Annotated in this window: 58 protein-coding genes and 3 tRNA genes (2 of these 61 only partly in view); 42 read left to right on the top strand and 19 right to left on the bottom strand. The window is 68.0% G+C overall.

Features of this window, described 5'->3' with window-relative positions:
- The 21 genes in view from AC1RL8_RS14060 to AC1RL8_RS13960 are tightly spaced (at most 56 nt apart) and all read left to right on the top strand, a layout consistent with a single transcriptional unit that may run on beyond the window.
- On the top strand, nucleotides 1-540 hold the 3' end of the coding sequence (locus AC1RL8_RS14060; protein WP_159273261.1) for an aromatic ring-hydroxylating dioxygenase subunit alpha. Its footprint begins 774 nt before the window's first position; only the last 540 of its 1314 coding nucleotides appear in the window; its start codon lies beyond the left edge, outside the window; its stop codon occupies nucleotides 538-540.
- Entirely contained in the window at nucleotides 540-1028 is a 489-nt protein-coding gene (locus tag AC1RL8_RS14055) for an aromatic-ring-hydroxylating dioxygenase subunit beta (RefSeq protein ID WP_492684565.1), read from the top strand. Before AC1RL8_RS14060 ends, AC1RL8_RS14055 begins: the two co-directional genes overlap by 1 nt.
- A 7-nt stretch (nucleotides 1029-1035) precedes the next feature.
- A complete protein-coding gene (locus AC1RL8_RS14050) occupies nucleotides 1036-2670 on the top strand; it encodes an AMP-binding protein (protein WP_492684564.1) in 1635 nt (544 codons plus the stop codon).
- The gene (locus AC1RL8_RS14045) at nucleotides 2667-3839 is read left to right on the top strand and encodes a thiolase family protein (protein ID WP_492684563.1); all 1173 of its coding nucleotides are present in this window, start codon (nucleotides 2667-2669) and stop codon (nucleotides 3837-3839) included. The genes AC1RL8_RS14050 and AC1RL8_RS14045 overlap by 4 nt, the downstream gene beginning before the upstream one ends.
- Nucleotides 3836-5089 (top strand): SDR family NAD(P)-dependent oxidoreductase, encoded by a 1254-nt coding sequence (locus AC1RL8_RS14040; protein WP_070062341.1) that lies wholly within the window; start codon nucleotides 3836-3838, stop codon nucleotides 5087-5089. The genes AC1RL8_RS14045 and AC1RL8_RS14040 overlap by 4 nt, the downstream gene beginning before the upstream one ends.
- A 16-nt stretch (nucleotides 5090-5105) precedes the next feature.
- Entirely contained in the window at nucleotides 5106-5921 is an 816-nt protein-coding gene (locus tag AC1RL8_RS14035; protein ID WP_056571816.1) for a cyclase family protein, read from the top strand.
- Nucleotides 5918-6652 (top strand): SDR family NAD(P)-dependent oxidoreductase, encoded by a 735-nt coding sequence (locus tag AC1RL8_RS14030; protein ID WP_095950537.1) that lies wholly within the window; start codon nucleotides 5918-5920, stop codon nucleotides 6650-6652. The genes AC1RL8_RS14035 and AC1RL8_RS14030 overlap by 4 nt, the downstream gene beginning before the upstream one ends.
- A 56-nt stretch (nucleotides 6653-6708) precedes the next feature.
- The gene (locus AC1RL8_RS14025) at nucleotides 6709-7875 is read left to right on the top strand and encodes an ABC transporter substrate-binding protein (protein ID WP_062474998.1); all 1167 of its coding nucleotides are present in this window, start codon (nucleotides 6709-6711) and stop codon (nucleotides 7873-7875) included.
- Nucleotides 7876-7912: 37 nt separating this feature from the next.
- The gene (locus AC1RL8_RS14020) at nucleotides 7913-10369 is read left to right on the top strand and encodes a penicillin acylase family protein (protein WP_492684562.1); all 2457 of its coding nucleotides are present in this window, start codon (nucleotides 7913-7915) and stop codon (nucleotides 10367-10369) included.
- A gap of 43 nt (nucleotides 10370-10412) precedes the next feature.
- On the top strand, nucleotides 10413-11555 hold the full coding sequence (locus AC1RL8_RS14015; RefSeq protein WP_062474995.1) for an ABC transporter substrate-binding protein: 1143 nt from the start codon (nucleotides 10413-10415) through the stop codon (nucleotides 11553-11555).
- Nucleotides 11556-11581: 26 nt separating this feature from the next.
- Nucleotides 11582-12901 (top strand): aromatic ring-hydroxylating dioxygenase subunit alpha, encoded by a 1320-nt coding sequence (locus AC1RL8_RS14010; RefSeq protein WP_492684561.1) that lies wholly within the window; start codon nucleotides 11582-11584, stop codon nucleotides 12899-12901.
- On the top strand, nucleotides 12898-13362 hold the full coding sequence (locus AC1RL8_RS14005; protein WP_492684560.1) for an aromatic-ring-hydroxylating dioxygenase subunit beta: 465 nt from the start codon (nucleotides 12898-12900) through the stop codon (nucleotides 13360-13362). Before AC1RL8_RS14010 ends, AC1RL8_RS14005 begins: the two co-directional genes overlap by 4 nt.
- Nucleotides 13363-13401: 39 nt before the next feature.
- On the top strand, nucleotides 13402-14565 hold the full coding sequence (locus AC1RL8_RS14000) for an ABC transporter substrate-binding protein (protein WP_492684559.1): 1164 nt from the start codon (nucleotides 13402-13404) through the stop codon (nucleotides 14563-14565).
- Nucleotides 14566-14620: 55 nt separating this feature from the next.
- On the top strand, nucleotides 14621-15676 hold the full coding sequence (locus AC1RL8_RS13995; protein WP_070062349.1) for a branched-chain amino acid ABC transporter permease: 1056 nt from the start codon (nucleotides 14621-14623) through the stop codon (nucleotides 15674-15676).
- A complete protein-coding gene (locus AC1RL8_RS13990; protein ID WP_492684558.1) occupies nucleotides 15673-17460 on the top strand; it encodes a branched-chain amino acid ABC transporter ATP-binding protein/permease in 1788 nt (595 codons plus the stop codon). The genes AC1RL8_RS13995 and AC1RL8_RS13990 overlap by 4 nt, the downstream gene beginning before the upstream one ends.
- Nucleotides 17457-18188 carry an ABC transporter ATP-binding protein gene (locus AC1RL8_RS13985; RefSeq protein ID WP_095950531.1) on the top strand — a complete coding sequence of 244 codons (732 nt, stop codon included), beginning with the start codon at nucleotides 17457-17459 and terminating at the stop codon, nucleotides 18186-18188. Before AC1RL8_RS13990 ends, AC1RL8_RS13985 begins: the two co-directional genes overlap by 4 nt.
- Nucleotides 18178-19767 (top strand): ATP-dependent acyl-CoA ligase, encoded by a 1590-nt coding sequence (locus AC1RL8_RS13980; protein WP_492684557.1) that lies wholly within the window; start codon nucleotides 18178-18180, stop codon nucleotides 19765-19767. The genes AC1RL8_RS13985 and AC1RL8_RS13980 overlap by 11 nt, the downstream gene beginning before the upstream one ends.
- Nucleotides 19764-20513: an SDR family NAD(P)-dependent oxidoreductase gene (locus AC1RL8_RS13975; protein WP_492684556.1), complete on the top strand. Its 750-nt coding sequence runs from the start codon at nucleotides 19764-19766 to the stop codon at nucleotides 20511-20513. Before AC1RL8_RS13980 ends, AC1RL8_RS13975 begins: the two co-directional genes overlap by 4 nt.
- 53 nt (nucleotides 20514-20566) lie before the next feature.
- Nucleotides 20567-21343 carry an SDR family NAD(P)-dependent oxidoreductase gene (locus AC1RL8_RS13970; protein WP_492684555.1) on the top strand — a complete coding sequence of 259 codons (777 nt, stop codon included), beginning with the start codon at nucleotides 20567-20569 and terminating at the stop codon, nucleotides 21341-21343.
- Entirely contained in the window at nucleotides 21340-21873 is a 534-nt protein-coding gene (locus tag AC1RL8_RS13965) for a MarR family winged helix-turn-helix transcriptional regulator (RefSeq protein WP_062473285.1), read from the top strand. The genes AC1RL8_RS13970 and AC1RL8_RS13965 overlap by 4 nt, the downstream gene beginning before the upstream one ends.
- Nucleotides 21870-22337: an acyl-CoA thioesterase gene (locus AC1RL8_RS13960; RefSeq protein WP_492684554.1), complete on the top strand. Its 468-nt coding sequence runs from the start codon at nucleotides 21870-21872 to the stop codon at nucleotides 22335-22337. Before AC1RL8_RS13965 ends, AC1RL8_RS13960 begins: the two co-directional genes overlap by 4 nt.
- Before the next feature lie 6 nt (nucleotides 22338-22343).
- Here the strand turns inward: AC1RL8_RS13960 and AC1RL8_RS13955 are convergent, their stop codons facing one another.
- Complete coding sequence (locus AC1RL8_RS13955; RefSeq protein ID WP_139702007.1) at nucleotides 22344-22760, bottom strand: hypothetical protein; 417 nt, start codon at nucleotides 22758-22760, stop codon at nucleotides 22344-22346.
- A 3-nt stretch (nucleotides 22761-22763) separates the two neighbouring features.
- Nucleotides 22764-23093 (bottom strand): hypothetical protein, encoded by a 330-nt coding sequence (locus AC1RL8_RS13950; protein WP_307588821.1) that lies wholly within the window; start codon nucleotides 23091-23093, stop codon nucleotides 22764-22766.
- A gap of 285 nt (nucleotides 23094-23378) precedes the next feature.
- Between AC1RL8_RS13950 and AC1RL8_RS13945 the strand changes: the two genes are divergently transcribed.
- The 4 genes from AC1RL8_RS13945 to AC1RL8_RS13930 all read left to right on the top strand — a co-directional run bounded on the left by AC1RL8_RS13945 (nucleotide 23379) and on the right by AC1RL8_RS13930 (nucleotide 24526).
- Nucleotides 23379-23455 (top strand) — tRNA-Pro (locus AC1RL8_RS13945).
- 142 nt (nucleotides 23456-23597) lie between these two features.
- Complete coding sequence (locus tag AC1RL8_RS13940; RefSeq protein WP_159275720.1) at nucleotides 23598-23810, top strand: short-chain dehydrogenase; 213 nt, start codon at nucleotides 23598-23600, stop codon at nucleotides 23808-23810.
- A gap of 35 nt (nucleotides 23811-23845) precedes the next feature.
- Nucleotides 23846-23919, top strand: a tRNA-His gene (locus tag AC1RL8_RS13935).
- 43 nt (nucleotides 23920-23962) lie between these two features.
- Nucleotides 23963-24526, top strand: coding sequence for an HNH endonuclease (locus tag AC1RL8_RS13930; RefSeq protein ID WP_062473294.1), 564 nt, complete (start codon nucleotides 23963-23965; stop codon nucleotides 24524-24526).
- Nucleotides 24527-24656: 130 nt separating this feature from the next.
- On the opposite strand, the gene AC1RL8_RS13925 is transcribed toward AC1RL8_RS13930, so the two are convergent.
- Nucleotides 24657-24833, bottom strand: coding sequence for a hypothetical protein (locus AC1RL8_RS13925; RefSeq protein WP_157627325.1), 177 nt, complete (start codon nucleotides 24831-24833; stop codon nucleotides 24657-24659).
- A gap of 109 nt (nucleotides 24834-24942) precedes the next feature.
- Between AC1RL8_RS13925 and AC1RL8_RS13920 the strand changes: the two genes are divergently transcribed.
- Together AC1RL8_RS13920 and AC1RL8_RS13915 are read left to right on the top strand one after the other, a co-directional pair.
- Entirely contained in the window at nucleotides 24943-25356 is a 414-nt protein-coding gene (locus AC1RL8_RS13920) for a hypothetical protein (RefSeq protein ID WP_492684553.1), read from the top strand.
- Nucleotides 25357-25617: 261 nt separating this feature from the next.
- Nucleotides 25618-25890, top strand: coding sequence for a hypothetical protein (locus AC1RL8_RS13915; protein ID WP_492684552.1), 273 nt, complete (start codon nucleotides 25618-25620; stop codon nucleotides 25888-25890).
- Here the strand turns inward: AC1RL8_RS13915 and AC1RL8_RS13910 are convergent.
- Together AC1RL8_RS13910 and AC1RL8_RS13905 are read right to left on the bottom strand one after the other, a co-directional pair.
- Complete coding sequence (locus AC1RL8_RS13910) at nucleotides 25883-27751, bottom strand: DNA/RNA helicase domain-containing protein (RefSeq protein WP_492684551.1); 1869 nt, start codon at nucleotides 27749-27751, stop codon at nucleotides 25883-25885. The two genes, AC1RL8_RS13915 and AC1RL8_RS13910, sit on opposite strands and share 8 nt — an antisense overlap.
- A 1-nt stretch (nucleotide 27752) precedes the next feature.
- A complete protein-coding gene (locus tag AC1RL8_RS13905) occupies nucleotides 27753-28166 on the bottom strand; it encodes a nucleotide pyrophosphohydrolase (protein WP_492684550.1) in 414 nt (137 codons plus the stop codon).
- 401 nt (nucleotides 28167-28567) lie between these two features.
- On the opposite strand from AC1RL8_RS13905, the gene AC1RL8_RS13900 reads away from it, so the two are divergent.
- Nucleotides 28568-29434: an SRA domain-containing endonuclease gene (locus AC1RL8_RS13900; protein ID WP_492684549.1), complete on the top strand. Its 867-nt coding sequence runs from the start codon at nucleotides 28568-28570 to the stop codon at nucleotides 29432-29434.
- Between the two features lie 80 nt (nucleotides 29435-29514).
- Here AC1RL8_RS13900 and AC1RL8_RS13895 read toward each other — a convergent pair.
- The 7 genes from AC1RL8_RS13895 to AC1RL8_RS13865 form a co-directional block, all read right to left on the bottom strand.
- Nucleotides 29515-29590, bottom strand: a tRNA-Thr gene (locus tag AC1RL8_RS13895).
- 25 nt (nucleotides 29591-29615) lie between these two features.
- Nucleotides 29616-30629, bottom strand: coding sequence for a class 1 fructose-bisphosphatase (locus AC1RL8_RS13890; protein WP_056571748.1), 1014 nt, complete (start codon nucleotides 30627-30629; stop codon nucleotides 29616-29618).
- Nucleotides 30630-30652: 23 nt separating this feature from the next.
- Entirely contained in the window at nucleotides 30653-33352 is a 2700-nt protein-coding gene (gene pepN, locus AC1RL8_RS13885) for an aminopeptidase N (protein ID WP_062473310.1), read from the bottom strand.
- Nucleotides 33336-34025, bottom strand: a complete 690-nt coding sequence (locus tag AC1RL8_RS13880) for an HAD family hydrolase (protein ID WP_070062371.1) — start codon at nucleotides 34023-34025, stop codon at nucleotides 33336-33338. Before AC1RL8_RS13880 ends, pepN begins: the two co-directional genes overlap by 17 nt.
- Nucleotides 34026-34028: 3 nt before the next feature.
- Nucleotides 34029-35133 (bottom strand): peptide chain release factor 2 gene (gene prfB, locus AC1RL8_RS13875; RefSeq protein ID WP_095950518.1). Its coding sequence is split into 2 segments (ribosomal slippage): nucleotides 34029-35051 and nucleotides 35053-35133, totalling 1104 coding nucleotides; the frame shifts between segments, so codons are not numbered across the junction.
- A gap of 126 nt (nucleotides 35134-35259) precedes the next feature.
- Nucleotides 35260-36084, bottom strand: coding sequence for a MetQ/NlpA family ABC transporter substrate-binding protein (locus AC1RL8_RS13870; RefSeq protein ID WP_492684548.1), 825 nt, complete (start codon nucleotides 36082-36084; stop codon nucleotides 35260-35262).
- Nucleotides 36085-36156: 72 nt separating this feature from the next.
- Nucleotides 36157-36321: a hypothetical protein gene (locus AC1RL8_RS13865; protein WP_492684547.1), complete on the bottom strand. Its 165-nt coding sequence runs from the start codon at nucleotides 36319-36321 to the stop codon at nucleotides 36157-36159.
- On the opposite strand from AC1RL8_RS13865, the gene AC1RL8_RS13860 reads away from it, so the two are divergent.
- From AC1RL8_RS13860 to AC1RL8_RS13845, 4 genes are read left to right on the top strand one after another with little or no spacing between them, the layout of a single operon-like run.
- A complete protein-coding gene (locus AC1RL8_RS13860) occupies nucleotides 36320-37189 on the top strand; it encodes a methionine ABC transporter ATP-binding protein (protein WP_492684546.1) in 870 nt (289 codons plus the stop codon). The two genes, AC1RL8_RS13865 and AC1RL8_RS13860, sit on opposite strands and share 2 nt — an antisense overlap.
- A complete protein-coding gene (locus tag AC1RL8_RS13855) occupies nucleotides 37182-37844 on the top strand; it encodes a methionine ABC transporter permease (RefSeq protein ID WP_056571730.1) in 663 nt (220 codons plus the stop codon). Before AC1RL8_RS13860 ends, AC1RL8_RS13855 begins: the two co-directional genes overlap by 8 nt.
- Nucleotides 37845-37881: 37 nt before the next feature.
- Nucleotides 37882-38703: a MetQ/NlpA family ABC transporter substrate-binding protein gene (locus AC1RL8_RS13850; RefSeq protein WP_492684545.1), complete on the top strand. Its 822-nt coding sequence runs from the start codon at nucleotides 37882-37884 to the stop codon at nucleotides 38701-38703.
- 28 nt (nucleotides 38704-38731) lie between these two features.
- Nucleotides 38732-39082, top strand: a complete 351-nt coding sequence (locus tag AC1RL8_RS13845) for a hypothetical protein (protein ID WP_492684544.1) — start codon at nucleotides 38732-38734, stop codon at nucleotides 39080-39082.
- 42 nt (nucleotides 39083-39124) lie between these two features.
- Here AC1RL8_RS13845 and AC1RL8_RS13840 read toward each other — a convergent pair whose 3' ends face one another.
- Complete coding sequence (locus AC1RL8_RS13840) at nucleotides 39125-40489, bottom strand: D-amino acid dehydrogenase (RefSeq protein ID WP_492684543.1); 1365 nt, start codon at nucleotides 40487-40489, stop codon at nucleotides 39125-39127.
- A 65-nt stretch (nucleotides 40490-40554) separates the two neighbouring features.
- Between AC1RL8_RS13840 and AC1RL8_RS13835 the strand changes: the two genes are divergently transcribed.
- Genes AC1RL8_RS13835 through AC1RL8_RS13825 form a run of 3 tightly spaced genes read left to right on the top strand, consistent with a single transcriptional unit; the run spans nucleotide 40555 to nucleotide 41931 of the window.
- Entirely contained in the window at nucleotides 40555-41022 is a 468-nt protein-coding gene (locus AC1RL8_RS13835; protein WP_062473326.1) for an Lrp/AsnC ligand binding domain-containing protein, read from the top strand.
- Nucleotides 41019-41498 carry a GNAT family N-acetyltransferase gene (locus tag AC1RL8_RS13830; protein WP_492684542.1) on the top strand — a complete coding sequence of 160 codons (480 nt, stop codon included), beginning with the start codon at nucleotides 41019-41021 and terminating at the stop codon, nucleotides 41496-41498. The genes AC1RL8_RS13835 and AC1RL8_RS13830 overlap by 4 nt, the downstream gene beginning before the upstream one ends.
- 31 nt (nucleotides 41499-41529) lie before the next feature.
- Nucleotides 41530-41931: an OsmC family protein gene (locus AC1RL8_RS13825; protein ID WP_070062377.1), complete on the top strand. Its 402-nt coding sequence runs from the start codon at nucleotides 41530-41532 to the stop codon at nucleotides 41929-41931.
- A 13-nt stretch (nucleotides 41932-41944) separates the two neighbouring features.
- On the opposite strand, the gene AC1RL8_RS13820 is transcribed toward AC1RL8_RS13825, so the two are convergent.
- Entirely contained in the window at nucleotides 41945-42298 is a 354-nt protein-coding gene (locus tag AC1RL8_RS13820) for a winged helix-turn-helix transcriptional regulator (RefSeq protein ID WP_492684541.1), read from the bottom strand.
- Nucleotides 42299-42422: 124 nt separating this feature from the next.
- On the opposite strand from AC1RL8_RS13820, the gene AC1RL8_RS13815 reads away from it, so the two are divergent.
- Complete coding sequence (locus AC1RL8_RS13815) at nucleotides 42423-43298, top strand: NAD(P)-dependent oxidoreductase (protein WP_492684540.1); 876 nt, start codon at nucleotides 42423-42425, stop codon at nucleotides 43296-43298.
- Nucleotides 43299-43301: 3 nt separating this feature from the next.
- Here the strand turns inward: AC1RL8_RS13815 and AC1RL8_RS13810 are convergent, their stop codons facing one another.
- Complete coding sequence (locus AC1RL8_RS13810) at nucleotides 43302-44438, bottom strand: alpha/beta hydrolase (RefSeq protein WP_492684539.1); 1137 nt, start codon at nucleotides 44436-44438, stop codon at nucleotides 43302-43304.
- A gap of 166 nt (nucleotides 44439-44604) precedes the next feature.
- Between AC1RL8_RS13810 and AC1RL8_RS13805 the strand changes: the two genes are divergently transcribed.
- From AC1RL8_RS13805 to lpxO, 3 genes are all read left to right on the top strand, one after another.
- Nucleotides 44605-45288, top strand: a complete 684-nt coding sequence (locus AC1RL8_RS13805; RefSeq protein ID WP_062473337.1) for a response regulator — start codon at nucleotides 44605-44607, stop codon at nucleotides 45286-45288.
- Entirely contained in the window at nucleotides 45285-46715 is a 1431-nt protein-coding gene (locus AC1RL8_RS13800; RefSeq protein ID WP_070062381.1) for a sensor histidine kinase, read from the top strand. The genes AC1RL8_RS13805 and AC1RL8_RS13800 overlap by 4 nt, the downstream gene beginning before the upstream one ends.
- A 93-nt stretch (nucleotides 46716-46808) precedes the next feature.
- Nucleotides 46809-47705, top strand: coding sequence for a lipid A hydroxylase LpxO (gene lpxO, locus AC1RL8_RS13795; RefSeq protein ID WP_070062382.1), 897 nt, complete (start codon nucleotides 46809-46811; stop codon nucleotides 47703-47705).
- A 10-nt stretch (nucleotides 47706-47715) separates the two neighbouring features.
- Here lpxO and AC1RL8_RS13790 read toward each other — a convergent pair whose 3' ends face one another.
- Nucleotides 47716-48408 carry a phosphatase PAP2 family protein gene (locus AC1RL8_RS13790; protein ID WP_492684538.1) on the bottom strand — a complete coding sequence of 231 codons (693 nt, stop codon included), beginning with the start codon at nucleotides 48406-48408 and terminating at the stop codon, nucleotides 47716-47718.
- A gap of 119 nt (nucleotides 48409-48527) precedes the next feature.
- On the opposite strand from AC1RL8_RS13790, the gene AC1RL8_RS13785 reads away from it, so the two are divergent.
- Genes AC1RL8_RS13785 through AC1RL8_RS13775 form a run of 3 tightly spaced genes read left to right on the top strand, consistent with a single transcriptional unit; the run spans nucleotide 48528 to nucleotide 50795 of the window.
- Nucleotides 48528-49208: a response regulator gene (locus AC1RL8_RS13785; RefSeq protein WP_062473345.1), complete on the top strand. Its 681-nt coding sequence runs from the start codon at nucleotides 48528-48530 to the stop codon at nucleotides 49206-49208.
- A complete protein-coding gene (locus tag AC1RL8_RS13780) occupies nucleotides 49205-50557 on the top strand; it encodes a sensor histidine kinase (protein WP_095950874.1) in 1353 nt (450 codons plus the stop codon). The genes AC1RL8_RS13785 and AC1RL8_RS13780 overlap by 4 nt, the downstream gene beginning before the upstream one ends.
- Nucleotides 50558-50573: 16 nt before the next feature.
- Entirely contained in the window at nucleotides 50574-50795 is a 222-nt protein-coding gene (locus AC1RL8_RS13775; RefSeq protein WP_492684537.1) for an oxidoreductase-like domain-containing protein, read from the top strand.
- Here AC1RL8_RS13775 and AC1RL8_RS13770 read toward each other — a convergent pair.
- The 3 genes in view from AC1RL8_RS13770 to AC1RL8_RS13760 are tightly spaced (at most 10 nt apart) and all read right to left on the bottom strand, a layout consistent with a single transcriptional unit that may run on beyond the window.
- Nucleotides 50792-52222 carry a hypothetical protein gene (locus tag AC1RL8_RS13770; RefSeq protein ID WP_492684536.1) on the bottom strand — a complete coding sequence of 477 codons (1431 nt, stop codon included), beginning with the start codon at nucleotides 52220-52222 and terminating at the stop codon, nucleotides 50792-50794. The genes AC1RL8_RS13775 and AC1RL8_RS13770 overlap by 4 nt on opposite strands.
- Nucleotides 52223-52232: 10 nt before the next feature.
- On the bottom strand, nucleotides 52233-53051 hold the full coding sequence (locus AC1RL8_RS13765; RefSeq protein WP_492684535.1) for an aminoglycoside phosphotransferase family protein: 819 nt from the start codon (nucleotides 53049-53051) through the stop codon (nucleotides 52233-52235).
- Nucleotides 53051-53417, bottom strand: the 3' portion of a protein-coding gene (locus AC1RL8_RS13760) for a nucleoside deaminase (RefSeq protein WP_492684534.1). Its footprint extends 110 nt past the window's final position; 367 of the gene's 477 nt are visible here — the last part of the coding sequence; its start codon lies beyond the right edge, outside the window; the stop codon is at nucleotides 53051-53053. Before AC1RL8_RS13760 ends, AC1RL8_RS13765 begins: the two co-directional genes overlap by 1 nt.

Below are 53417 nucleotides of genomic sequence, written 5' to 3'. Positions count from 1 at the left end.
GAGGACATGGGCATCCGCACCTACGACCACGGCCACAGCTTCACGGGCGTGCACTTCAGCATCCACAGCAAGTACAAGGCGATCCCCGAGTACGACGACGCCATGAAGGCGCGCTACGGCGAAGAGAAGACGGCGCAGATTTTGGGCATGGCGCGGCACAACACCGTGTACTACCCGAACCTCACGATCAAGGGCGCGATCCAGGCCATTCGCGTGGTCAAGCCGATCTCGGCCGACAAGACCCTCATCGAGAGCTGGACCTTCCGCCTCAAGGGCGCGCCGCCCGAGCTGCTGCAGCGCACCACCATGTACAACCGCCTCATCAACTCGCCGTTCTCGGTGGTGGGCCACGACGACCTGCAGGCCTACCGCGGCATGCAGGCCGGCCTGCACGCCAGCGGCAACGAGTGGGTGAGCCTGCACCGCGACTACGATGAATCGGAGCTGAAGGGCGGCGAGATCACCACGGGCGGCACCAACGAGCTGCCCATGCGCAACCAGTACCGCAGCTGGGTGCAGCGCATGACGGAGACGATGTAATGGCCGCCGCCGATATCACCCGCCAGGACCTCGTCGACTTCGTCGTCAACGAAGCGCGCCTGCTCGACACCCGCCGCTACGAAGAGTGGAACGCGCTCTTCACCGACGACGCGTTCTACTGGATTCCGCTCGTGCCCGACCAGGAAGACGGCCTGAACCACACCTCGCACCTGTACGAGGACAAGCTGCTGCGCGAGCTGCGCATCGAGCGCCTGAAGAGCCCGCGCGCGTTCTCGCAGCAGCCCCAAAGCCGCTGCCACCACCTGCTGCAGGTGCCCGTGGTCGAGACCTTCGACACCGAGGCCCGCCGCTTCGTGGTGCGCACCGAATTCCACTACACCGAGTCGCAGGGCGACGAGCTGCAGTTCTACGTCGGCACCTTCTTCCATCACCTCACGGTGCAGGACGGCGCGCTGCGCATGACGCTCAAGCGCGTCGACCTGCTCAACTGCGACGCGGCGCTTCCGGCCGTGCAGCTCTTCATCTGAGGACGCGATGACCCACGCCACCGTCCACCAGGTGTTCGCCGCCACGGCCGCGCGCACCCCGCAGGCCGAATTCCTCTTCACCGAATCGGTGACCGCCGCCGCCTACGGCATCGCCGCCGGCGCCATCCGCTGGGGCGAAGCTGCCGCAGAAATTGATCGGCTGCGCAGCGCCTACGCACAGGCCGGCTACGGCCACGGCCACCGCGTCGGCCTGCTGCTGGAGAACCGGCCCGCGTTCATCTTCCATTGGCTGGCGCTGAACGCACTGGGCGCGAGCGTGGTGCCGATCAACGCCGAGATGCGCTCGGCCGAGCTGGTCTATCTGATCGGCCACAGCGAGATCGGCCTGGCCGTCACGCTGCCCGAGCGCGCCGCCGACCTGCAGGCCGCCGCCGCGCAAGCCGGCGTGGCCTTCGAGACCATGGGCCCCGACGATGCCGTGCCGCCCGCGAAGACCGCCGCGCCGCGCGCCGGCGAGCCCGTGGGCACCGACACTGAATGCGGCCTGCTCTACACCTCGGGCACCACCGGCCGGCCCAAGGGCTGCATCCTGAGCAACGCGTACTTCCTGCGCGCGGGCGAGTGGTATGCCGCGCTCGACGGCGTGTGCAGCATCCGCCCCGACGCCGAGCGCGTGATCACGCCGCTGCCGCTCAACCACATGAACGCGATGGCGTTCTCGACCATGGTCGTGCTCATTGCCGGTGGCTGCCTCGTGCAGCTCGACCGTTTCCATCCGAAGAGCTGGCTGGCCAGCGCGAAGGAGAGCGGCGCGACCATCGTCCACTACCTGGGCGTGATGCCCGCGATGCTGCTGTCGGCCCCCGCGTCGGCGGCCGACCGCGACCACGCGATCCGCTGGGGCTTCGGCGCCGGTGTCGACCGCAAGAACCACGCGCCCTTCGAGGAACGCTTCGGCTTCCCGCTGGTCGAGGCCTGGGCCATGACCGAGACCGGCGCGGCCGCCTGCATCATGGCCAACCGCGAGCCGCGCCTCGTGGGCACCAGCTGCTTCGGACGGCAGGAAGACTTCGTCGAGATCCGCCTCATGGGCGAGGACGGCAGCGACGTCGGCATCGACATGCCCGGCGAACTGCTCGTGCGCTCGGCCGGTGCCGACCCGCGCCGCTACTTCTTCTCCGGCTACCTGAAGGACGAAGACGCCACGCGCGAAGCCTGGGCCGACGGCTGGTTCCACACCGGTGACCTCGTGCGCCGCGACGCCGACGGTAACTTCTTCTTCGTCGATCGCAAGAAGAACGTGATCCGCCGCAGCGGCGAGAACATCTCGGCCGTCGAGGTCGAGAGCGTGCTCAACCAGCACCCGGCCGTGAAGACATCGGCCGTGGCCGCCACGCCCGATGCGGTGCGCGGCGACGAGGTGCTCGCCTGCATCGTGCTGCGCGACGGCAGCGATGCGTCGCAGCGCGAAGCGGTCGCGGCCAGCATCGTCCAGCATGCGCTGGCGCAACTGGCGTACTACAAGGCGCCGGGCTACGTGGCCTTTGTCGAGGCGCTGCCGCTCACGCCTTCGCAGAAGATCCAGCGCGGCCAGCTGCGCGAGATGGCGCAGTCGCTGCCGGGCCAGGGCCATTGCATCGACACGCGCTCCATGAAGAAACGACAAGTGGGGCAGGCATGACCAAACGACGGCTCTCCTACGAAGGTGTCGCGGTCGCGGTGCCCGTCACCGTGCCCTACGTGCGCTACTCCACCCGCACCGCGCACTGGTTCGTCGGCCAGGCCATCGACGCGCTGGTGCAGGCCAGCGGCGTGGCCAAGGAGCAGATCGACGGCCTGTGCCTGAGCAGCTTCTCGCTCGCGCCCGACACGGCCGTGGGCGTGACGCAGCACCTGGGCCTGTCGCCGCGCTGGCTCGATCACATGCCCACCGGCGGTGCTTCGGGCGTGATGTGCCTGCGCCGCGCGGCGCGTGCGGTGCAGGCGGGCGATGCCGACATCGTCGCCTGCGTGGGCGCCGACACCAACCATGTCGACTCCTTCCGCCAGACGCTGGGCAGCTTCAGCAACTTCGCGCGCGACGCCAGCTACCCCTACGGCTCGGGCGGCCCGAACTCGATCTTCGCGTTCATCACCGCCAACTACATGCGCACCTACGGCGCCACGCGCGAAGACTTCGGCCGCATCTGCGTGGACCAGCGCACCAACGCGCTGGGCAACCCCAACGCCATGTTCAAGAAGGGCCTCACGCTCGACGAGTACATGGCCGCGCGGCCCATCTCCGACCCGATCCACCTGTTCGACTGCGTGATGCCCTGCGCCGGCGCCGACGCCTTCCTCGTGATGAGCGAGGAGCGTGCGCGCGACCTGGGCCTGGCGCACGTCGTGATCCGCGGCGCCATCGAGCGCCACAACGCCTACGCCGAAGACCCGGTGATGGTGCAGGGCGGCTGGCGCCAGGACCGTGACGACCTCTATGCACAGGCCGGCGTGCAGCCCGCCGCGCTCGACTTCGTGCAGACCTACGACGACTACCCCGTCATCGTGATGATGCAGTTCGAGGACCTGGGCTTCTGCGAGAAGGGCGAGGGCTCGGCCTTCGTGCAGGCGAACACGATGACCTTCGACGGCAGCTTTCCGAACAACACCAGCGGCGGCCAGCTCTCGGCCGGGCAGGCCGGTGCGGCGGGGGGCTTCCTCGGCATGGTCGAGGCGATCCGCCAGCTGACGGACCAGGCCGGCGCGCGCGCCGTGCCCAACGCCCAGCTGGGCCTTGTCGCCGGCTTCGGCATGGTGACCTACGACCGCTGCCTCTGTACAGGCGCCGTCATTCTCGGGAGACCCGCATGACGATGCCGATGATGCGCCCCCCGCGCAAGAACCCGGTGCTGCGCACCCGGCAGATGAACCTGCCGCCCGGCGCGCGCGGACGCGTGGCGCTCGGCCTCACGGCCGCCGCCGCCGAAGGCCGCTTCGAGCTGCAGACCTGCGAGGACTGCGGCACCGTGCAGTACCCGCCGCGCGAGGTCTGCCACAAGTGCCTGTCGTCGGCGTTGCGCTGGCGCCAGCAGAGCGGCGAGGGCGCGCTGCTCGGCAGCACCACGCTGCACCACAGCAACGACCTGTTCTTTCGCGAGCGGCTGCCCTGGCGGCTGGGCCTGGTGCACCTGGATGCCGGCCCCACGCTCATGGTCCACCTGCACGGCGAGGTCGGCGATGCGCCCACGCGCGTGCGTGTCGGCGCCCGGCTCGACCGCGCCGGCCAGGCCGTCCTCATTGCTTTTCCGACTGAAGGGAGTCCCCACATGGCCGACGACAAGATGCTGCGCGAAATGACCAGCGACCCCAAGTTCCGCAAGGTGCTGGTGACCGACGGCAAGACCGAAACGGGCCAGGCCCTCGTGCGTGCGCTGGTGAAGGCCGGCGCCGACATCGTCTGGGTCGGCCATGCCGAACCCTGGAAGAAGATGGGCGACGGGCTGGACGACATCTCGGCGCTGCCGCAGGTCACGCTCGTGCCGCTGGACCTCACCAACGGCCGCCAGGTGACCGAGCTGGCCGGCTCCATCGGCGGCAAGGTCGACATCGTGATCAACAACGCCGAGGTGCACCGCACCTTCGGCATCGGTGCGCGCCGCGGCACCGACGTGGCCAAGGCCGAGATGGACATCAACTACTTCGGCCTGCTGCGCCTGGCGCAGGAGTTCGGCCCCGCGCTCAAGGGCCGCTCGGCCGACGGCGCCACGGGTGCGACGGCGTGGGTCAACCTGCTGTCGATCTACGCGCTGAGCAACTTCCCGCCGCACGGCACCTTCAGCGCGTCGAAGGCGGCCGCGCATTCGCTCGCGCAGTGCCTGCGCGCCGAGATGCGGCCCGCCGGCATCCGCGTGATCAACGTGTTCCCCGGCCCCATCGACGACGAATGGAACCAGCACACGCCGCCGCCCAAGCTGGCACCCACCACGTTGGCCAACGCCATCGTGAAGGCGCTGCGCGACGGCGTGGAAGACGTGTACCCGGGCGACGTGGCGCAGGAGTGGCTGGAGCGCTGGCGCGACAACCCGAAGGTGCTGGAGCGCGAACTGGCCGCTGGCGGCTGAGCAGAGGAATCACACGATGACCACGACCACCAACGAACTGATGTCCGCCGCCGAAGTCCTCGGCAGCCTCGTGACCGCCATGGCCAGCGGCCGCATCCGCGTGATCGACCTCACGCAGACGCTCACGCCCGAGTTTCCGCAGATCGCGCTGCCACCCGAGATGGGCCAATGCTGGCCCTTCCGCATCGAGGAAGTGTCGAAATACGACGAGCGCGGCCCGGGCTGGTACTGGAACAACTTCTCCTGCGGCGAGCACACCGGCACGCACTTCGACGCGCCGATCCACTGGATCTCGGGCCGCGACCTGCCGAACAACTCGGTCGACACCATCCCCGTGCAGCACTTCGTGGCGCCGGCCTGCGTGATCGACTGCTCGCCGCAGGTGAAGGACGACCCCGACTACCTGCTGACGCTCGAAGACATCGAGGCCTACGAGGCCGCGCACGGCCGCATTCCCAAGGGCGCGTGGGTGCTCATGCGCACCGACTGGTCCAAGCGCACCGACCCCGAGGCCTACCAGAACTTCGACGAGACCGGCCAGCACACGCCGGGCCCGAGCACCGAGGCCGTGCGCTTCCTGGTCGAGCAGCGCGACGTGCTGGGCTTCGGCTCCGAAGCCATCGGCACCGACGCGGGACAGGGCTACCACCTGCGTCCGCCGTACCCCTGCCACTACTACATGCACGGCGCGGGCCGCTACGGCCTGCAGTGCCTGAGCAACCTCGACCTGCTGCCGCCGTCGGGCGCGGTGCTGATCTGCCCGCCGCTGAAGATCGAGAAGGGCAGCGGCAGCCCGCTGCGCGTGCTGGCCCTGGTGGGAGCCACGGCATGAGCGCCGCCGCACCCAAGGTCGCGGCCGTCACCGGCGGCAGCGCCGGCATCGGCAAGGCCATCTGCGAAGACCTGCTTGCGCAAGGCTACGAGGTGGTTTCGCTCGCGCGCCGCAAGGCCGAGATCGACCACCCCAAGATGCACAGCCTCGAGGTCGACCTGGCCGACCGCGCCGCCACCGGCCAGGCCGTGCGCGAACTGGTCGAGCGCTTCGCACCGACCACCATCGTCCACAACGCCGGCGTCATCCGCGCCGCGCTGCTGCCCGACGTGAAGCTCGACGACCTCGATGCGCTGGTCGACCTGCACCTGGGCTGCGCCATCCAGCTGGTGCAGGGTGCGCTGCCCGCGATGCGTGCGCAGCGCTTCGGCCGCGTGGTGCTGCTGTCGTCGCGCGCCGCGCTGGGCCTGGCCACGCGCACCAGCTACTCGGCCACCAAGGCCGGCATGCTGGGCATGGCGCGCACCTGGGCGCTGGAGCTCGCGGCCGACGGCATCACGGTGAACGTGGTGGCGCCGGGCCCGATCCGCACCGACATGTTCTACGACGTGGTCGAGGCCGGCAGCGAGAAGGAGCGCGCGCTCGCGGCCTCGGTGCCGGTCAAGCGCCTGGGCGAATCGGCCGACGTGGCACGCGCCGTGCGTTTCTTCGCCGCGCCCGAGAACAGCTTCGTCACCGGCCAGGTGCTGTACGTGTGCGGCGGCACCAGCGTCGGCAGCCTCGCTCTCTAGTTTCATTTCAGCGTCCGTTTCGTTCCGTTCAAAAACATCACCTCTGGAGCATCGCCATGAAAGTCCTGAACCGAATTCGCACCCTCGCGGCCGTGGCCGCGGGCCTCGGCGCGCTGAGCGCCGCCAGCGCGTGGGCCGCCGATCTGAAGGTCGGCTTCATCACCTCGCTGTCGGGGCCGGTGTCGTCGCTGGGCATTCCGTACGAAAAGGGCATGAAGGCCGCGCTCGCCTACAAGGCCGACCTGGGCGGTCGCAAGATCCAGCTGGTGCAGCTCGACGATGCGTCCGACCCCACCACGGCCGCGCGCAACGCACGCAAGATGATCGACGAGGACAAGGTCGACGTCATCATCGGCACGGCCGGTTCGCCCGGTGCGCTGGCCATTGCCGGCGTGGCGCGCGAAACGAAAACGCCGCTGATCTCCATCGCCAACGCCAACCTGCCGGGCGAGGAGGGCGCGTGGATGGTCACGCTGCCGCAGCCCGCGCCGCTCATGGTGAGCGCCGTGGTCGAGCGCATGAAGAAGTCGGGCGTGAAGACGGTGGGCTACATCGGCTTCTCCGACGCCTGGGGCGACCTGGTGTACGGCGCGCTGCAAAAGAGCGCCGAGCCGGCCGGCATCAAGATCGTGTCGAACGAGCGCTATGCGCGCGGCGACGCCTCGGTGACCGGGCAGGTGCTCAAGATCGTGGCGCTGCGCCCCGACGCGGTGATCACCGGCACCTCGGGCACGCCCGGCGCGCTGCCGTACCTCGCGCTTTCGGAGCGCGGCTACAAGGGCCAGATCTACGGCATGCACGCGCTCATCAACCCCGACTTCGTGCGCGTGGGCGGTGCCTCGGTCGAAGGCCTGCTGGCCCCCACCGGCCCCGTGATCGTGGCCGAGCAGCTGCCCAACGACAACCCGATCCGCAAGGTGTCGATGGACTTCCGCGCGGCCTACCAGAAGGCCAACGGCGCACCGCCGACCGACGCCTTCTCGGCCTACACCTTCGATGCATGGCTGGTGTACCTGGACGCCGCCCAGCGCGCGCTGGCCACCAAGGCCGAGCCCGGCACGCCGCAGTTCCGCCTGGCGCTGCGCGATGCCATCGTGAGCACCAAGGAGCTGGTGGGCACGCACAGCGTCTACAACTTCAAGCCGACCGAGCGCTACGGCTCGGACGACCGTTCACGCGTCGTGGTGAAGCTCGAGAAGGGCCAGTGGAAGCTGGTGCCCTGAACGCCCTCGCGTCGATCCGATGAACGCCGCCCATCCCATGCACCCGCTGCTTCGTTCCCTGCGCCGCCGGCGCGCGACCGGCACCGTGCTGTTCGCCGCCGCGCTGCTGGCCGGCTGCGCCGCGACCGCCCCGGGCGGCAGCGGTGAAGTCACCATCAAGCGCGACCGCTACGGCGTGCCGCACGTCTACGCCAGCGACACGCGCGGCCTGTTCCACGGCTTCGGCTATGCCGTCGCCGAAGACCGGCTCTACCAGCTGGAGATGGCGCGGCGCTCGGGCAACGGCAGCGTGGCCGAGGTGCTGGGGGCCGAGTTCGTCGCGACCGACAAGGCCACGCGCGCCAACATCGATCCGGTGTCGATCCGCCGCCAGATCGATGCACTGAGCGCGGACGACCGCGCCATGTTCGAAGGCTACGCCGCGGGCGTCAACGCGCGCATTCGCGACGTGCTGGGCGACCGCGCGAAGTTGATGCCGCGCGAGTTCATCGACAACGGCTTCGAGCCCGCACCCTGGACCGCGGACGACGTGGCCATGGTCTGGATCGGCCTGATCCTCAACCGCTTCTTCGCGGGCACGGCCGAGGTGGCCAACCTCTCGCTGCTCAACCAGCTCAAGGCCGCGCGCGGCGACGTCGCCGGCCTGCAGCTGTACGAGCAGCTGCGCTGGCTCGAAGACCCGACCGCGCCGACCATCGTGCCGCGCGGCAGCGCGAACCGGCTGGCGAGCGCCGAGCCTGGCGACGCCGCGCTCGCGCCGGTCTCCGCGCAGGCCGCGGCCGACTTCCGCGCCACGCAGGTCGCCCGCATGGGCCTGGCCGCCACCGAAGGCATGCCGACCGCCAGCAACGCGTGGGTGCTCGGCCCCTCGCGCACCAAGGAAGGCGTGGCCGTCCTGTACAACGGCCCGCAGCAGGGCTTCAACAACCCGTCGTTCGTGCACGGCATCGGCCTGCACGGCGCGGGCTATGACCTCACGGGCCTCACGCCCATCGGCCTGCTGCCGGTGCTGTTCGGCACCAACGGCACCATCGCCTGGGGATCGACGGTGGGCTCGCTCGACACCAACGACATCTACCAGGAAGAACTGAACCCGGCCAACCGCTACGAGTACCGCTACGACGGCGCCTACCGCCCGATGACCCGTCGCACCGACGTCATCCGCGTGAAGGGCGCCGCGCCGCAGAGCGTGGACATCTACGCCACGGTGCACGGCTTCGTGCAGAGCTGGGACGTGGACAACGCCCGCGCCTACACCGCGCGCAGCACCTGGCAGGGCCGCGAGGTCGAGACCATGCTGGGCTGGGCGCGTGCCGCACGGGCGCGCGACTGGTCGGGCTTTCTCGCGCAGGGCGAGCGCGTGGCCGCGTCCATCACCTGGTTCTATGCCGACGTGGCGGGCAACATCGGCGCCGTGGGCCTGGGCCGCATGCCGCGCCGCCCGGCCACGCAGGACATCCGCTTTCCCGCGCGCGGCGACGGCAGCATGGAGTGGCAGGGCAACCTGCCGTTCAGCGCCAACCCGCGTGCCTACAACCCCGCGCAGGGCTACCTCGCGAGCTGGAACAACCAGATCGCCGAAGGCCTGCGCGCGGACGGCGCGAACTTCTCGCACGTCGACCGCGTGGCCGAGATCCACGCGCAGCTGCAGGGCACGGCCAAGCTGGGCGCCGACGAGGTCTGGCGCGTGAGCCAGGGCGCGGCATTGGCCGACCTGAACGCGCGCTACTTCGTGCCCCTCATCGTCGATGCGGCCAAGGACCTGCCGGCCGGCGACCCCGCGCGCCGCGCGGCCGACCTGCTCGCCAACTGGGACCTGAAGAACCGCGTCGCCCCGGGCGGCGAGGTGTACGACAACCGCGCCACCACCGTGCTGCGCGCGTGGCTGGGTGCGATGTCGCGGCGCCTGCTGGCCGACGACCTGCCGCCGGCCGTGTTCGCCACCTACGCCAACCTCGGCTACCCCACGCTCACGCCGCGCGGCTCGCCGGGCAGCGCCCAGCCCGCGGCCGTGGCCAAGCTGCTGTGGAACGCGCTGAGCGGCCCGGCGTCGGGCGTGCCGCAGCGCCACGACTTCTTCAACGGGCAAGACCCGCGCACGATGGTGCGCGCGGCGCTGACCGATGCGGTGGGCGAGCTGCGCACGCGCCTCGGGCCGGACATGGCCGCGTGGACCACGCCCGTGGTGCGGCACCGCTTCTCGCGCATCAACGCCATCGGCGTGCCATGGGCCGGCGTGGGCGACGAGCCCGAGGTCAGCCCCTACATGAACCGCGGCACGCTCAACTACCGCGTCGTGCTGCGCCCGGGTGCGCTCGACATGTGCTCGGTCGCGGCGCCGGGGCAGAGCGGTTTCGTGAGCCCGGCCGGCGTGCGCGACCGCCACTACGCCGACCAGCTGGCGCTGTTCGAGCGCTTCGAATGCAAGCCGGAGCGGCTCACGCCCGCGCAGGTCGACGCCGACCTCGAATCGCGCCGCACCTTGCGCTACTGACCCGTCCCTCGTCCCCATTCCAACCCCCGAAGAGGAAGCTCCCATGAAGAAAATCTCCCGCCTTGGCCTCGCGCTGCTGGCCGCCTTCACCGCCGTCGGTGCGGCGGCGGCAGACCTCAAGATCGGCTTCATCAGCTCGCTCTCGGGGCCGGTCGCGGCGCTGGGCGTGCCCTACGAGAAGGGCATCCGCGCGGCCATCGCCGAGCGGCCCGAGATCGGCGGGCGCAAGGTGCAGCTCATCGTGCTCGACGACGCGTCCGACCCGACCACCGCCGGGCGCAACGCGCGCAAGCTGGTGACCGAAGACAAGGTCGACGTGCTCATCGGCACCTCGGGCGTGCCCGGCGCGATGGCCATCGCCTCGGTGGCGCGCGAGCTCAACACGCCGCTCATCTCGCCCACGCCCGTGACCATCCCGGGCGCGGACGGCGCATGGACCGTCACCGTGTCGCAGCCGTTCCCGCTCATGGTGGCGGGCGTGGTCGAGCGCATGCAGAAGTCGGGCGTGAAGACGGTGGCCTTCATCGGCTTCTCGGACGCGCTGGGCGACCTGGCCTACGACTCGCTCGTGAAGAGCGCCGCCACCGCTGGCATCAAGGTGGTGGCCAACGAGCGCTATGCGCGCAGCGATTCGTCGGTGGCCGGGCAGATCCTGAAGATCGTCGCGGCGCGGCCCGACGCGGTGTTCGCCGGCAACTCCGGCACGCCGGGCGCGCTGCCCTACCTGGCACTGGCCGAGCGCGGCTACAAGGGCAAGATCTACGGCACGCACGGCCTCATCAACGCCGACTTCGTGCGCGTGGGCGGTACGGCCATCGACGGCCTGCAGGTGCCCAGCGGCCCGGTGCTGGTGGCCGACCAGCTGCCCGAGAGCAACCCCATCAAGAAGGTCGCGATGGGCTTTCGCGCTGCGTACCAGAAGGCGAACGGCGCGGTGCCCACCGATGCGTTCTCGTCGTACACCTACGACGCCTACCTGCTGCTGGCCGACGCGGCCTCGCGCACCAAGGGCGAGCCCGGCACGCCGCAGTACCGCACGGCGCTGCGCGATGCCATCGTGGGCACGAAGGAGCTGGTGGGCACGCACGGCATCTACACCTTCAAGCCCGACGACCGCTACGGCTCGGACCAGCGCGGCGTGGTCATCGTGCAGATGAACAAGGGCCAGTGGAAGCTCGTTCCCTGACCCCGGCCTAGCCGAAGCCCACCGCCATGACCGCCTACCGCAACCGCCCCGATCTCGTCGCGGCGCTAGTCCGCGACGACCGGGTGCACCGCGACCTGTACCTCAGCGACGAACTGTTCGCGCTGGAGCAGGAGCGCCTGTTCGCCCGCACCTGGGTCTTCCTGGGCCATGCCAGCCAGGTGCCGGCGGCGGGCGACTTCGTCACGCAGGAGATCGCGGGCCGCCCGCTGCTCATGGTGCGCCAGCCCGACGGCGCGGTGCATGTCATGTACAACCGCTGCGCCCACAAGGGCACGCAGCTCGTGACCGACGAGAGCGGCAACACCGGCCGCTTCTTTCGCTGCCCGTACCACGCCTGGACCTACAAGCTCGACGGCGCGCCGCTGGGCCTGCCGCTGAAGAACGGCTACGAGGGCACGCAGCTCAAGGCCTGCGAGTCGGGGCAGGGGCTGTCGGTGGTGAAGCACGTGAAGGTGTACCGCGACTTCGTGTTCGTGCGCTTGTCCGACACCGGCCCGTCGTTCGAGGACTACTTCGGCGACGTGCTGGGCGCGCTCGACAACATGGTCGACCGCTCGCCCGAGGGCAAGCTCACCGTGGGCGGCGGCGTGCTGCGCAACATCGTCCATTGCAACTGGAAGATGTACCTGGAGAACATCAACGACACGGTGCACCCGATGTCGACGCACGAGTCGGCCACCAAGGCCGCCGAGGCATTGTGGGAAGGCCACGCGCCCACCGACCCCAAGCCGATGGCGATGGAGCAGATATTGCCCTTCGGTTCGGGCTACGAATTCTTCGACCAGATGGGCGGGCGCGTGTTCGCCAACGGCCACAGCGTGCTGGGAGTGAACTTCAGCATCCACTCCAACTACGCGCAGCTGCCCGAGTACGAGGCCGCGATGCAGGCCGCGCACGGCGCAGCGCGCGCCGCCGACATCCTGCAGCGCTCGCCGCAGAACTCGGTGCTGTACCCGAGCCTGTCGGTCAAGGGCTCGCCGCAGGCCATCCGCGTGATCCGTCCGCTGGCGGCCGATCGCACGCTCATCGAGGCCTGGAGCTTCCGCGCGGCCGGTGCGCCCGCGCTCTTGTTCGAGCGCGCCATGAGCTACAACCGGCTCGTGTTCTCGCCCATGTCGGTGGTGGCGCACGACGACGTGCACCTGTTCGAGAGCATCCAGAAGGGTCTGCGCGCCGGCGGCAACGAATGGATCAGCCTGCACCGCAACCACGACCCGGCCGAGACGCAGCAGGCCACGGTGACCACCAACGGCACCAACGAGCTGCTCATGCGCAACCAGTTCCGCGCCTGGGCCCGGGCCATGACGCCGGAGGTGGCGGCATGAACGACCCGCGCGACTTCATCGCCCACGAGGCGGCCCTGCTCGACGCGCGCCGCTTCGACGACTGGCTGGCCCTGTTCGCCGACGACGGCCACTACTGGGTGCCGCTGCTCGGCGCGGCGCAGGCCGATCCGTTTTCGCACAACTCGCTGGCCTACGAAGACCGGCTGCTGCTGCAGCTGCGCGTGGAGCGCCTGAAGAACCCGCGCGCGCATTCGCAGCACCCGGCCAGCCACAGCCAGCATGTGCTGCAACCCTCGCGCATCGAGGAAGAGGGCGCCGACGACGTGCGCCTGCGCACGCCCTTTCTCTACATCGAGGCGCGCGGCGACGACCAGATCCTGCTGAGCGGCACCGCCCGCCACCATCTCATTCGCACCCCGACGGGCTGGTCCATCCGCGAGAAGCGCGTCGACCTGCTCAACGCCACGCGCGCCTTGCCCGCGATCCAGTTGTTCATCTGAGTTTCTGTTCCTTCCATCCTTCCTCACTGGAGCTACGACATGAAGAACCTGATGCAGACCTTGACGCGCGGTGCCCTCGCCGCGGCGCTGACCGCCTGTGGTGTGGCGAGCGCACTGGCGGCCGACCTCAAGGTCGGACTCAGCGTGTCGCTGTCGGGGCCCAACTCCTCGCTGGGCGTGCCGTACGCCAAGGGCATGCAGGCCGCGCTGGCCTACAAGGGCGAGGTCAACGGCCGCAAGATCCATCTCGTGGTGCTGGACGACGGCTCCGACCCGACCACAGCCGGGCGCAACGCGCGCAAGCTCATCGAGGACGAGAAGGTCGACGTGCTCATGGGCACCTCGGGCGTGCCGTCGGCCATCGCGATGGCGCAGGTGGGCAAGGAGGCCAAGACGCCCATGATCGGCCTCACGCCCATCCTGCTCGACCCCAACGAGAACCCGTGGGTCATGACGGTGGCGCAGCCCACGCAGCTCATGATCGACGCGGTGGTCGAGCGCATGAAGCGCAACAACGTCAAGACGGTGGGCTACATCGGCTTTTCCGACGCCTGGGGCGACCTGGTCTACGAAGCCCTCATGAAGGCCGCGCCGGGCGCCGGCATCAAGGTGGTGAGCAACGAGCGCTACGCGCGCGCCGACGCCTCGGTGACCGGCCAGGTGCTGAAGATCGTGGCGCTGCGCCCCGACGCGGTGATGACCGGCGGCGCCGGCACGCCGGGCGCGCTGCCGTTCCTGGCGCTGCAGGAGCGCGGCTTCAAGGGCGGCGTGTACGGCCAGCACGGCCTGATCAACCCCGACTTCGTGCGCGTGGTCGGCGCGGCCGGCCAGAACGCGCTCATGCCCACGGGCCCGGTGATCGTCGCCGAGCAGCTGCCGGCCGACTACCCGACCAAGAAGATCGCGACCGACTTCCGCGCCGTGTTCCAGAAGGTCAACAACGCACCCACCAGCGACGCCTTCTCGGCCTACTCGTTCGACGGCTGGCTGGTGTTCGCCGACGCCGCCTCGCGCGCCATGAAGAAGGCCGAGCCGGGCACGCCCGAGTTCCGCGTGGCGCTGCGCGACGCCATCTTCAGCACCAAGGAAGTGGTCGGCACGCACGGCGTCTACACCTTCAAGCCCGGCAGCCTGTACGGCGTGGACGAGCGCGCCCGCGTGATCGTCAAGCTCGACAACGGCCAATGGAAGCTCGCCCCTTGAATCTCCTGTTTCCCTTCACGACAACGACAACGATGACTCCGACAGAGGTTTTTCTATGAACTGGGACGTGGCATTGATCCTCGTCACCGACGGCCTGGCCAACGGTGCCGTCTATCTGCTGGCCGGGCTCGGGCTGGTGCTGATCTTCTCGGTCACGCGGGTGGTGTTCGTGCCGTTCGGCGACATCGCGGCCTTTGCCGCCCTGTCGCTGGCGGCCTTCGAGACCGGCCGCGTGCCGCCGACCATCGGCATGGTCGCGGTGTTGGCCGCGCTGGCGCTGGCCACCGAGATCGGCAGCCTGCTGCGGCGCGGCGAGGCCGCGCGCATCCCGAAGGCGGTGCTGATGTGGGGCGTGCTGCCCGCCATTCCGTGCGTGCTCGCCTGGCTGGCGGCGCGGCCCGGCGTGCCGGTGGCCGTGCACATCGCGGTGGCCGTGCTGCTGGTGGTGCCCATCGCGCCGCTGCTGGCACGCGTGGTGTTCCAGCCGATCGCCGACGCCTCGGTGCTGGTGCTGCTGATCGTGTCGCTGGCGCTGCACTTCCTGCTGTCGGGCCTGGGCCTGCTGTTCTTCGGGCCTGAAGGCTCGCGCACCACGCCGCTCACGAGCGCGGTGTTCACGCTGGGCGACGGCTTCACGGTCAGCGGCCAGGTGGTGCTGATGGTGGGGGCGGCCGTGGTGCTGAGCGGGTTGTTCTTCCTGGTGTTCGAGCGCACGGTGGCCGGCAAGGCGCTGCGCGCCACGGCCGTGAACCGCGTGGGTGCGCGGCTGGTCGGCATCCGGCCGGTGCGCACGGCGCTGCTGGCCTACGGCTGCGCCTCGCTGCTGGCGGGGCTCATCGGCGTGCTGATCGCGCCGGTGACCACCATGTACTACGACTCGGGTTTCATCATCGGCCTGAAGGCCTTCGTGGCCGCGATCATCGGCGGGCTCGTGAGCTACCCGATGACGGCCATCGGCGCGCTGGCGGTCGGCGTGGTCGAGAGCTTCGCGTCGTTCTGGAGCGGCGCGCTGAAAGACGTGATCGTGTTCAGCCTGCTGATCCCGGTGCTCATGCTGCGCTCCTTCATGGCGGCCCATTCGGAAGAGGAAGAAGACGAGGTGGACCAATGAACGGCAACACGAAACGCATGGCGTGGATCGCGGGCGTGATCGTCGTGCTGGCCCTGGTGCCGGCCGTGGCGGGCAGCTTCACGGTCTCGCTGCTCAACGACATCGGCATCGGCGCGCTGGTGGCGCTGGGCCTCGTGCTGCTCACCGGCGTGGGCGGCGCCACCTCGTTCGGCCAGGCGGCCTTCGTGGGCATCGCGGCCTATGCCACGGCGTGGCTCACCACCGCGCAGGGCCTGTCGCCGTGGCTGGGGCTCCTGTTCGCGCTGCTGCTCACGGGGCTGTCGGCGCTGGCCATCGGCATGCTGACCTTGCGGCTGGGCGGGCACTTCCTGCCGCTGAGCACCATCGCCTGGGGGCTGTCGATCGCGATGCTGTTCGGCAACGTCGATGCGCTCGGGCGCCACACGGGCCTGTCGAACATCCCGGCGCTGCAGATCGGCGGCTGGTCGCTGGCCGATCCGCGCGCGATGTACTACCTGATCTGGGTGGTGGTCGGGCTGGCCTGCCTGTTCAGCCACAACCTGCTGCAGTCGCGGCCCGGGCGCGCCATCCGCGGGCTGCGCGGCGGCGCCACGCTGCTGGCCAGCGTGGGGGCCGACGCCTACCGCGTGCGGCTGTCGCTGTTCGTCACGGCAGCGCTGTTCGCGGGGCTGGCGGGCTGGCTCTATGCGCACATGAACCGCTTCGTGAGCCCGTCGCCCTTCGACGTGCGCGCCAGCATCGAGTACCTGCTGATGGCCGTGGCCGGCGGGCTCGGGCAGCTGGCGGGTGCGCTGGTGGGCGCGGCGCTGGTGCTGGTGTTGAAGAACGGCCTGCAGGACGTGCTGCCGATGCTCACGCAGCGCGCGGGCCAGCTGGAGGCCGTGGCCTTCGCGGCGCTGTTCATCCTGCTGCTGCACTTTGCGCGCGGCGGCGTGATGGGCCTGCTGCGGCGCTGGACGCGCCGGTGTGCCGCGCCGCAGGGCGCCTCGCGCTACACCGGCGCGCCGGTCGAGCCGCTGCCGCACCGGCAGCTGCCGGCACGCGGCACGCAGGTGCTGTCGGTCAACGGCGCCGTGAAGCGCTTCGGCGGGCTGGTGGCGGTGAACGATGTGAGCTTCGACGTCAAGGCGGGCGAGATCATCGGCCTCATCGGGCCCAACGGCGCGGGCAAGTCGACCATGTTCAACCTGCTGACCTGCACGCTGCCGATGAGCGCGGGCCAGGTGCGCTTTCTCGAGCACGACATCGCCGGCATGCCGCAGCGCGCGGTGGCGCGGCTCGGGCTGGCGCGCACCTTCCAGCACGTGAAGCTGCGCCCGCACATGAGCCTGCTGGACAACGTGGCGCTGGGCGCGCACTCGCGCACGCGCTCGGGCATCCTGAAGGCGGGCCTGCGGCTGGACCGCACGGAAGAAAGCCAGATCCTGCAGGAGGCGCAGCGCCAGCTCGACCGCATCGGCCTGGGCGACCGCGCGCACGAGCTCGCGGGCAGCCTGCCGCTGGGCACGCAGCGCATCCTGGAGATCGCGCGCGCGCTGGCCGCCGACCCTGTGCTGCTGGTGCTCGACGAGCCCGCGGCCGGCCTGCGTCGCAAGGAAAAGATGGCACTCGGTGACCTGCTGCGCAAGCTGCGCGAGGAGGGCGTGACCATCCTGATCGTCGAACACGACATGGACTTCGTGATGAAACTGGTGGACCGTTTGGTGGTGATGAACTTCGGCTCCAAGCTCGTGGAGGGCGTGCCGTCGGCGGTGCGTGCCGACGAGCGTGTGCAGGCCGCTTACCTCGGGAGCGTCGTATGACCGCGATGCTGGAGATTGGCGACCTTCATGTGTCGTACGGGCAGGTGGAGGCCGTGCGCGGCGTGTCGCTCGACGTGCAGCGGGGCCAGATCATCTCGGTGATCGGCCCCAACGGCGCGGGCAAGACCACGCTGCTGGCCGCGGCCATGGGCCTGCTGCCGTGCAAGGGCACGCTGCGCTTCGAAGGCGAAGACCTGCAGGGGCTCGATGTGGAGTCGCGTGTGGAGCGCGGGCTGTGCCTCGTGCCCGAGCGGCGCGAGCTGTTCGGCGAACTCACCGTGCTCGACAACCTGCAGCTCGGCGCCTACGCCAAGCGGCTGCGCGGCGATGCGATGAAGCGGCAGCTGCAGTCGGTGTACGACCGCTTCCCGCGCCTGGCCGAGCGCCGCGCGCAACGCGCCGACACGCTCTCGGGCGGCGAGCGGCAGATGCTGGCGGTGGGCCGCGCGCTCATGTCGGCGCCGCGCCTCTTGATGCTCGACGAGCCCAGCCTGGGCCTGGCGCCGCTGATCGTGCGCGACATCCTCACCATCGTGCGCAAGCTGCGCGACGACGGCGTGTCGATCCTGCTGGTGGAGCAGAACGCGCGCGCCGCGCTCGAGAGCTCCGACGAAGGCTACGTGCTGGAGACGGGCGAGATCGCGCTGTCCGGTGCTTCCGGTGACCTCGCGAGCGACCCGCGCGTGCAGGCCACCTACCTCGGCGGAGGCACGCACGATGACGAGTGACCCGCGCGCGGTGCCGCCGGCGCAGCGCACGCTGCCCGCCATGCTGCAGCGGCAGGCGGCGCTGTTCGGCGGCCGCCCGCTGCTGCGCATCGCGGGCCGGCAATGGACGCATGCCGATGCGGCCGACGCCGCGGCCACGCGCGCCGGTGCGCTTGCACAGCATGGCGTGGCGCGCGGCGACCGCATCGCCGTGATGTGCGGCAACCGCATCGAGTTCCTCGACACCTTCCTCGGCGCGGGCTGGCTCGGTGCCTCGGTCGTGCCGGTCAACACCGCGTCGATGGGGCCGCAGATCGAGTACTTCCTCGCAAACAGCGAGGCGAAGCTGCTGGTGATCGAGGCGGGCTTTCTCGATCGGCTGGCCACGGCCGAGCTGGCCCGCACGGCGCTGCGCGAGGTGTGGGTGGTGGGCGAGCCCGAAGCGCCATGGACGCCGCCCGCCGGCGTGCGCGTGTCGGCCTACCCGCCGGGCGCGCAGGCGCTGCCGCCCGCGCCGGTGCAGCCGGGCGACCCGCTCGCCATCCTCTACACCTCGGGCACCACGGGCCCGGCCAAGGGCGTCATCTGCCCGCAGGCACAGTACTTCTGGTGGGGCGTGAACAGCGCCGAGGTGCTCGGCGTCGGCCGCGACGACGTGCTGTGCACCACGCTGCCGCTCTTTCACATCAACGCGCTCAACACCTTCGCGCAGGCCGCGCTCACCGGGGCCGAGGTGGTGTTCGAGTCGCGCTTCTCCGCCTCGGGCTTCTGGCCGGCGATGCGCGCCAACGGCGCGACCGTGGTCTACCTGCTCGGCGCGATGGTGCCGATCCTGCTGGCCCAGCCCGAGGGCGAGGGCGAGCGCGACCACCGCGTGCGCACCGGCCTCGGCCCCGGCGTGCCCGCGGCGGCGGGGCAGGCCTTCCAGGCGCGCACGGGCGTGGCGCTGCTCGAGGGCTACGGCTCGACCGAAACCAACTTCGCCATCGCCACCGCGCCCGATTCGCCGCGCGGCGGCGTCATGGGCTGGCTGCGCCCCGGCTTCCAGGCCTGCGTGGCCGATGAAGACGACGTGCCGCTGCCGCCAGGCGAAGCCGGCGAACTGCTGCTGCGCGCCGACGAGCCGTACGCTTTTGCCAGCGGCTATTTCCATATGCCCGAGAAGACCGTCGAAGCCTGGCGCAATCTGTGGTTCCACACCGGCGACCGCGTGGTGCGCGATGCCGACGGCGCGTTCCGCTTTGTCGACCGCATCAAGGACGCGATCCGCCGGCGCGGCGAGAACATCTCGTCCTTCGAGGTCGAGCAGGTGCTGCTGAGCCACCCCGGCGTGGCCTCGTGCGCGGTGTACCCCGTGCGCTCCGAGCTGGCCGAAGACGAGGTGATGGCCGCGCTGGTGGCGCGCGAGGGCGTCGTCATCGACCCGGCCGAGCTGGCGCGTTTCTGCGAAGGCCGCCTGCCGTACTTCGCGGTGCCGCGCTACATCGACCTCTTGCCCGACCTGCCGCGCACCGAGAACGGCAAGGTGCAGAAGTTCAAGCTGCGCGAGCGCGGCGTGGGGCCGCAGACCTGGGACGGTCGGCCCGCCAAAGCCGGATGACGCACGCCACCGCGCTTCCACTGGCAGGGCGCGTGGCCTTCGTGACCGGCGCGGGGCAGGGGCTGGGCGCGGCCATCGCGCGCGGGCTGGCGCAGGCCGGTGCGCGCGTGGCGGTGGCGGACATCGACGAAGCCAATGCCCAGGCCGTTGCCGCCGAGGTGAACGGCCTCGCACTGCCCCTCGACGTGCGCGACGAGCAGGCCTTCAACGATCGCTTCGCGCAGGCGGTGGCGCACTTCGGCGCCGTCGACATCCTGGTCAACAACGCAGCGCGCACGCTGACCACCTCGCTGTGGGATATCACACCCGCCGAGTGGGACGATGTGCTCGCCATCAACCTGCGCGGCAGCTTCTTCGGCTGCCGCATCGCCGGAAGGCACATGCGCGAACGCGGCGCGGGCCGCATCGTCAACCTGGCCTCGCTGGCGGGGCAACAGGTCAGCAGCGCCACCGGCGTGCACTACGCGGCCAGCAAGGCCGGCCTGCTGGCGCTGACGCGTGCCTTTGCGCAGGAGCTGGCGCCGCACGGCGTGACCGTGAACGCGCTGGCCCCCGCCGCCATCGACAGCCCCGCGCTCGCTGCGCTGGCGCCCGAGCGGCAGCAGGCGCTGAAGGCCGGCATTCCGCTCGGCCGCTTCGGCCTGGCCGACGAGGTGGCTGCCGCCGTCGTCTACCTGGCCTCGCCGGCCGCGGCCTTCATGACCGGGGCGACGCTCGACCTCAACGGCGGCCGTTTCATGCGGTAGCACCCTGCTGGTGCGCAAATGGCTAAAATGATTCAGAACTAAACCATTCAGGTATGCACACAAATTCGCTCACTGGCCGTCATGCCCTCGTCACCGGCGCCGCTCGCGGCATCGGCGCAGAGATCGCCCGCACCCTCGCTGCCCAGGGGGCAGTGCTGACCCTGCTGGGCCGCGACGCGCAGGCCCTGCAGCGCGTGGCCGACACCCTGGCGGGCAGCGGCCACGGCGTGGTGGCGGCCGACGTGGCCGACCCGGAGGCTGTTCAGTCGGCCTTTGCGCAGGCGCGGGCCGAGCGCGGGGCGGTGACCGTGCTGGTCAACAACGCGGGCGCCGCCGAGAGCGCGCCGTTCCTGAAGACCTCGGTCGAGCTGTGGCAGCGCATGCTGTCGGTCAACCTCACCGGCAGCTTCCTGTGCGCGCAGGCCGCGCTGCCCGACATGCTCGACGCGGGCTGGGGCCGCATCGTCAACATCGCCAGCACGGCGGGCCAGAAGGGCTACGCCTACGTGTCGGCCTACACCGCGGCCAAGCACGGCGTGATCGGCCTCACGCGCGCGCTGGCGCTCGAGGTGGCGCGCAAGGGCATCACCGTGAACGCCGTGTGCCCGGGCTACACCGACACCGACATCCTGCGCAACAGCGTCGCCAACGTGGTCGGCAAGACCGGCCGCAGCGAAGCCGATGCGCTGGCCGAGTTCTCCAGCGTGAACCCGCAAAAGCGCATCGTGCAGCCGGCCGAAGTGGCCGACGCCGTGCGCTGGCTGTGCGGCGAAGGCGCCGCCTCGGTCACGGGCCAGTCGATCTCCGTTTCAGGAGGAGAAGTCACATGAGTCGCAACGATGCCTCCCACGCCGTGCTGAGCGACGCCGAAGAACTCGGCCACGAAGCCCGCGCCGGCCATGAAGACCACGCCATGCTCAAGCTGTGGCTGCGCATGCTCGCGAGCACCACGCAGATCGAGGCCGAGATCCGGCGCCGGCTGCGCGAGCGCTTCGGCATCTCGCTGGCGCGCTTCGACTACATGGCCCAGCTGTACCGCTACGAAGACGGCTTGAAGATGCGCGTGCTCTCGCGCTACCTGATGGTGACCGGCGGCAACGTCACCGGCCTGACCGACGAACTCGAGCGCGAAGGCATGGTGGCGCGCGCGCCCAGCCCCGACGACCGCCGCGCCTGGATCGTGAGCCTCACGCCCGAAGGCCGCAACGCCTTCGAAGCCATGGCCACCGAGCACGAGCAGTGGATCCTCGAGATGTTCTCGGGCCTGGACATGAAGACCGTCAAGCAGATGCACAACCAGCTCGGGCTGCTGCGCGTGCACGTGATGCGCGGCGACGGCGCGGTCGAGGACCGCGCATGAGCGGCGAGGGCGGTGGTGTGGAGTTCCAGCGCCCGCGCCTGATCCGTTTTTCCGACTGCGACCCGGCGGGCATCGTCTTCTATCCGCAGTACTTCGTGATGCTCAACGGCCTGGTCGAAGACTGGGTGAGCGAGGGGCTCGGCGTGGGCTACCACGCACTGATCGGCGAGCGCCGCGTCGGCCTGCCGACCGTGAAGCTCGACGCCGATTTTCGCGCCGTGAGCCGCATGGGCGACCAAGTGATGCTCGGCATCTCGGTAGCGCAGCTGGGCTCGCGCTCGATCACGCTGTCGCTGCGCTGCTTCGAGCCCACCACGGGCGAGCTGCGCATGCAGGTGCGGCAGGTACTGGTGACGACCTCGCTCGACACGCACCGCGCCATCGCCGTGCCGGACGACATGCGCGCGGCCATCCTGCGCGATGCGCCAGCGCTGGCCGTTGCCGAGCCCGCTGGCAAGACCTGAGAGAGGCTAGGGCGCCGGCGCAGGGCCGTCGGCAGGCTCGAGCGCCTTCTTCTCCTGCGCGTGCTTCTTCAGCCAGCCGCTGAGCTCTCGTTTCCCTTTGGCGTTGGCCTGGCGCCACGCCTCGCGCGCGGCCGCCACGAAGCGTTCTTCCGCCGCATCGGGCGGTGCTTCCGAAGGCGCAGTGTTGTCTTCGTCGAGCCAGCCGGCGGCCACGTCGCAGTGCCGTTCGATCTGCCGTGCGAGCTTGTCGCCGATGGGCCGCGCACTCTTGATCTGGCTCCACATGCTCGGAGAGATTTCGAGCTTGCGCGCGAACGCCTGGTCGAGCCCCTTGGCGGGCAGGCCCGCCGCGACGGCGTCCTCGAGAAAGCGGCGATGCAGCACAAGCGCATTGCGGCGGCGCGCGACGGTGGTATGGGGCACTGTTCAAAAACAACAACAAGACAAGAAAAGATTGTCCCGGTTGTTGACGTCGCCGTAAACACTCTTTACAGTTGCCTCCAATTCACGGCACAAGCCGTCCCTTTTTTCCAACCCCTTACAGCCGACAGCGGCAATTTTTGACCAGGAACCATCGTGAACACCGCACTGATCCTCACCAGCCATCGACCCGCCTCGGGCCGACCGCTCGTGCGCGTCGGGTTCTGCCATGGTTTCGACATGCCGTCGCCCCTGTCGTTGTCTTCGCACCTGAACACCGCGTACGCCGCCAAAGCCGCAGCCCGTCTGCGCGTGGGTGGTCAGTTCGAGGCTCATCAGGTGCCCCCGGGTGGAGGTCGCGCGTAGGCGCGCATCTCTCAAGCTCTCTCGCAAAGAGGCCCGGACACCGCAAGGTTCCGGGCCTTTTTGTTTTTGCCGCTTTCCATTTCGGGTGTGCCTTCACCCCACCGCCAGAAATTGCCGCGTCGACGGTCTGGCGGGATGTGCATGAGTTGATCACTCCTGTGCAGCGACGTTCGACGGGGCCGCGCCCAGCGCGCGGCCCGTCGCGTGAGGACACAACCGAAATGGAAAGCGCGGGCAGGCTTTTTAGTTTTTCTTCCGTGTGTGGCGCAGCCTGGTAGCGCATCTGGTTTGGGACCAGAGGGTCGCAGGTTCAACTCCTGCCACACGGACCACACCCGAGCGGGACCGGGCCATGCCAACGCGTGGCCCGCCCCGCGGAAACCGGCCGCAAAGATGGGGCGGCGCCGGAACCCGTCACCGGACATTTTTTCAAGTCATTACTTTCTTTTTTCGTCACCCACCAAGGAGGCCCTCATGCGCAAGCGCAACTCACCGATCCGGATGATCGCCGTGCACCCGGCACCGCTGCCGCGCAGGCACATGGTGTGGTCGCTGGCCCAGCGCTTCGGCGTGGGGCTCGGGCCGCGCTACGTGGCGGATCGCGCGTCGGCATTGCCGGGCGGCAGCGAGGCGCCACTCGACAGCCTCGACCTCGACCAGCGCGTGCGCGCGTCGGGCGAGTGGTAGCAGCTCGGCACTGCTCGTCTTCTGTTTCTTCAATGGTGCGTGTAGCTCAATGGCAGAGCCGCGGGTTGTGGTCCCGCTGACAACGGTTCGATTCCGTTCGTGCACCCCATCCGTTCACCACAAGCCATCGCCGCGAAGGGAGGCGATTCGTCATGCATTCACACGTCCTGCAACTCGATATTCAGGGCACGCCGCAAGCCTGGATCTCGCTGGAGCAGGCGGTGTTGCACTACGCCACCGGCAACGTGGCCTGGGAAGACGGCGCGCTGCCGCTGGCCACGCTGCGCGGCGGCTTCAACGTGGCGCGCGGTGTGCAGTCGCGCATCGACGTCGCGCCCATCATCGCGCTGCGCGGCGCGTCGAAGATCAACCTCTTCGACGTCGTGCCCGGCGTGACCAAGGCCAAGCTGCTGCGCCGCGACCGCCACACCTGCGCCTACTGCGCGCAGGTGTTCGCCGACCGCGACCTGCAGTGCGAACACGTCATGCCCGAGTCGCGCGGCGGCCCATGGAGCTGGACCAACCTTGTGAGCGCCTGCGCCGTCTGCAACAACCGCAAGGCCGCGCGCACGCCCGAAGAAGCCGGCATGCCGCTGGTCTACCTGCCGTACGTGCCGAGCCGCTTCGAGAACTTCCTGCTCGAAGGCCGCAACATCCGCGCTGACGTGCACGAGTGGCTGGCCAAGCGCCTGCCGCGCGGCTCGCGGCTGCAGTAGCGCCGCGCGCACAAAGAGAAAAGCCCGCTGCCCGTTGGATCAACGGACAGCGGGCTTTGCCTTGTGCGGCTCGCGGTGAGCGAGTGAGTGAATCAGTGGAGGCGTGGGCGGCTTGCTTGTTTGCTTGTGTTCAGCGCCCCGCGCCGAAGAAGCTGTAAGCCACTGCTGTGGCTGCTGCGAGCCCGCCGAGCAAGATGAAGAGCACCTTCGTCGTACGGCGAGGGCCGCGCCGTGAACGGACCCAATGTTCCGGCCCGATCAGATCGATCGGAACCGTGGGTTTGCCTATGTCGGATGCCTTTTCCATGCCAAGAAATATAGCGCAGGCGCCAAAGCAAGAAGTTACAACGGCTTTTTGGCCCCATCGCACCGTGGCCGCTTGCCGACACCAGATAGAAACGTGTGAAATATTCCTCATGAACCAACAAATCATTCTCGAGAGCCTGGTCCGCGCCCTGGAGAGCTGGGTCCGCAACGCCTCCGCGGCCGAGCTGTGGCGCGTGCACCGCGAGGGCGGCCTGGGCACATCGATCCGCACCGAAGGCGAGAGCGTCGTGCACGTGCGCATCGCGCTCGACGGCCCGCCCGATGCGCTGTCGAACATCGGCAAGACCGATGGCCGCCTGCCCATGACCGAAGCGTTCAGAGGCGCGAATGGCGAAGCAGGGTGGGGCACCCCACCACCGCAAGGAAGCGCCGAGCGCGAGCAGTGGTTTCTGTCGAGCGACGTGGCGCAGGAGCAGGCGCGGCAGTACCTGCTGGCGGAGGTGGCGGCGCGGCGGGATGCGTTGGTGCGGCGGGTGGAGGCGTGGGCTGCGGGTGCTGGTTGAGGCCGGTGCGCGATTCGCAGGGCGATCGTCTTCGCGTGCGTGACTACAAGTCGACGCGAGTCCTCATTTGTTCACCGTGAGAGGCTTCCGCTGACGCGCTTCTCTCCCTACATTTGAACGACCGCCGCGCCTCACGGCGGGACATCGATGCACACCGCAGCGATGTCGATGTGAGGCACAAAAGGCGACGGCCAGGGTGCGCTAACACCCTGACCGTCTGACCAAACAACGTGCACTGACTTTGGAAAGCGAGCACATCAAATGGCTGATCAAATTATCGCCGGGCAAACCATGCCCGATTCCCTCAGGGCAACCTGCCCCGACGCGGCCGACGTTCTCGAGAAGAAGTCGTCCCAACTGCAATCGCTGCTGAGCTGCTGCTACGGAGACTGCAGTGAATGGTTCGACGCGATTGGTGCCGTGCACCGAGACCACGTGATGTGGATCGCAGCAGACCTAGCGGGCGAAGTCGCAGAGCTTGCGCAGCAACTGCTGAGACGGATCAACGCAGCGGACGCGTCGGCACCTACATGAGCGCTGCAGGGGACGACAACCGCGCGCGGAAGTAGCTAGCGGTCTCCTCGTCGCTGCAGTAGACGTAGCACCCCTTCATGCCGCGCGTCATCAGCGTGCGGTAGGTGTTCTTGATGATCAGGTCCGCCTCTGCCGTGGCGTTCTTCGGGTCTGCCTTGAGCCGCGCCTTGTAGCCGCGCAAGGTCTTGTCGTGCCGGTCGCGGGCCTTCGGCTCCGTCACGACCCGACCGTCACGCACGATGAGGTCGGGGCCGACGATCACGCCGATGTAGTCCACCTCCAGCCCTTGGCAGGTGTGGATGCAGCCGACCTCGTTGATTGAGTTCGGCGCAATGATCCAAAGGCTGCCATCGACATCGAGGTTCCATCGCTTGCGGTAGTCGCCAATGACGATGTCGAAGGCTTTCGGGTCTTTCTTGCTGGTCCAGGGCCAGCAGTAACCGGCGACGACACGGGCGGTGCCTGTGTGGTTCTTCTGCGCAATCGCCGTATGAAGGTCCGCCGGATCGCTGAAGACCTGAAAGTCGAACTCGGCTGGCGTGAGCGTCTTGTTCGCGGTCTCTCGAACGGCGAGGGCGTCGTCGAGCCACGCGATGTAGCCGTCGGAGCCGCTGCATCTGAACTGCGATGCGAGTTCGTGCTCAGAGACCTCTGCGCCCTTGTCCGTGCCGAATGTGCGAATGGTTTGTTTCGTGCCGATGTCGCTCAACGCGACCCGCTGGTCCTCGTCGATGAAGAACACCGTGCACTTGGCGGCGGCAATCAACTCCTTGACTTGGTTCTCGCCCAGGTTGCCGTACAGGCCGCTCTTTTCGTTCAGGCGGTGCGCCTCGTCCACGATCAGCACGTCGAACTGGTCTGCGGGTGTTTCGATGAAACCACCGGAGCCCGTGAAGAGGTTGGAGTAGCGCGTGCGCGTCATGGTGCCCGCGAGCTTGGTTTCGTAGACGCGCCGAGGTGCGGCGTTCTTCGAAACGTATTTGCAGTTCAGGCCGGCACCCATCAAGGTGACCAGTGCGTTGATAGCGAGCACCGTCTTGCCAGTCCCCGGGCCGCCTTCGACGATCACCACCTTGGGGTTCGCGCTCGATGCAGATCGGCCTGCAGCCAAGATGTTCTCGTAGACCTCTTTCTGGTCATCGATCAAGATGAACTCGGGATTCCCCTTCAGCAGGCCCGCAAGGCTGTCGCTGAGCGCCTTCGATGGCCTGATGCGGCCGTTGGCCAGTTCATAGAGCACGCTCGGGTCGCCGAACTTGATGTGCTGTTTGATGAAGTTGCGAAGCATGCTTCGCTCGGTCTCGCCCTTCAGGAACAGCGGCGCTTTCGCGATGTAGCCGGCGTAGTGGTCCGAGTCGATGACACCATCGCGCTCGTAGTTGTGCAGATACGCGCACGCTTGGACTGAAATGCCGCCGGCATAGACGGCCTCATTGAAGCCCTCCATCAACGAGGCATAGGACCACGCTTGGTATGAGGGGTGCACCACGTCTCGGTGCCCTCCGCCGAGGTAGGTGTTGACCAGTGCGTCCTTGGTCGAAGACTTCACCTTGTCCCACTGCTTCAGCTCGACGATCACGATGTTCTTCGAGTCGTCGTGGCCTCGGCCAGTCAGGCTGATGTCGATGCGCTTGGAACTTTGCGGGATATGAAGTTCAACGGCCACGCCGACGTCATTCGGAATTTCGGAGTCGCTGAGGACCTTCGACATGTAGCCAAGCGACTCCTTCCATGACTTCTTTTCTGCCGCAGACACGTTGCGTCCCGTGGTGTGGAAGTACTTGGCGAAGACGACCTCCTCGATGTCCCTGTCGTTGCTGTCGCTGAGAAATTGCTTCTTGTCGGCCTCGTAGACGATCACGTCAGTCCTTCCCAGATTCGCGCGCTTCCTGCGAGCTGTGCTTCTTGCTGCTACCGCGCACCTTGTCAGCCGGATAGCGCAGGGCATTGGCCTTCAGCTTCTGTTGGACCGCAGCGTTGAGGTCCACGCCCAAGACGGAAGACAGGCGAACGAGATAGAGCAGGACATCCGCGAGTTCGTCCTGAACGGCCTGGGCTGTCTGTGGGTTTCGGCCGGCTTCTTTGGAGCCTTGCTCGGACATCCACTGAAAGATCTCGTTCAGCTCGCCGACCTCGCCGGTCAGGGCCATCACCAAGTTCTTGGGGGAGTGGAACTGGGCCCAGTCGCGCTCGGTGGCGAAGTGCTCCAAGCGTGCGGCAAGCGGCGCGACGTTGACGAGTGGGGTGTCCAACGCCGCGTCAGCTGCATCGGTCATGTGGGGCTCTCCTATCGCCTTGTGCCAATGAGGTGTGTCTGTCCGGTTCTGCCCGCCTTCAATAAACGGAAGCGGTGCCGGACTCCGGTCATGAAACAAGTGTATCTAGCGAGGGTCCTGCCATTTCACAGTTGCTCAATAAATTGGCAGGCAAGCGACCAGACTTGCTCGGGGCGCCCAGGGTTTGGCTCACAAGCCAGGAAACAATGATTGCGTAGAGGGCGCCAAACTGTGAACTGCCCGATTGATTGACGTTAAAGTGTAGTCAATCGTTAACGAAGGGCGGGTGATGCCAGGCTATTTCGGTGCAAATCGCGAGGTGCAGTGCGCTGTGATTTTTTCCAAATCGAAGGACCAGTGTCGAATTGGGAACAGCCAAATCGGTTTCTCGGTGAGCCGACGTGGCTAGCAAAACACCCTCACTCCCAATCGCCGGGCCGCTTCCATCTTTTGTTGTTGGGGAGATTTATCGGCGCTGGCCAAACCTCAATGACCCGTTTGGCGGCGGTCGGCAAGGCGGAATTTCTGATTCGGCGCAAGCACCAGTGACGTTTCTTTTCACTGGCGATAGTGGCGAGCAATATGGCTACGCCGATCGATTCGATGACGAGGGCACCTTCTTTTTCTCAGGCGAAGGCCAAGAAGGCGACATGCAGTTTGTTCGCGGCAACAAGGCAGTTCGCGACCACTCAGCCAGAGGAAAAGCGCTGCACTTGTTTCGGACCATTGGCAAAGGCAAGGGCCAAAAGTATCTCGGCGAATTTGTGTACCAGGGGCATGACTGGGTTCGTGCGCTGGACAAGAAGAAAGCGCTTCGAGATGCAATCATTTTTCGGCTGGTGCCGGTCACGCGTCTTGAACAACTGGAGCTTGCTGCAGCGGAGGATTCTGCTGAGGAGCTGACGCTGCAAGAGTCTCGAAACAGGGCAATTGCCGCGTCCAAGGTCGATGGCGCAAAAGACAGCACAAAGGGAAGCCGGACGGTCTATGACCGTAGCCGCGCGGTGCGGGACTATGTGCTTTTGCGGGCAGCAGGGAAATGTGAGCTTTGCAAGGAGCCGGCGCCGTTTCATCGAAGTGGCGGGTCGCCGTACTTAGAGCCGCATCACACCACGCGTGTATCTGATGGAGGGCCGGATCATCCGCAGTTCGTGGCCGCGCTGTGCCCAGCGTGCCATCGCGAAGTGCACTATGGCGAACACGCTCATACGAAGAATCTGGCTCTGATAGAACGACTTCGCAGCCTTGAGCCGGTGGGGCGGCATTGATTTCGGGCCCTTATCGGCCGTAATTTCTAGGCCGCGCAGCAAAAAAGCCCCTGATCCTTGCGAATCAGGGGCGTTTCATTTGGTGCCGGAGAGATGAATCGAACACCCGACCTTCTCATTACGAATGAGCTGCTCTACCGACTGAGCTACACCGGCGAAGCCTCAGATTATAGCCAAGAAATCAAGGCTTCTCGGCGTGGTACTGCGTCAAACGCTCGACTTCGTGACGCGAACCCAACATCACGCTCACGCGCTCGTGCAGTTTGGTGGGCTTCAGGTCGAGGATGCGCTGCTTGCCGTTGGTGGCGGCGCCGCCGGCCTGCTCGACGAGCCAGCTCATGGGGTTGGCCTCGTACATCAGGCGCAGCTTGCCGGCCTTTTCGGGCTCGCGCTTGTCCCACGGGTACATGAAGACGCCGCCGCGCATCAGGATGCGGTGCACGTCGGCCACCATGCTGGCAATCCAGCGCATGTTGAAGTCCTTGCCGCGCGGGCCTTCCTTGCCGGCCAGGCATTCGTCGATGTAGCGCTTCACGGGCTCGTCCCAGTGGCGCATGTTGCTCATGTTGATGGCAAATTCTTTCGTATCGGCCGGAATCTGGATGTCTTCCTGCGTGAGCACGAAGCTGCCTTGCTCGCGGTCGAGCGTGAACATGGCCACGCCGTTGCCCACGGTGAGCACCAGGGTGGTCTGCGGGCCGTAGATGCAGTAGCCGGCGGCCACCTGCTGGGTGCCGGGCTGCAGAAAGTCGGCTTCCTGCACGCCGGGGGTGTCGTCGGGCTTCTTCAGCACGCTGAAGATGGTGCCGATGCTCACGTTGACGTCGATGTTGCTGCTGCCGTCGAGCGGGTCGAACATCAAGAGGTATTCGCCCTGCGGGTAGCGGTTGGGCACCACGTGGATGGTTTCCATCTCTTCGCTGGCCATGGCCGCGAGGTGGCCGCCCCATTCGTTGGCTTCAATGAGCACTTCGTTGGCGATGATGTCCAGCTTCTTCTGGATTTCGCCCTGCACGTTCTCGCTCTCGGCCGTGCCGAGCACGCCACCCAGCGCGCCCTTGTTGACGGCCTGGCTGATGCTCTTGCAGGCGCGGGCGACCACTTCGAGCAACAGGCGCAGCTGGCCGGGAATGAGGCCGTCGGCGCGTTGCTGTTCGACGAGGTAGCGGGTGAAGGAGATTTTTTGTTGAGCCATGGATCTTGTGGGGTTCAGTGGGTTCAGTTTCCGGCGAGGGCGCGGGTGACGACTTCGTGGGTGTCCTTGCTCAGGTCGGGCTTGGCAGCGACGCGGGCAATCGCTTCGCGTGCGGCGCTGCGGTACGGCTCGGCCAGCTTGCTCCAGCGGTCGAGTGCGCGCGCCAGGCGTGCGGCCACCTGGGGGTTGATGGCGTCGAGCTCGATCACGCGCTCGCTCCAGAACACGTAGCCGGCGGCGTCGGCGCGGTGGAAGGCGCCGGGGTTGCCGCTGCAGTAGCTGAAGATCACGCTGCGCGCGCGGTTGGGGTTCTTCAGCGAGAAGTCGGGGTGCTTCATGAGCTGCTTCACCAGCGGCAGGATGTCGCCGCCGCGGTCGCTGGCGCCGGCCTGCAGCGAGAACCACTTGTCGATGACCAACGCCTCGTCCTTGAACATGGCGTGGAAGCGCGCGAGCGCCTGCGCCGCCAGGGTGTGGCCCGACGACACGAGGGCGTTGAGCGCGTTGAAGCGGTCGGTCATGTTGCCCGCATCCTTGAAGCGCTGCAGGGTCTTGCCCGGCCACACGGTGTCGCCCGAGGCGCGCGCCGCCAGGCACAGGAAGTTGAGCGCCATGCCGGCCAGCGCGCGGCGGCCCGACGAGGTCGGGTCGGGCGTGTAGGCGCCGGTGTCCTTGTTGTCTTCGTAGGCCTGTTCCCAGTCGGCGAAGAGGGCGGTGGCGAGCTGGGCGCGCATGGCTTCGCGCACGAGGTGCACGCGCTGCGGATCGACCACGTCGAGCTGTTCGGCAATGTAGGTTTCCGACGGCAGCGTGAGCACCAGTTCCTTGAAGGCGGCGTCGAGCTGCGGGTGGCGCAGCACGCCGCGCATGGCGTCGAGGTAGGCGTCGTTGAGCACCGGCGTGGTGTCGGTGGCGTGCGCGGCAATGGCTTGCAGCGCGGCGCGCAGGCCCAGGCGTTGGCCGGCTTCCCAGCGGTTGAACGGATCGGGGTCGTTGGCCAGCAGGGTGAGCAGCTGGGCGTCGGTGTACGCAAAGTCGAGGATCACCGGCGCGCTGAAGCCGCGCAAGATGGACGGCACGGGCTCGGCGTCCAGGCCCACGAAGGTGATCTGCTCGCCGGCGCGCGACAGCACGATGGTGCGGGTGCCGCGTGCCACATCGCTTTCGCCCTCGAGCTGCATGGGCAGCTCGCGGCCGGTGGCGGCGTCGAGCAGGCCGATGTTCAGCGGAATGACGAAGGGTTCTTTGGTCTGCTGGCCCGGCGTGGGCGGGCAGCTTTGCACCACGCTCAGGGTGTAGCTGCGGTTCTGCGCGTCGTACACGCCGTGCGCGGCCAGGCGGGGCGTGCCGGCCTGGCTGTACCAGCGCTTGAACTGGGGCAGCAGGCGGGCCAGCTCGGAATCGGGGTTGGCGTCGGCAATGGCCTGGGCGAAGTCGTCGCAGGTCACGGCCTGGCCGTCGTGGCGCTCGAAGTACAGGGTGATGCCCTTTTCGAAGCCCTTGCGGCCGACCAGTGTCTGCATCATGCGAACGACCTCGGCACCCTTTTCGTAGATGGTGACGGTGTAGAAGTTGCTGATCTCGATGTAGCTGTCGGGCCGCACCGGGTGGGCCATGGGGCCGGCGTCTTCGGGGAATTGGGCGGTGCGCAGCACGCGCACGTCTTCGATGCGCTTCACGGCGCGGGCCGAGGCGTCGGCGCACAGGTCCTGGCTGAACTCCTGGTCGCGGAAGACGGTGAGGCCTTCCTTCAGCGAGAGCTGGAACCAGTCGCGGCAGGTCACGCGGTCGCCGCTCCAGTTGTGGAAGTACTCGTGGCCGACCACGCTTTCGATGTTGCTGTAGTCGGCGTCGGTGGCGGTGGCCTGGTTGGCCAGAACGTACTTCGTGTTGAAGATGTTCAGGCCCTTGTTCTCCATGGCGCCCATGTTGAAGTCGCTGGTGGCCACGATCATGAAGCGGTCGAGGTCCAGCGGCAGGCCGAAGCGGGCTTCGTCCCAGAGCACGGAGTTGACCAGCGAGTTCATGGCGTGCTCGGTCTTGTCGAGGTCGCCGGCGCGCACGTACACCTGCAGCAGATGTTCCTTGCCGCTGCGGGCCTTGATGCGCTGCTCGCGCGCCACGAGCTTGCCCGCGACCAGGGCGAACAGGTAGCTGGGTTTCTTGAAGGGGTCGACCCACTTGGCGAAGTGGCGGCCCTCGGGCAGCTCGCCCTGGTCGACGAGGTTGCCGTTCGACAGCAGCACCGGGTAGGCGGCCTTGCTGGCGCGCAGCGTGACGGTGTACATCGCCATCACGTCCGGACGGTCGAGGAAGTACGTGATGCGGCGAAAGCCCTCGGCCTCGCACTGCGTGAAGAAGGTGTCTTCGCTCACGAACAGGCCCATCAGCTTGGTGTTCTTGATGGGGCAGCAGGTGGTGAAGAGTTCGAGCTCGAAGGCGTCGGGCAGGCCGTCGATGACGAGCTGATCGCCTTCCATGCGGAACGAGGCGCCCTGGCCGTTCACGAGCACGCGCGCCAGGTTGAGCTCGTCGCCGTCCAGGCGCAGCGGCTGGGCCGGCACCTCGGGGTTGCGGCGCAGCTGCATGCGGTTGAGCACGCGGGTCTTGGCGGGGTCGAGGTCGAAGGTCAGGTCGACGGTGTCGATCCAGAACGCCGGCGCGGCATAGTCTTCGCGGCGGATGGCAATGGGTTGCCCTTGGGCGTCACGCTGAAGCAGCATCGAGGGTCTCCAGAAAATTCGAATGGGCCAGTTCGTTGTAGTCGCGAACGGCGGCGATCACGTGGGGGCCGGCCAGCTCGGCGGCCGTATGGGTGCTGCACACGGCCACGGCGCGCATGCCGCCGCGGCGGGCCGCTTCGATGCCGAAGGGCGCGTCCTCGAAGACGATGCAGCGCTCGGGCGCCACGCCGATGCGGCGCGCGGCTTCCAGAAAGATCGCGGGCGTGGGCTTGCCCGAAAAGCCTTCGTCGCCGCCGACGATGGCCAGCGGCAGCGGGTCCATCTTCAGGCGCGACATGGCGAACGCGATGTTGTGCCGGTCGCCGGCCGTGCCGACCGCCACCTTCAGGCCACGTGCCACCGCAGCCTTGGCGAAGGCGGTGAAGCCCGCCACCTCGGTGAAGTTGTCATGGAAGAGTTCGCGGTAGATCTCTTCCTTCTCGTGCACCATCGCCTGGCACTCGGCATCGGAGAGCTCGCGCTCGAACAGCTCGCGCATGCTCTCGGTGCCGGTGCGGCCCGTGGTGCGCGCGAGGATCTCGCTCACGTCGAGCTGCACGCCGTGGCGCTGCGCGAAGGTCACCCACGAGCGCGCATGCCAGGGCATGGAGTCGATCATGGTGCCGTCCATGTCGAAGATCAGGGCTTCGACCCTGCCGGTGTTCAGGCTCATCGGTCAGACGCCTTGCTTGAGCGAGGCTTCGATGAACACGTCGAGGTCGCCGTCGAGCACCTTCTGCGTGGCCGAGACTTCGACGTTGGTGCGCAGGTCCTTGATGCGGCTGTTGTCCAGCACGTAGCTGCGGATCTGGTGGCCCCAGCCCACGTCGGTCTTGCTGTCCTCGAGCTTTTGCTGCTCTTCCTGGCGCTTGCGCATCTCGTGGTCGTACAGGCGCGAGCGCAGGCGCTTCCACGCCACGTCGCGGTTGCTGTGCTGGCTGCGGCCGTCCTGGCACTGCACCACGATGCCGGTCGGGATGTGCGTCAGGCGCACGGCCGAGTCGGTCTTGTTGATGTGCTGGCCGCCGGCGCCGCTGGCGCGGAAGGTGTCGGTGCGCACGTCCGAAGGGTTGATCTCGATCTCGATCGAGTCGTCGATCTCGGGGTACACGAAGATCGAGGCAAAGCTGGTGTGGCGGCCGCCCGACGAGTCGAACGGCGACTTGCGCACCAGGCGGTGCACGCCGGTCTCGGTGCGCAGCAGGCCGAAGGCGTAGTCGCCCTCGACCTTGATGGTCGCGCCCTTGATGCCGGCGGTGTCGCCGGGCGTTTCGTCTTCGATCTGCGTCTTGAAGCCCTTGCGCTCGGCGTACTTCAGGTACTGGCGCAGCAGCATGCTGGCCCAGTCGCAGGCTTCGGTGCCACCGGCGCCGGCCTGGATGTCGACAAAGGCGTTCAGCGGGTCGGCCGGGTTGTTGAACATCCGGCGGAATTCGAGCTGCTTGATGTCGGCTTCGAGCGTGGCGGCGTCATCGGCAATGGCCTGCAGGCCATCGAGGTCGCCGTCTTCCTTCGACATCTCGAAGAGCTCGGTGTTGTCCGACAGCCCGTTGGTGAGCCGGTCGAGCGTGACGACCACGTCGTCGAGCGACTTCTTTTCCTTGCCCAGTTCCTGGGCCTTCTTGGGGTCGTTCCAGACGTTCGGGTCTTCGAGCGATGCGTTGACTGTCCTCAGTCGTTCAGCTTTGGCATCGTAGTCAAAGATACCTCCGTAAATCGACCGTACGGACGCTCAGGTCCGCGAGCATTGCGCCGATTTGGTTGATCTGTTCTGCGTCCATGGGGTGTCCTGACTGTGTGAGGTTGGTGTTCGGGGGAACCCGTCATTTTCTCACGGTCCGCCAACTCGCCAGGCAGCGCCCCTGTATTGCGCCTTCCCTCTCGGGGGGAAGGCGCGGGCACCGGAATCAGAACGCCGGAATCAGCGACCCCTTGAACTGCGTCTCGATGAAGCTGCGCACCTCCGGCGACTGGTAGGCCGCCACGAGGCGCTTGGCCCAGGGCTTGTCCTTATCGGCGCGGCGCACGGCGATCAGGTTGGCGTAGGGGCTCTGGGCCGATTCCTTGATGACGGCGTCCTTGCCGAACGACAGGCCGGCCTTCTCGGCGTAGTCGTTGTTGATGGCCGAAATGGCCAGGTCGTCGAGCGAGCGCGGCAGCTGGGCGGCGTCCAGCGACACCAGCTTGAGCTTCTTGGGGTTGGTCACCACGTCCAGCGGCGTGGCGTTGTTGTTCTTCACGGCCTCGGGCTTGAGGGTGATGAGCTTGGCCTGTTGCAGCAGCAGCAGGGCGCGGTTGCCGTTCGACGGGTCGTTCTGGATGCCGACCGAGGCGCCGTCGGCCAGCTGGTCGATCGACTTGATCTTGCGCGAGTAGAAGCCCAGCGGCGCGGTGATGGTCAGGCCCACGGGCACGAGGTCGAAGCCGCGCGCCTTGATCTGGTTGTCCAGGAAGGGCTGGTGCTGGAAGGCGTTGGCGTCCAGGTCACCGGCGGCCAGCGCCGCGTTGGGCAGCTGGTAGTCGTTGAACACCACGACCTGGACGGTCAGGCCGTCCTTGGCGGCGACCTTCTTGACCACCTCGAACACCTGCTCGGCGCTGCCGACGGAAATGCCGACCTTGACGGTGTTCTTGTTGTCCTGCGCGACGGCAGCGCTGCCGGCGAAAAGGGCGGTGACGAGGGTGGCGAGGGCGGCGAGCGTGAGGCCGCGGCGGCGGAAAGTGGAATGCATGGTGGCGCGAAATCGAAGAAATGAAGGCGCCGAATGTGGCATTGCCGCCGCGGATCGGGAACGAACCAATCCTCATATCGATATGGCGTCCACTCGCTCCATATGGTCTTTCTTATTTGATTTTTCATATAAGCACGAGCCGATTTGTTCGTTCCCTTTCGGCTCGTTTCTTTTCATACTCGGCACCTTTTTGCGAACCTGCGCGATCGCGCCCTTGCGGCCCGCGCCTTCTTTCATGACCTTCCCTTCGCCTGATGCGGCACGCGGCAACGCGGCGCCGGTCATCCGTCTTCAATCGGTGCAGAAGTCGTTTGCCTTGCCCAGCGGCGAGGTGTTCGATGCCGTGCAATCGCTCTCGCTCGAGATCCAGCAGGGCGACGTGTTCGGCCTGATCGGCAAGAGCGGCGCCGGCAAGTCGACGCTGCTGCGCCTCATCAACCTGCTCGAGCGCCCCGATGCGGGCCAGGTGTTCGTCGGCGGGCGCGACCTCACGACGCTGTCGCGCCGCGAGCTGCGCGACACGCGCCAGAACATCGGCATGATCTTCCAGCAGTTCAACCTGCTGCAGAACGCCACGGTGTTCGACAACGTGGCCTTCCCGTTGAAGATCCACGGCCGCCACTCCAAGGCCGAGATCAACGAACGGGTGCGCGAGTGCCTCGACCTCGTGGGCCTGGCCGAAAAGATCGACACCTACCCGGCCCAGCTCTCGGGCGGCCAGAAGCAGCGCGTGGCCATCGCCCGCGCGCTGGCGCCGCGCCCGCAGGTGCTGCTGTGCGACGAGCCCACCTCGGCGCTCGACACCGAAACCACCCGCGCGCTGCTCGAGACGCTGCGCGACATCAACCAGAAGATCGGCGTGACCATCGTGATCGTCACGCACGAGCTCTCGGTGGTCGAGGTGCTGTGCCGCAACGTGGCGATCCTCGAAAAGGGCCGCCTCATCGAGCAGTTCGCTGTCGATGCGCCGAGCGAGGAGCGCAAGACCGCGCTGGGCCGCGAGATCGACGAACTGGTGCGCCGCCGCGAACGCGAGGCGCGCGAACCCGTGGTGCCGCGCGTGGCGACCGCACAGCGCAACGCGCAGGAGCTGGCCTATGTTTGAGAACATCACCCCCATCCTTCCCGAGCTGTGGACGGCCACGGGCCAGACCTTTTTGATGCTGGCCATCGGCCTGTCGGCGGCGGTGCTCATCGGCGGGCCGCTGGGCATCCTGCTGTTCCTGCTGGGCCCGGGCCAGTCGCTCGAGAATAAGCCTGCGTTCCACATCCTCAACTGGATCGTGAACACGGTGCGTTCCTTCCCGTTCATCATCCTGCTGGTGGCGCTGGTGCCGTTCACGCGGATCATCGCGGGCACCTCCATCGGCCCGCTGGCGGCCGCGGTGCCGCTGTCGTTCGCGGCCATTCCGTACTTCGCGCGGCTGGTCGACCAGTGCCTGCGCGAGGTGCCGCGCGGCGTGATCGAGGCGGCGCATGCCATGGGCGCCTCGGAGCTGCAGATCGTCTGGCGCGTGCTGGTGGTCGAGGCGCGCTCGGGCCTGGTGCTTGCGCTCACCGTGCTGGCCGTGAGCTTCCTGTCGTACTCGGCGATTGCCGGTGTGGTGGGCGGCGGCGGCATCGGCGACCTGGCGATCCGCTACGGCTACTACCGCTTCCAGACCGACGTGATGGTGCTCACCGTGGCGCTGCTCGTGGTGCTGGTGCAGATCCTGCAGTTCGTGGGAAACACCACGGCGCGCCGGCTCGACAAGCGTTGATTTCTCTTTCTTTCCTTTCCCTTTCTCTGCTCATTCCATGAAAACCGCACTGCTGCGCCGTTCCGTCCTCGCCGTTTCCCTCGTCGCGCTGTCGCTCGGCGGCCTTTCGCTGGCGCAGGCGCAAGACGCCAAGAAGAACCTCGTGATCGGCGGCACCGCCGGCTCCAACGCCGACCAGCTCAAGGCCGGCATCATTCCGATCCTCGAGAAGAAGGGCTACAAGGTGAAGCTGGTCGAGTTCAACGACTACGTGCAGCCCAACCTCGCGCTGGCCCAGGGCTCGCTCGACGCCAATTTCTTCCAGCATCGGGTCTACCTGCAGAAGTTCTCGGCCGACCAGAAGCTCGACCTCGCCGAGCTGGTGCAGGGGCCGATCGCGCCCATGGGCGTGTACTCGACCAAGCGCAAGACGCTGGCCGACGTGAAGGAAGGCGACCGCGTGACGCTGCCGAACGACCCGAGCAACCTGGCGCGCGCGCTGGTGCTGCTGGAGCAGAACAAGCTGGTCACGATCAAGGCCGGCATCGATCCGCTGCGCGCGTCCGAGAAGGACGTGGCCGAGAACCCGAAGAAGCTCAAGTTCATTCCGCTCGAGGCCGCGCAGCTGCCGCGTTCGCTGGGTGACACCGAGTACGCCATCGTCAACGGCAACTTCGCGATCTCGTCGGGCCTGAAGCTCACCGAGGCCGTGGTGCTCGAGAAGACGCCCGACTACTACCTGAATGTGGTCGCCGTGAAGAGCGCCGACAAGAACGCCGCCTGGGCCAAGGACATCGCCGAGGCCTACCGCTCGAAGGAATTCAAGACGGTGGTCGACAGCAAGTTCCAGGGCTACGCCAAGCCCAGCTTCCTGCAGTAATCCACCACGCTTCAGCGAAGGACGCCCCATGCCCGTGCTCGCCGTATTCGATGGCCAGGCCAATTGGCGCGACACGCACGTGTGCGACGGCTGGATCAGCGACCAGCTCGCGCGCCACGGCGTGCGCTGGGGGCGCGGCGAGGCCGAAGGCCAGCGCGTGCTCGACAGCGCGGGGCTGTTCTACCTGCCGACGGCGCAGGGGTATCTGGGGCTGTTGGTCGAGGGCGGGGAATGGGTCGCCATGCCCGCCGGTGCGCCGCATTTCTTCGATGCAGGGGAGGCCGCTTCGCCCGACGGGCTGCCTGCCGCGTTGCCGCGCTTCGAGGCCTTTGTCGAAGAGGTGCTCGCGATGACGGGCAACGACGCGAGCGACGAGTAGGTCAGCGCGGGCCCGGGCGGCCCGTCGCCTCCCAGGCGTCGGTCAGGCCGGCGCCGTCGTAGGGTTCGGGCGCGCTGAACGCGACGGCCCTTGCGTGTAGCGGTCCATTGCCAATCCATCTGTGCGGATCTCCGGCCGCTGGCCCGTGACCAGGTCCGAGATCAGCTTGCCCGAGCCGCAGGCCATGGTCCAGCCCAGCGTGCCGTGGCCCGTGTTCAGGAACAGGTTGGGGTAGCGCGTGGCGCCGACGATGGGCGTGCTGTCGGGCGTCATGGGGCGCAGGCCGGTCCAGAAGCTGGCGTTGGGCAGGTCGCCGCCCGGGAACAGGTCGCTCACCACCTTCTCGAGCGTGGCGCGGCGCGCCGGGTTCAGGCGCAGGTCGAAGCCGCCGAGCTCGGCCATGCCGCCCACGCGGATGCGGTTGTCGAAGCGCGTGACGGCCACCTTGTAGGTTTCGTCGAGCACGGTCGATTGCGGCGCGAGCGATTCGTCGAGCATCGGCACCGTGAGCGAGTAGCCCTTGACCGGGTACACCGGAATGTCCAGGCCCAGCGAGGCGATGGCAGCGCGCGAGTAGCTGCCGAAGGCCATCACGTAGCGGTCGGCCGCAAGAATCTTGCCGGCACGCGTGCGCACGCCGGTGATGCGGCCGCCGTCGGTCTCCAGGCCGTCGATGGTCTGGCCGAAGCGGAAGTCCACGCCCAGGCCGTGCGCGATCTCGGCCAGGCCGCGCGTGAACAGGTGGCAGTCGCCGGTTTCGTCGTTGGGCAGGCGCAGGCCGCCCGTGAGGCGCTCGCGCGCGCCGGCCAGGCCGGGTTCGACGCGCGCCAGGGCGTCGCGGTCGAGCAGTTCATAGGGCACGCCGCATTCCTCGAGCACGGCGATGTCGCGCTGCACCGCGTCGAGCTGCGCCTGCGTGCGAAAGAGTTGCAGCGTGCCGCCGGTGCGGTGCTCGTACTGCAGGCCGGTGTCGGCGCGCAGCTGCTGCAGGCAGCCGCGGCTGTATTCGGCCACGCGCATCATGCGTTCCTTGTTGACCGCGTAGCGTTCGGGCGAGCAGTTGCGCAGCATGGCGGCCATCCAGCGCAGCTGGAACAGCGTGCCGTCAGGGCGTATCGACAGCGGCGCGTGCTTCTGGAACATCCACTTGATCGCCTTCAGCGGAATACCGGGCGCGGCCCACGGCGTCGAGTAGCCGGGCGACACCTGGCCGGCGTTGCCGAAGCTCGTTTCCTCGGCCGGACCGGCCTGCCGGTCGAGCAAGGTGACTTCGGCGCCGGAGCGCGCGAGGTAGTACGCCGTGGTGGTGCCGATCACGCCGCCGCCGAGAACGATGACTTTCATGGTGTATTCGCGTATCTGAATGGAATGATGTGAATCTAAAGTGCACAATGCAGTGGATTCCATTGTTTTTAGGTCTTTGGCCGTGAAAATCGCTGCCGAAAACCGTCCAAGGCCCCGCGCGGAGTGAAATGCCCGAACTCGACCGAATCGACCGCAAGATCCTCGACCTGCTGCAGCGCCAGGGCCGTATTTCCATGACCGAACTGGCCGAGCGCATCGGCCTGTCGGCCTCGCCCTGCGCCGAGCGCGTCAAGCGCATGGAGCGCGACGGCGTCATCACCGGCTACCACGCGCACGTGTCGCCCGAGGCGCTGGGCAAGACGCTGCTGGTGTTCGTGGAGATCAAGCTCTCGGCCAAGTCGGGCGACGTGTTCGACAAGGTCAAGCAGGAGCTGCTGCACATGCCCGAGGTGCTCGAATGCCACCTGGTGTCGGGCAGCTTCGACTACCTCGTGAAGGCCCGCCTGAGCGGCATGAGCGAGTACCGGCACCTGCTGGGCGACATCCTGAAGAAGCTGCCGGTGGCGGCCGAGTCGCACAGCTACGTGGTGATGGAAGAGATCAAGGAAACGCTGATGCTGGCGGTGGACCGGTGAGCGGGGCCGTCATTGCCATCCGGCCCTGGCGCCTGGCGGACTTCGATGCGGTGAAGGCCATCCTCGACGACACCTTCGCGAGCACCTGGCTGCCGCAGCTCACGCCCGAGGCCGCGAAGGCCTATGCCGACAGCGGCGAGCCCGTGGGCTACATCGACGAGAGCGGGCCGGCCTTCTTCGTGGCGGAACTCGAGGGCGAGGTGGTCGGCATGGTGCACTGGGAGCACGACTTCGTGCAGGCCCTGCACGTGCCCGCCGCGCACCAGCGCAAGGGCATCGCCCGCGCGCTCATGGCCTTTGCCGAAGCCGGCATGCGCGCCGACGGCGTGGCGCAGGCGCGGCTCGAGACCGACACCTTCAACACGCAGAGCCAGGGCCTGTATGGCGCGCTCGGCTACCGCGAGGCCGGCCGCTACCCCGACCTCGAATGGCACAGCGGATTCACGACCATCCTGTATGTGAAAGACTTGGCCTGAGCTTTCTTTTCACCCCTTCAAGGACATCGGCATGACCCTCTCGATCCGCCGCGACGGCACCACCGGCACGCGCCACATCCTCAAGATCCGCAACCACGAGATCCCTGTCGATGCCTCGCCCGCGGGCGGCGGCAGCGACGGCGGTGCCGAGCCGCACGACCTGTACGACGCGTCGCTGGCGGCCTGCAAGGCGCTCACGGTGCTGCTCTATGCGCGCCGCAAGGGCATTCCGGTGGAAGACATCGAGGTCGTGGTCGACCGCGACGACAGCGAGGAACGCAAGGGCATCTACCGCCTGAAGTCGGGCCTGCGCCTGACGGGCGACCTGACCGAGGCGCAGCGCGATGAACTGCTGCGCGTGGCGGGCAAGTGCCCGGTGCACAAGCTCATGACCGAGGTCAAGACCGAGATCGAGACCGGCTGGGCCGACTGAGCGCGTTGCGTCTTTACTTGGCCGCTTCGGCCTGCTTGCGCGCCGCCGCCACGCGCTTGGCATAGCGGTCGCCCCAATCGGCCAGCGGCCCCAGCGCCGCATTGAGCGTGGCGCCGAGCGAGGTCTCGGAATACTCGACGCGCGGCGGCACTTCGTGGAACACCTCGCGGTGCACGAGGCCGTCGGTTTCCATCTCGCGCAGCTGCTGGATCAGCATCTTCTCGCTGACCTCGGGCAGCAGCCGCTTCAGCTCGCCGAAGCGGTAGGGCTGCAGGTGCAGCTCCCACAGGATGACGGCTTTCCACTTGCCGCCGATGACCTCGAACGCGGGGCCGACGCCGCAGTTGTAGGGCTTCTTCGCTGCCATCTCTTGCTCCTTGCGATTTCAATACTTCCCATTTGGTAAGTACCTTACTTTATCGTAGGTACTTGACCATATGGAAGTGCAATTTCTACCATGCAGGCGTCATCAACCACTGCATCGGATTGCCATGAGCAACAAGAAGGAAGTTTCGGTTCTGGGCCTGGGCGCCATGGGCGTCGTCATCGCGCGGCTCTTTCTCGACCAGGGCTACAAGGTCACGCTGTGGAACCGCACGGCCGACAAGGCCGACGCGCTGGTCGCCCGCGGCGCCGTGCTGGCGCGCAGCGCGGCCGAGGCCTTGCGCGCGAGCCGCATGGCCGTGATGTGCGTGTACGACTACCGCGCCGCCGACGCGATCTTCGCGATGGACGGCGTGGCCGCCGCCATGGACGGCCGCCTGCTCGCGCAGCTCACCACCGGCAGCCCGAAGGACGCGCGCGAGGCCGAGGCCTGGGCGCACCGCCACGGCGCCGCGTACCTCGAAGGCGCGATCCAGGCCGCGCCGGACCAGATGGGCCGGCCCGACACGCCGCTGCTGGTGTCGGGTGCGCAAGCCGTGTTCGCCGAGGCCGAGCCCTTGCTGAAGGTGCTGGCGGGCGGCATCGTCTACCTCGGCGAGAAAGCCAGCGCCGCCGCGGCCATGGACCTGGCCACGCTGTCCAGCATCTACGGCACGATGCTCGGCTTCCTGCACGGCGCGCGCATTGCCGAGCACGAAGGTTTCGACGTGGCCGAGTACGGCCGCATCGTGGCCGGCATCATGCCGACCTTCGCGGGCTTTCTTCAGCACGAGGGCGCGGTCATCCAGTCGGGCGACTTCGCGATCACGCAGAGCCCGATGCGCATCTCGGTCGAGGCCACGCAGCGCATCCTGCAGACCGCGCAGGAGGCGGGCATCAACACCGAGTTCCCGGCCTTTGCCGCGGGCCTGTTCCGGCGCGCCGATGCGGCGGGGCTCGGCGGCGAGGAACTGGCGGCGCTGATCAAGCTGCTGCGCAAGTAAGGATCAGGCCCAGCGCATCGACTGGATCGCGCGCACCACCTCGGCCTCGCGTTCCATGAAGAAGTCGGTGTGGTTGCAGTGGTCCAGCGTGAGCCGGTGCGAGGTCTGCAGCGCGGCGGCCAGGCGGTCGGCGTCGGCGCGGCGCACGCGGCGGAAGATGCGCAGGAAGTCGGCGGCGTCCTGGCCGGTCTGCGCATCGAGCGGTCGTTCGAGCCAGGGGAAGAGGTCGCGCTGGTCGAACGGCAGCGCGGTCACCACCAGCGCCGGCGCGCGCACCGGCCGGTAGTCGGGCGAGAAGCGGTGGGCCGCGGTGTCCATCGCCGTTTCCACGGCGTCGGGCGTGTTGGGCCGCACGCTGCCGTCGGCCAGCTCGTCGAGCGCGTCGCGCAGGTTGGCCTCGAGCGCGGGCCACCAGTTCTTGGACTTGCGCCGCAGGTAAGCGATGGCCGCCTTCATCGAGCGGCCATCCTCGGGCGTGGGCGCGGGCTCGTCGAGCCGGCGGTTCAGCGGCGGGTCTTCGCCGCCGGTGTCGGCGTCCTTCGTGTAGTCGAAGGTGGTATCGAGGTACACGAGGCCGCGCACCCGCTCGGGAAAGCGGCCCGCGAAACGCGTGAGTTCGTTGCCCGCGATCGAGTGGCCGCCGAGCACCACGCGCGTGAGGCCGAGCGCATCGCACAGCGCGGCCAGGTCGTCGACCAGCGTGTCGACCTCGTAGTGCTGCGTGGCGCTCTTCACCGGCAGCGGCTTGTCCGACAGGCCGTAGCCGCGCCGGCTCACCGCGAGCACGCGCGAGGCGGCGCCGGCCGCGACGAGCGCGGGCGCCAGGCTGTCGAAGCAGCGCGCGTTGCCGCCCAGGCCGGCGAGCAGCACGAGCACGGGACCGCCGTCGTCGCTGCGCTGCCAGTCGCGCACCTGCAGCGAGACCTCGGGCGTGGTCGACACTTTCACGCGGCGGTCGGTGGCCGCCACGGGAAGGTCGTTGCCGATGGGGCCGGTGTTGCCACCGCCACCACCTCCGCCGCCGCAAGCGGCCAGCCCGGCCGCGCTGCCCAGGAGCACGGCGCGCAGCAGGTCGCGGCGCTGGAAGTGAAGCGGGTTCGCCCAGTGCGGGCGGACCGTGGAAAGACAGGGGCGAGGCACGTCGATGCTCCAGGCAGGAAGAAGAAAGTAAGAGCCTTGCAGTGTGGGCATGCCGCCTGAAGAAGCCCTGCAGCCTTCATGAAGGCTTCCTGAAGCAGGGCGACGGGGTGTGGCAGATACTTCGGCCACTTCCCGGAACCGGGCTTGTTCGCTTGGAATCCTTCCCATGAATCTTTTGCTTGTTGAGGACGATCTTGATCTTGGCAACGGCGTGCGCATTGCGCTCGCCAACCAGGGCCTGGACGTGGTGTGGGTCCGCCGGCTCGACGACGCCTTGCGCACCCTCGACAACGGCGCCTTCGACATGGTGTTGCTCGACCTGGGCCTGCCCGACGGCGACGGGCTCGACCTGCTGCTGCGCCTGCGCCGCACCCGCCAGATATTGCCGGTGCTGGTGCTGAGCGCGCGCGATGCGCTCAACGACCGCCTGCGCAGCCTGGACGACGGCGCCGACGACTACCTCGTGAAGCCCTTCGCGCTGGCCGAGTTGCTGTCGCGCGTGCGGGCCCTGGCGCGGCGCAGCTACGGCTTCAACGACGAGACCATCCGCATGCGCGGCCTGGCGCTGCACGAACCCACGCGCGGCGTGATCGTCGACGGCGAGCCGGTCGAGCTGTCGCGCTGCGAGTTCGACCTGCTGGCGCTCTTGCTCAAGCGCACCGGCCGCGTGGTCACGCGCCGCGTGATGGAAGAGCAGGTGCTGCCCGGCGGCCAGGCCAACGGCAGCAATTCGCTCGAGGTGCACATCTCCAACCTGCGCAAGAAGATCGGGCAGGGCTACATCCGCACGGTGCGCGGCATCGGCTACGTGATCGACACCCAGTCGCTGGTGCGGAGCCCGTCGAAATGATGCGTCAGCTGGCGCGCGGCTGGAAGAACTGGAACCAGCCGTCCCTGATGCGCCGCCTGCTGGTGGCGCAGATGGCCGTGGTCGCACTGCTGTGGACCTCGGCCGTGGGGCTGCTGCTGTACGACTCGTACAAGGACCCGGGGTTGCTCCGGTTCACCAGCATCTTCAAGGCGGCGATCTCCATCGCGCAGAAGCTGGAGGACCAACCCGAGCGGCAACGGGAGGCGCTCGAGGCCTTCGACGCCGCGCTCATCGAGGCGCTCAGCGACGGCGACGAAACCAACGAAGCCCTGGCGGTGATGCAGGTGTGGCAGCACGGCAAGCTGATCTACAACTCGCGCGCCGGTGTGCCCGTGCTGCTGAATTCGGTGCCCGACCGCAACGAGACCGTGGTCGCGGGAGGCCGCGAGTGGCGCGCGCGCACGATGGCCTCGCCCATCGCCGACACCCGCGTGGTGCTGGCCGAGCCCAGCGTGTGGCGGCTGGCCGTCACCGTGCTGTCGCGCGGCTACTACCTGCTGCCGCTGGTGATCAGCCTGCCGTTCCTGGTCTTTCCCGCGTGGCTGTCGGTGCGGCTGGCGCTGCGTCCGTGGCGCCAGGTGAGCCGCGAGACCGCCGAGCGCGGGCCCGACGACCTGACGCCGCTGTCGTACACGCCGCCGCACAAGGAGCTCAAGCCGATGGTGCAGAGCATCAACAGCCTGCTGCTGCGGGTGCGCGACAGCACCACGCGCGAGCGCAGCCTGATCGCCGATGCGGCGCACGAGCTGCGCACGCCGCTGGCGGCCATGCGCGTGAACGTCGAGGCGCTGAAGGAGCAGAGCAGCGACGAAGGCCAGCGCGAACTCATGGCCAACCTGCTGCGCAGCAACGACCGCGCGGCGCGGCTGGTGGGGCAGCTGCTGCAGCTCATGCGCAGCGACGCGGTGGCCACCAACGCGCTGCCCGTGATGCTGTCGCTCGACGGGCTGGTGCAGGACCGGCTGGCCATGATCGAGGGCCTGGCGCGTGCGCGCGGCGTGGAGCTCGAACTGGTGTGCGACGACGCCGTGCCGGTGCTCGGCGAGCGCGAGAGCCTGGTCTCGATGATCGACAACCTGATCGACAACGCGATCAAGTACAGCCCCTGCGGCGCCACCGTGACGGTGCACGTGGCGCGCGAGGGCGCGCGGGCGCTGCTGACCGTGGCCGACACGGGCCCGGGCATTCCGCCCGCGCTGCGCGAGCGCGTGTTCGACCGCTTCTTCCGCAACCCCGACCAGACGCAAAGCGGCAGCGGGCTGGGCCTGGCGATCGTCAAGTCGGTGGTCGACCGGCACGGCGGCGACGCGGTGCTGGGCGAGGCCCCGGGTGGCGGCCTGCTGGCCACGGTGCGGCTGCCGCTGGCGCAGGCCGACGTGCCGCAGCCTTTGCTCGTCGGCGCCTGAGCCCGGGGGAAAAGGCCCCGGCCGGGCCTGTTCCGGGGCAAGGATTTACACTAGCCGGCTCCCCCGGCGCTCGTCTACAGGACACTTTCACCAATGAAGTGGGTCATTCTTGCCATCTTCGTGCTCAGCGCACTCTACGTTCACTTCCGTGGCCAGGTCCGGCACAAGTTCTTCAGACAGCTCTCTGATCACTCGACCTTCCTGGCGCCGCTGAACGTCTTCATGTACCTTTTCTCGAAGGTGCCCGGTACGCCGTACCTGTCGCCTGCGCAGTTCCCCGAGATGCGCATCCTCGAGGAAAACTGGGAAGTCATTCGCGAGGAAGCGCTGGCCATGCGCAACGGCGGCAGCATCAAGGCCTCGAGCCAGTTCAACGACGTGGGCTTCAACTCCTTCTTCAAGAGCGGCTGGAAGCGCTTCTATCTGAAGTGGTATGACGAGGCACACCCCTCGGCCGCCGTGCTGTGCCCGCGCACCACCGAGCTGCTCAAGGGCATCGGCACCATCAAGGCCGCGATGTTCGCCGAGCTGCCCCCGGGCAGCCGCCTCGTGCGCCACCGCGACCCGTTCGCCGGTTCGCTGCGTTACCACTTGGGCCTGTGGACGCCGGGTGTCGAAGGCTGCTACATCGATGTCGACGGCCAGCGCTATCACTGGCGCGACGGCGAGGCCGTGGTGTTCGACGAGACCTACATCCACTACGCCGAGAACACCACGGACCACGACCGCGTGATCCTGTTCTGCGACATCGAGCGCCCGCTGAAGTACCGCTGGGCCAGCGCCGTGAACCGCTGGTTCGCCAAGAACCTGCTGGCCGCCGCCGCCTCGCCCAACGACGCGGGCGACAAGACGGGCGGCCTGAACCGCGCCTTCAAGTACATCTACCAGATCCGCGTGATCGGCAAGCGCTTGAAGGCCTGGGACAAGCGCGCGTACTACCTCGTGAAGTGGACGATCTTCGGCGGCCTGGCGCTCTGGATCTTCTGGTAACCGACGGCGCTCACGCCTCGGCCAGCACCAGCCGGGCACGCGGCGCGCGACGCCAGCACACCAGGCCTGCCAGCAGCACACCACCGAGCACGTCGAGCAGCACGTGCTGGCGCGTGGCCAGCGTCGAGTAGACGATCCCCGCGGCCCACAGCACGTTCACCCATTGTGTCCACGCGGGCGCCTGCACGCTGCGCAGTTGTCGGCCGAGCCACATGGCCGCGAACACGGCGAAGGCCACATGCAGCGACGGGAAGGCATTGCCGCCCGCATCGGCGCTCTTGAGGAACTGCAGCGCCGGGTACTGCGACCAGTCGATCGCAAAGCTCGGCACCACCGTTGGAAAACACCAGAACACCGCCAGGCCGATGGCCGCCATGAGTGCGGCCCCGCGCGCGCAGGCCCACAGCTCGGCCTTGTCTTTCGTGAAGGCCGGCGCGAGCGAGATGTAGAACCACAGCGAGCTGTACAGCAGCATCGCGTCGTCGCTCACGTCCACCCAGTGGTCGATGGCGGTGAGCGGCATCACCGTGGGCGCCGAGGGTGGGTGGTGCATCACCCAGAAGTACAGGACGAAGAAGCCCGAGATGCCGAGCGTGGTCCCGATCATCTTCACGACCCACAGCGTGGCGAAGCGCTGCCCCAGCGCCAGGTGCCAGGGCGTGACGGGGAGGGCGGCGGGGTTCGGGCGGGAGGGCAGCGTCACCGGTGCGCTTTCAGGAGAGGGAAGCGCTACAGCGTAGGTGCATGCATTGCGTGAACATTGCGTTACCTCATGTGGGGCTCTCTAGAATCACCCGCCTGTCCGGTCTCTCCCCATCCCCCATGAGAATCCTGCTTGTCGAAGACGAAGCCGACCTGGCGCAGGCGCTCGCGTCGGCGCTGCGCCAGAACCAGGCGGTGGTCGATGTGGCGAGCTCGCTGCGCGCGGCCGAGGAGGCCGCGCTCGGCGCGCCCTACGACGTGGTCGTGCTCGACCGCGGGCTGCCCGACGGCGACGGCCTCTCGCTCGTCGCGTTCCTGGCGCAGAACCACATCGCCTGCGCCGTGCTCGTGCTCACCGCCATGACCGACGTGGCCGAGCGCGTGCTGAGCCTGGACGGCGGCGCTGACGACTATCTGGCCAAGCCCTTCTCGATGGACGAACTGCTGGCCCGCGTGCGCGCGCTGGCACGCCGCCCCGCGGTGCGCGCCAACTTCATCATGACGCTCGGGCAGCTGCGCTTCGACCACCACACGCGCCAGGCCCACGTGGGCGAGGCCTGCCTCACGCTGCCGCGGCGCGAACTGCTGGTGCTCGAGACGCTGCTCGAGCACCGCGGCCGCACCGTGCTGCGCGAGGCGCTGCAAGACCGCGTGTACGGCCACAAGGACGACATCCAGTCGAACGCGCTCGACACGCACGTCTCGCGCCTGCGCTCCAAGCTCGACAAGGCGGGCGCGCAGGTCGAGATCCATGCGATCCGCGGCGTGGGCTATCTCATGTGCGCGCCCCAGTCGGCATGAGCCTCAGTCTGCTTTCGCTGCGCTGGCGGCTGATCTGGAGCCTGATCCTCTTGCAGGTGGTGGTCGGCCTGCTGGTGATGGGCGGCTTCCTCGGGCTGGCGTGGGCGTTGGGCCGCGTGGTCGACGAGACCGGCCACGAGACGGTGGCCTCCATCCAGCGCGCCTTGATGCGCGGCGCCGATGGCCAGCTGGTGGTCGAGCCCACGAGCGCGCTGCGGCGGCTGCAGAAGGCCGACCCGCAGTTCTGGTTCATCGTGCGCGACCCGCGCGGCGTGCAGCTGCGCCACGGCGAGGTGCCGCCCGCCTACCTGCGGCTGCTCGATGCACTCGACGACACCGAGCGCGTGGCCATCGACCCCGAGAGCGACGGCACCCGCCCCAAGGCCCGTTTCGAGCGCATCGAATCGCGCGCCGGCCCGGTGGCCGTGATGGCGCAGACCGGCGGCCCGCTCACGGTGGAGAACACGCTCAAGGGCACCGGCATCGCCTTCCTGTTCCTGGTGGCACCGATGGCGCTCGTCACCTGCCTGGGCGTGATCCTGGCCACGCCCTTCGTCGTGAAGCGCGGCCTGAAGGGCGTGGTGGCCACGGCGGAACATGCCGAGGGCATCGACGTGCACGAACGCACCACGCGCCTGCCGCTGGCCAACGTGGCCAGCGAGATCCGTCCGCTGGTCAACGCGGTCAACCGCGCCTTCGACCGGCTCAACGAAGGCTACGACCGGCAGGAGCGCTTCCTGGCCGATGCCGCGCACGAGCTGCGCACGCCCATCACCACGCTGCAGATCCACCTCGAAGGCCTGCCCAACGACCCGCTGAAGATGAAGCTCATGCAGGCCTCGGCGCGGCTGGCCACGCTGGCCGAGCAGCTGCTCGACCTGCAGCGCCTCGACCACGGCCTGTCGCTCGATCAGCAAGTGGAGCTGAAGTCGCTGTGCGAGCGCGTGGCGGCCGACATCGCGCCGCTCGCCATCCGCAGCCGCTGCACGCTGTCGGTCGATGCGCCGCAACCGCTCACGGTGCGCGGCGATGCGCCCTCGCTGGAACGCGCGCTCACCAACCTGATCCAGAACGCCATCGAGCACGGCGGACCGGGCTGCGACATCCAGGTGCGGCTGTGCGAGCCCTCGTGCATCGAGGTGCGCGACTCGGGCCCCGGCATCCCTGAGGCCGACCGCGAGCGCGTGGTGGCGCCGTTCCACCGGCTCGTGCCGCGCGGGCGCGGCGCCGGGCTGGGCCTGCACCTCGTGGCCGAGGTGGCGCGGCTGCACCGCGGCCAGCTGAGCATCGGCTCGAGCGAATCGGGCGGCGCGAAGATGCGACTCGAACTGATGAACCTCGAGGCCTGAAGAAGACCCGCCCACCATGAACGCCATCGACCGGCTGCCCGAACCCACGAACCTCGCCGGCGCGCAGGCGCTGATCGCGCGCGTGCAGGCGATGCTCGAAGCCGAGGGGCTCGCGATGCGTGCGCCGCCACCGGAGCCGACCACCTGCTGCGGGCGCGGCTGCAATGGGTGCGTGTGGGAAGGGTGGCTGGCGGCGGTGGCCTATTGGCGGGATGAGGCGTCGCTGCGGTTGGGCTAGTAGAAGCGCGGCTGCAGCACCTTCATCGTTTCCGCACCTGGCAGATGGTCGGCAAACAGATGGGCTGCGACCAGGTAGCGTCCTACCACGCTGCGCAGATCGGGGGACTCGTACAACAGCGCTTCGGCCCAGTGGCGTTCGACGTACATCAGTTTGTAGCTCAGGCCTTCTTTCAGTAGGTAGTAGGAGCTGTCTCCGTTGGTTCGCTCGGCCCTGAGCTTGTCTTCGTACCAGCGGGTAGTCATTGCGTGATCCACCAGCGCTTCGATGTCGACAGTGAACACCGCGTGGCACTCTTCCGGTGTGAAATCCTCGAAGGACGTCCTATCGTCTTCTCCGTTGTAGGCCGTGCGGACCAGCTCCCATGCCGTGCCGTGCAGCAGGGCGTCGAGCTGCGCCGGGCGATCCGGTTGCTGCATTATTCGATAGGGCGTGATCAAGGGAGGCGTGGCGAGGCTGGTGACGTAGAACGGCTCGGTATCCATTTCCATGCTGGCGGATAGCGTCAGATACCACCGCTCTTGCGCCTCGCGCGGCGTCCGGCGCGTTGCCGTCAAGGTGCCGGCATAGTGCACGTGGCGCTCACCCGTACCAGCGAGCGTTGATGGCGTGCAGTCGGCGGTGTCCGTGGCCCACTCCTGATCCCTCACCGACCAACTGCCATCTCCCTTGTCGTTCACCGTCTGGACGACCAGGCGAGCGAAGATCTGGGGCGGCGGTTCCGCGGGTTGATTGCCCACTGACGCTGGCACCGTGGCATCCACGCGAAACGCCAGGGGTTCGCCGATGCGAAAGCGCTCGTCGCGACTGACATCGATCGCGTTCAGGGCCTGGCGCGGTGGCACCGCAGTTCGGAAAAGGCCGTAGGCGGTCGACAGTGTCAGCACGGTGAAGACCGGAAACACCGGCAGCCCCACCAGCAGCCACAGCAGGTTCCAACCGCCCTCCAGCGACCAGCGCAGTGCGTTGAAACCGAAGGCGGCAAAGAAGGCCAGCACCGCCAGCGCGACCAGCGAACCCAGCCAGTCGGTGATGCTGGTTCGTGAAGGGGCATTTGAAGGCGGCGGCGCCGGAGACGCCCACGCCATGTCATGCCGCTGCACGATGCGCGGCAGGCCGATCACGCGCGGATCGGGCAGCGGCGTCCAGAAGCTGTCGTCCTGGGCGGCCAGCGCGATCGTGCGGATGCCGTCGCGGTGTTCAAGCTGCAGCGCTGCCTGCGCGACGCCGTCGTGCGCCGCGTCTTCAAAGCTCAGAGGACGCGCATCGGGCACGCGGTGGTAGCGGCGCTTCTCGACATCGACGATCAATGCGTCTTCACCCGCCGATGCCGCGTGAAAGCGCTCGTCAGAAGACGCAAGGCTTTCCGACATCGGCAGCGCCAGAACCCGCGCAAGGACATCGAGGTAGGAGTGGGGGCGAGGCATGCGTCCGAATCTAGCCGGCGATCCCGAGCGCCGCGGCCGCGAGCTTCGCCACTTCCAGCGTGCTTCCGGGCGCCTCGCCATCTTCCAGCATCCACACCGACGACAACCCGGCCCACGCCAGCACCCATTGCAGCAGTCGCCGCCGCTCGATGTCCGTGGCCTCCGCGATGACCTCGATGCGGCGCGCGAAGCGTCCCGGCGCCAGCGCGCTCTCGCCATCCGGGTTGCACAGGATGTTCGCGTGGTCGAAACCGCGCTCCCCGTGCAGGCCCTTGGGGTCGATGGCGAGCCGGCCGGCCGGGCCGAAGTCGAGCACGTTGCCGTGGTGGATGTCGCCATGCAGAACGACCACCTCGCGCGGCGCGGCCAGCAGTTCGCGCGCGGTGCGTGCGCTGTGGTCGAAGACGCCGCCGTGCGTGGCCGCGCCGGTCCACAGCGATTCGAACCAGCGCGCGAGCGGCACCAGCGTTGGGGGCGGCGGCGTGTCGTGCGGGGCATGCAGGCGCGCGGCGGCGGCGCACAGGATGCGCGTCGCCTCGTCGTCGCGGCCGTCTTCAACCATCTGTGCGAGCGAGGCCGTGCCTTGCGCGCGCACCATCAGCAGGGCTTCGCCGTCATGGGCCAGAATGGGCGCGGCACCGTCGCCGTTCCACCAGGCCATCAAATGGATGCCCGCCTGTTCCTCGGTCTCGTGCGAGAGCTTGAGCACGGCCGCAACGCCCTGTTGGCGCACGGGCAGCAGCATGCCGCTCAGCGAGGTGAAGGCCTCGCCGTCGGGCGTGAGGCTCCAGCGTTCCAGGTAAGGCGCGAACACGCCGTGCGGGACCACTAGCGCGATTCCCAGAACCCCCGGTGCGTGGCGATCATCTCGTCGACCACCTCGGGCACGGGGCCGATCACCTCGACGGGCTTCTGTCCGCGCGCGAAGACCTCGCGGCAGGGCAGGCTCAGCGTCGGGTTCTCGGGGTGGTCGCCGGTGAGCGCGAGCAGCGCGGATTCTTCCGCGCCGTACACCACGCGCCCGATGTTCGCCCAGTAGCTCGTGCCCGCGCACATGGCGCAGGGCTCGAAGGTGGTTACCAGCGTGCACTGCCACAGGTACTCGGGCGGCCAGTTCTGCGCCGCATGGCGCGCGAGCGTGGCCTCCGCGTGGTGCACCGTGTCGATGTTGCCCTGCTCGGCGAGGATGGTCTCG

This window comes from Variovorax sp. GW822-FHT04E09 (assembly GCF_058800845.1).
The sequence above is the reverse complement of the archived record's forward strand: the minus strand, read 5'-3'. Positions and strand labels throughout refer to the sequence as shown.

What these genes read in the sequence shown, in the direction of transcription:
- AC1RL8_RS14055 (WP_492684565.1), top strand. Translation starts at nt 540, where the DNA reads ATGGCCGCCGCCGATATCACCCGCCAGGACCTCGTCGACTTCGTCGTC.
- AC1RL8_RS14050 (WP_492684564.1), top strand. Translation starts at nt 1,036, where the DNA reads ATGACCCACGCCACCGTCCACCAGGTGTTCGCCGCCACGGCCGCGCGC.
- AC1RL8_RS14045 (WP_492684563.1), top strand. Translation starts at nt 2,667, where the DNA reads ATGACCAAACGACGGCTCTCCTACGAAGGTGTCGCGGTCGCGGTGCCC.
- AC1RL8_RS14040 (WP_070062341.1), top strand. Translation starts at nt 3,836, where the DNA reads ATGACGATGCCGATGATGCGCCCCCCGCGCAAGAACCCGGTGCTGCGC.
- AC1RL8_RS14035 (WP_056571816.1), top strand. Translation starts at nt 5,106, where the DNA reads ATGACCACGACCACCAACGAACTGATGTCCGCCGCCGAAGTCCTCGGC.
- AC1RL8_RS14030 (WP_095950537.1), top strand. Translation starts at nt 5,918, where the DNA reads ATGAGCGCCGCCGCACCCAAGGTCGCGGCCGTCACCGGCGGCAGCGCC.
- AC1RL8_RS14025 (WP_062474998.1), top strand. Translation starts at nt 6,709, where the DNA reads ATGAAAGTCCTGAACCGAATTCGCACCCTCGCGGCCGTGGCCGCGGGC.
- AC1RL8_RS14020 (WP_492684562.1), top strand. Translation starts at nt 7,913, where the DNA reads ATGCACCCGCTGCTTCGTTCCCTGCGCCGCCGGCGCGCGACCGGCACC.
- AC1RL8_RS14015 (WP_062474995.1), top strand. Translation starts at nt 10,413, where the DNA reads ATGAAGAAAATCTCCCGCCTTGGCCTCGCGCTGCTGGCCGCCTTCACC.
- AC1RL8_RS14010 (WP_492684561.1), top strand. Translation starts at nt 11,582, where the DNA reads ATGACCGCCTACCGCAACCGCCCCGATCTCGTCGCGGCGCTAGTCCGC.
- AC1RL8_RS14005 (WP_492684560.1), top strand. Translation starts at nt 12,898, where the DNA reads ATGAACGACCCGCGCGACTTCATCGCCCACGAGGCGGCCCTGCTCGAC.
- AC1RL8_RS14000 (WP_492684559.1), top strand. Translation starts at nt 13,402, where the DNA reads ATGAAGAACCTGATGCAGACCTTGACGCGCGGTGCCCTCGCCGCGGCG.
- AC1RL8_RS13995 (WP_070062349.1), top strand. Translation starts at nt 14,621, where the DNA reads ATGAACTGGGACGTGGCATTGATCCTCGTCACCGACGGCCTGGCCAAC.
- AC1RL8_RS13990 (WP_492684558.1), top strand. Translation starts at nt 15,673, where the DNA reads ATGAACGGCAACACGAAACGCATGGCGTGGATCGCGGGCGTGATCGTC.
- AC1RL8_RS13985 (WP_095950531.1), top strand. Translation starts at nt 17,457, where the DNA reads ATGACCGCGATGCTGGAGATTGGCGACCTTCATGTGTCGTACGGGCAG.
- AC1RL8_RS13980 (WP_492684557.1), top strand. Translation starts at nt 18,178, where the DNA reads ATGACGAGTGACCCGCGCGCGGTGCCGCCGGCGCAGCGCACGCTGCCC.
- AC1RL8_RS13975 (WP_492684556.1), top strand. Translation starts at nt 19,764, where the DNA reads ATGACGCACGCCACCGCGCTTCCACTGGCAGGGCGCGTGGCCTTCGTG.
- AC1RL8_RS13970 (WP_492684555.1), top strand. Translation starts at nt 20,567, where the DNA reads ATGCACACAAATTCGCTCACTGGCCGTCATGCCCTCGTCACCGGCGCC.
- AC1RL8_RS13965 (WP_062473285.1), top strand. Translation starts at nt 21,340, where the DNA reads ATGAGTCGCAACGATGCCTCCCACGCCGTGCTGAGCGACGCCGAAGAA.
- AC1RL8_RS13960 (WP_492684554.1), top strand. Translation starts at nt 21,870, where the DNA reads ATGAGCGGCGAGGGCGGTGGTGTGGAGTTCCAGCGCCCGCGCCTGATC.
- AC1RL8_RS13950 (WP_307588821.1), bottom strand. Translation starts at nt 23,093, where the DNA reads ATGAGCCTCGAACTGACCACCCACGCGCAGACGGGCTGCGGCTTTGGC.
- AC1RL8_RS13940 (WP_159275720.1), top strand. Translation starts at nt 23,598, where the DNA reads ATGCGCAAGCGCAACTCACCGATCCGGATGATCGCCGTGCACCCGGCA.
- AC1RL8_RS13930 (WP_062473294.1), top strand. Translation starts at nt 23,963, where the DNA reads ATGCATTCACACGTCCTGCAACTCGATATTCAGGGCACGCCGCAAGCC.
- AC1RL8_RS13925 (WP_157627325.1), bottom strand. Translation starts at nt 24,833, where the DNA reads ATGGAAAAGGCATCCGACATAGGCAAACCCACGGTTCCGATCGATCTG.
- AC1RL8_RS13920 (WP_492684553.1), top strand. Translation starts at nt 24,943, where the DNA reads ATGAACCAACAAATCATTCTCGAGAGCCTGGTCCGCGCCCTGGAGAGC.
- AC1RL8_RS13915 (WP_492684552.1), top strand. Translation starts at nt 25,618, where the DNA reads ATGGCTGATCAAATTATCGCCGGGCAAACCATGCCCGATTCCCTCAGG.
- AC1RL8_RS13905 (WP_492684550.1), bottom strand. Translation starts at nt 28,166, where the DNA reads ATGACCGATGCAGCTGACGCGGCGTTGGACACCCCACTCGTCAACGTC.
- AC1RL8_RS13890 (WP_056571748.1), bottom strand. Translation starts at nt 30,629, where the DNA reads ATGGCTCAACAAAAAATCTCCTTCACCCGCTACCTCGTCGAACAGCAA.
- pepN (WP_062473310.1), bottom strand. Translation starts at nt 33,352, where the DNA reads ATGCTGCTTCAGCGTGACGCCCAAGGGCAACCCATTGCCATCCGCCGC.
- AC1RL8_RS13880 (WP_070062371.1), bottom strand. Translation starts at nt 34,025, where the DNA reads ATGAGCCTGAACACCGGCAGGGTCGAAGCCCTGATCTTCGACATGGAC.
- AC1RL8_RS13870 (WP_492684548.1), bottom strand. Translation starts at nt 36,084, where the DNA reads ATGCATTCCACTTTCCGCCGCCGCGGCCTCACGCTCGCCGCCCTCGCC.
- AC1RL8_RS13860 (WP_492684546.1), top strand. Translation starts at nt 36,320, where the DNA reads ATGACCTTCCCTTCGCCTGATGCGGCACGCGGCAACGCGGCGCCGGTC.
- AC1RL8_RS13865 (WP_492684547.1), bottom strand. Translation starts at nt 36,321, where the DNA reads ATGAAAGAAGGCGCGGGCCGCAAGGGCGCGATCGCGCAGGTTCGCAAA.
- AC1RL8_RS13855 (WP_056571730.1), top strand. Translation starts at nt 37,182, where the DNA reads ATGTTTGAGAACATCACCCCCATCCTTCCCGAGCTGTGGACGGCCACG.
- AC1RL8_RS13850 (WP_492684545.1), top strand. Translation starts at nt 37,882, where the DNA reads ATGAAAACCGCACTGCTGCGCCGTTCCGTCCTCGCCGTTTCCCTCGTC.
- AC1RL8_RS13845 (WP_492684544.1), top strand. Translation starts at nt 38,732, where the DNA reads ATGCCCGTGCTCGCCGTATTCGATGGCCAGGCCAATTGGCGCGACACG.
- AC1RL8_RS13840 (WP_492684543.1), bottom strand. Translation starts at nt 40,489, where the DNA reads ATGGAATCCACTGCATTGTGCACTTTAGATTCACATCATTCCATTCAG.
- AC1RL8_RS13835 (WP_062473326.1), top strand. Translation starts at nt 40,555, where the DNA reads ATGCCCGAACTCGACCGAATCGACCGCAAGATCCTCGACCTGCTGCAG.
- AC1RL8_RS13825 (WP_070062377.1), top strand. Translation starts at nt 41,530, where the DNA reads ATGACCCTCTCGATCCGCCGCGACGGCACCACCGGCACGCGCCACATC.
- AC1RL8_RS13820 (WP_492684541.1), bottom strand. Translation starts at nt 42,298, where the DNA reads ATGGCAGCGAAGAAGCCCTACAACTGCGGCGTCGGCCCCGCGTTCGAG.
- AC1RL8_RS13815 (WP_492684540.1), top strand. Translation starts at nt 42,423, where the DNA reads ATGAGCAACAAGAAGGAAGTTTCGGTTCTGGGCCTGGGCGCCATGGGC.
- AC1RL8_RS13805 (WP_062473337.1), top strand. Translation starts at nt 44,605, where the DNA reads ATGAATCTTTTGCTTGTTGAGGACGATCTTGATCTTGGCAACGGCGTG.
- AC1RL8_RS13800 (WP_070062381.1), top strand. Translation starts at nt 45,285, where the DNA reads ATGATGCGTCAGCTGGCGCGCGGCTGGAAGAACTGGAACCAGCCGTCC.
- lpxO (WP_070062382.1), top strand. Translation starts at nt 46,809, where the DNA reads ATGAAGTGGGTCATTCTTGCCATCTTCGTGCTCAGCGCACTCTACGTT.
- AC1RL8_RS13785 (WP_062473345.1), top strand. Translation starts at nt 48,528, where the DNA reads ATGAGAATCCTGCTTGTCGAAGACGAAGCCGACCTGGCGCAGGCGCTC.
- AC1RL8_RS13780 (WP_095950874.1), top strand. Translation starts at nt 49,205, where the DNA reads ATGAGCCTCAGTCTGCTTTCGCTGCGCTGGCGGCTGATCTGGAGCCTG.
- AC1RL8_RS13775 (WP_492684537.1), top strand. Translation starts at nt 50,574, where the DNA reads ATGAACGCCATCGACCGGCTGCCCGAACCCACGAACCTCGCCGGCGCG.
- AC1RL8_RS13770 (WP_492684536.1), bottom strand. Translation starts at nt 52,222, where the DNA reads ATGCCTCGCCCCCACTCCTACCTCGATGTCCTTGCGCGGGTTCTGGCG.